This window comes from Roseococcus pinisoli (genome assembly GCF_018413645.1).
GTDB classification, from domain to species: Bacteria; Pseudomonadota; Alphaproteobacteria; order Acetobacterales; family Acetobacteraceae; genus Roseococcus; species Roseococcus pinisoli.
In genome coordinates this window covers 510,160-566,851 of the sequence record NZ_JAHCDA010000003.1, presented here as the reverse complement: position 1 = coordinate 566,851, position 56,692 = coordinate 510,160, and the positions used below count along the sequence as shown (strand labels likewise).

The window sequence follows — 56,692 nt, the reverse complement described above, 5'->3', positions numbered from 1 at the left end:
CGCCCTGGCTGCCGGTGCAGATGACGAGGATCTCGTCATCCGGGTAGCGGCCGGCCTCCTCCTCGGTAACGAAGTCATCGACGGCGTCGAGGTAGCCGCACTCCCGCGCCGAGGCGACGGCATTGCGCAGCGAACGTCCGAACAACGCCACCCGGCGGCCCGCCGCCTGACCCGCCAGCGCGATGGATTCGACGCGAGCGAGGTTGGTGGAGAAGCAGGTCACCGCCACGCGGCCCTTCATGCCCTTGATCAGGGCATTCAGGTTGCGTCGCACCTCCGCCTCGGAGCCGGAATGCCCCTCGACCATCGCATTGGTGCTGTCGCAGACCATGGCCAGCACGCCCTCCTCGCCCAGGCGGGCAAAGGCGGCCTCGTCGGTCGGCGGGCCGATCAGCGGGTGCGGGTCGAGCTTCCAGTCGCCCGTGTGCAGCACCGTGCCGTGCCGGGTGCGCAGCACCACGGCGCTGGCCTCGGGCACCGAATGGGTGACGCGGAGGAATTCGAGGTCGAAGGGCCCGACCTTGCGGCGGCCCGGCAGCGGCACGGTGTCGATCTCGACATCATGGCCGAGGCCGGCCTCCCCCAGCTTCCGCCGGAGCACCGAGGTCACGAAGGCCCCGCCGATCACCGGGCAGCGGAGCTGCGGCCAGAGATGGGCGACGGCGCCGATGTGGTCCTCATGCGCATGGGTGATGACGAGCGCGAGCAGATCGCCGCTCCGCTCCGCCAGCCACGCCGGATCGGGCACCATGACCTCGACGGCCGGATTCTCCGGGCCTCCGAAGCCGATGCCGCAGTCGATGGCCAGCAGCTTGCCGTCACAACGATAGACATTGAGGTTCATGCCGATCTCGCCCGTGCCACCGAGCGGGATGAAGGCCAAATCGTCCATATTTTCTTTGGGGGTTTCTCTGAGGGTCACAAAAGGTCTTTTGCTGAGATGGGGGCGGGGTTGCGCGATGCCAACAGGCGCAGCCCCTCGAGCGTGATGTCCAGGTCGATCCGTTCGATCTGTGTCGTCCCCTCGGCGAGGAGGGGGGCGAGACCGCCGGTCGCGATCACTTTGATTTTCGGGGTTTCGGCTTCCTCGCGGATGCGGGCGACGATGCCCTCGACCATCCCTACATAGCCCCAGAAGATGCCCGACTGCATGGCCGAAACGGTATTCCGGCCGATGGCCGATTGCGGCCGGCCGATGCCGATGCGCGGCAGGCGCGCGGCCGCGCGGTGAAGTGCCTCGATCGAGAGATTGATCCCGGGGGCGATGACGCCGCCAAGGTAGGAGCCCTCTTCATCCACGACGTCGAAGGTCGTGGCGGTGCCGAAGTCGATGACGACCAGCGGCCCCCGGTAGTGGTGATGCGCTGCCAGGGCGTTCAGCAGGCGATCGGCGCCCACCTCCTGCGGCTGGTCGACCTTGATCTCGAAGCCCCAGTCCAGGATGGAGCGCGCCACGAGCGGCTCCGTGCCGAACCAGTCACGGCACAGCCGGCGGAGGTTGTAGAGCGCGGCCGGCACCACCGTGCCGATCACGCAGCGCGTGACGTCGGACGGCTTGAGGCCGGAATGCTGCATGAGGGTAAGCAGCCACACGGCATATTCGTCGCTGGTCCGGTCGGCACGCGTCGCGATGCGCCAGCGCCCACGCCACTCCGTGCCGTCATGAACGGCGAAGACGACGTTGGTGTTGCCGGCATCAATGGCGAGAAGCATGCCCGTCCCCGATTACCTCGCCCGTGTGGATGATCCGCGGGCCCTTGGCCGTGGCGAGACGCAGCCCACCATCCTCGGCGAGGCCTTCGTAGCTTCCTGTCAACGGATTGTCGCCCTGCCGGACGGTCAGGACTGTCCCGCGCGGGGGGCCACGCTCCTCCCAGGCGGCGAAGACCGGCGCGAAGCCCTGCGCGTCCCGGAGCGCCTCCCAATGGGCCAGCCGGCCGAGCAGGGTCGCCGCGAAGTCCTCGGGCGGGATGGGTCCCAGCCAGGTCACCGCCCGCCCTTCGACCGGGGGAGCGTGGGAGAGGTTCACGCCGATGCCCAGGACGAGATGCGCGATGCCTCCCGCCGAATCCAACGCCGCCTCGGCGAGAATCCCGGCCAGCTTCGCCTCCCCTTCAAGAAGGTCGTTCGGCCATTTGAGACGGAAGGAGCGACCGGGCGCATGATGGCGGGCGGCGTCATGCAGCGCGACGGCCGCCAGCAGCGCATGTCCGCCGATCTCGCGCGCTGGCCCGGGCGGGCGCAGCAGGACGGAGAGATGAAGATTGCCGGGTGTCGACTGCCACACCCGCCCTGCCCTGCCCCGCCCCTGCGTCTGCTGGCGGGCGAGCACGGCGAGGCCTGACGCCTCCCCCTGCTCCGCCAGCTCGACAGCCAGGGTCTGGGTGCTGGGAAGGCTGTCGTGAATGCGGAGCCGCCAGCCGGCGGGCAGGCTCACCCGATGATCGCCGCGACCGCGTGCCGTGCCGCGTCGAGCAGCATCGCCGGGAAGAGGAAGAAGAACAGGGTGAAGAGCCCCGTCCCCGCCAGCACCACCGAGACGCCAGCCGGGCGGACGTCGAAGCCGGCCACCGGCGCGTCGAAGTACATCACCTTCACGATGCGCAGGTAGTAGTAGGCCGAGACCACCGACGAGAGCACGCCGATCACGGCCATCGTCCAGAAGCCCTGCTCGATCGCCGGCAGCAGCACGTAGATCTTGGCGAAGAAGCCCGCGAGCGGCGGGATGCCCGCCATCGAGAACATGAAGATCGCCATCGCCAGGGCCATCGCGGGATCCGTCCGGCCGAGGCCGGCCAGATCGTCCACCGCCTCCACCGCACGGCCGTTGCGGCGCATGGCGACGAGCACCGCGAAGGCGCCGATGTTCATCGCGATGTAGATCGCCAGATAGACGACGACGCCGCGCAGGCCGGCCTCGCCGCCCACGGCCAGGCCCATCAGGATGAAGCCGACATGGCCGATGGAGGAATAGGCCATCAGCCGCTTCACGTTCTTCTGGCCAATCGCCGCGAAGGCGCCGAGCAGCATGGAGAGGATCGCGGTCAGCACCACGATCTGCTGCCACTGGCTGACGACCTCGCCGAAGGGATCCGTGAGCACGCGGACCAGCAGCGCCACCGTCGCGACCTTGGGGGCCGAGGCGAAGAAGGCCGTCACCGTCGTCGGCGCACCCTCATAGACATCGGGCGTCCACATGTGGAACGGAACCGCCGCCAGCTTGAAGGCCAGGGCCGCGATCACGAAGACGATGCCGACGATGACGCCGGCGGTCACGCCGGCCTCGGCCGACAGCGCATCGGCCAGACGGTCGAAGTTCGTCGTGCCCGCGAAGCCATACACCAGCGACGAGCCGTAGAGCATCATGCCCGAGGCGAGCGAGCCCAGGATGAAGTACTTCAGGCCCGCCTCGGCCGAGCGGGGATTGTCGCGGTCGAAGGCGGCCAGAACGTAGAGCGGCAGCGAGAGCAGCTCGAGCCCGAGATAGAGGCTCATGAGGTCGTTGGCCGAGATCATCACCATCATGCCGACGGTGGAGAACAGGACCAGGATCGGGAATTCGAAGCGGTTCAGCTTCTCCTTCTCGTTCCAGTCCAGCGCCAGCAGCAGGCTGAAGGCCGCGGCGGCGAGCGCCAGCAGCTTCATGAAGGCCGAGAAGTCATCAGCGACGTACTGGCCGCCGAAGGCCGTCCCCTTCTGCTGGGAAAGGATCAGCACCCCCGTGCCCACGAAGGCCGCGATGACGGCCATGGTGCAGGCGAGCGAGGTGTCCTTCTTCGGGATCACCCCGAAGACGAGGATGGCGAGCCCGCAGACGGACAGCACCAGTTCCGGAAGGGCGAGGGTCCAGTTCATCAGAGGCCTGCCAGTCGAGACGCGGCACCGATCGCCGCCTGGTGCTGCTGCACCATCTGCGCGACCGTCACCGAGAAGAAGGAGAGGAAGGACTGCGGATAGATGCCCATCCACAGGGCCAGGACGATCAGCGGCGCGAAGATCGCGTATTCCCGCGCCTCCATGTCGAGAAGCGCACGGACGTCGTCCTTCGTGATCTTGCCGAAGGCGACACCGCGATAGAGCGTCAGCATGTAGCAAGCGCCCAGCACCATGCCCGTCGCGGCGCCGAGGGCGATCCAGGGGTTCACCGCCCAGGCGCCCAGGATCACCAGGAACTCGCCCGGGAAGCCTGCCGTGCCCGGCAACGCGATGCTCGCCATGGTGAAGAGCATGAAGACCATGGCGTAGCCCGGCATGACCTTGGCGACGCCGCCGTAGCGCGCGATCTCACGCGTGTGCAGGCGGTCATAGACCACGCCGACGCAGAGAAAGAGCGCGCCGGAGACCACGCCGTGCGAGAGCATGGTGAAGAGCGCACCCTCGATGCCCTGCTGGTTGAAGGTGAAGATGCCGAGCGTGACGATGCCCATATGGGCGACCGACGAATAGGCGATCAGCTTCTTCATGTCCTGCTGCGCCAGCGCCACGAGGCTGGTGTAGACCACAGCCACGATGCTGAGCACGTAGATGAAGGGCGCGAAATAGGCGCTCGCCTCCGGCAGCAGCGGGATCGAGAAGCGCAGGAAGCCGTAGGCGCCCATCTTCAGCAGCACGCCCGCCAGGATCACCGAGCCCGCGGTCGGCGCCTCGACGTGCGCGTCGGGCAGCCAGGTGTGCACCGGCCACATCGGCACCTTCACCGCGAAGCTCGCGAAGAAGGCGAGGAACATCCACACCTGCATGTTGAAGGGGATGTCGAACTCGGAGAGCTCGGGGATGCTGGTCGTGCCGGCCTGGAACCACAGCGCGATGATCGCGAGCAGCATCAGCACCGAGCCGAGCAGCGTGTAGAGGAAGAACTTATAGGAGGCGTAGACGCGCCGGGGGCCGCCCCAGATGCCGATGATCAGGAACATCGGGATCAGCACGGCTTCGAAGAAGATGTAGAAGAGCATGAAGTCGAGCGCGCAGAACATGCCGACCATCATCGTCTCGAGGATGAGGAAGGCGATCATGTACTCGCGGACCCGGTTCTGCACCGAAGTCCAGGAGGCCAGGATGCAGAGCGGCGTCAGCAGCGTCGAGAGCAGGACGAAGAGGACGGAGATGCCGTCCACGCCCATGATGTAGCCGATGCCGAAATCCGGCAGCCAGCTGACCTGCTCGACGAACTGGTAGTCGGCCGTGGTCTTGTCGAACTGCGCCCAGAGGATGAGCGACAGCAGGAAGGTGACGAGGCTGGTCCAGAGCGCGGTCCAGCGCGCGTTGCTGGCGACCACCGCCTCGTCGCCGCGCACCATCATGATGATGAGCACGCCGACGAGCGGCAGGAAGGTGACCAGCGAGAGGATCGGGAAACCCGCGGCGTTCATGGGTCAGCGCCCCATCAGAAAGAGGGTCACGAAGACCACGAGGCCAATGATCATGGCGAAGGCGTAGTTTGCCACCCTGCCCGTCTGCAGCCGGACCACGCCGCGCGCCGTTCCGGCGGCGAGGCTCGCCGCACCGTTGGGCATGCCGTCGATGATGCGGGTATCGCCCACCTGCCAGAGCTGGCGCGCGAGGCGCTTGGCGGGCTGCACGAAGATCGCGTTGTACAGCTCGTCGAAGTACCACTTGTTCAGCAGGAAGCGGTACAGGCCCGGCACGGCCGCCGCGATCCTGCCCGGCACCTTCGGGAAGAAGCCGTAGAGGATGATGGCGAGCACGATGCCGCTCACCGCCACCGTCAGCACCAGCGTCGGCACCCATTCGGGCACGTGGTGCATGGCTTCCATCATGTGCTTGGACGGCAGGTTGAAGATCGCGCCGTTCCAGAACCGCACATATTCGTCGCCGATGAAGTAGGGCGCGAAGATCATGCCGGTCAGCACCGCGCCGCAGGCGAGCAGGATCAGCGGGATGAGCATCACCGCCGGGCTCTCATGGACATGGTCCATGGTGTGCTTGTCGGCGCGCGGCGCGCCATGGAAGGTCAGGATCAGGAGGCGCCAGGAGTAGAACGCCGTCAGGAAGGCGGCGAGGATGCCGCAGATGAAGGCATACATGCCGACTGCGCTATGCGCACCGAAGGCGCCCTCGAGGATCGCGTCCTTCGAGTAGAAGCCGGCGAAGATCGGAATGCCGGCCAGCGCCAGGGAGCCGATCCACATCACCACGTAGGTGACGGGGATCTTCTTCCAGATGCCGCCCATCTTCCGGATGTCCTGCTCGTCGGACATCGCATGGATGACCGAGCCCGCGCCCAGGAACAGCAGCGCCTTGAAGAAGGCGTGCGTGAAGAGGTGGAACATCGCCGCCTGGTAAAGGCCCACGCCGGCGGCGAAGAACATGTAGCCGAGCTGCGAGCAGGTCGAGTAGGCGATGACGCGCTTAATGTCGTTCTGCACGCAGCCGATCGTCGCGGCGAAGAGCGCGGTGGACGCGCCCACGACGGTCACGACCGAAAGCGCGAAGGGCGCGTATTCCATAATCGGCGACATGCGGCACATCAGGAAGACGCCGGCCGTCACCATCGTCGCCGCGTGGATCAGCGCGGAGACCGGCGTGGGGCCCTCCATGGCGTCCGGCAGCCAGGTGTGCAGGCCGAGCTGGGCCGACTTGCCGCAGGCGCCGCCGAAGAACAGCAGGCCGATGAGCTCCAGCGAGGGGATGCCCATGAAGGTCACGTCCACCTTCGAGGAGGCGGCGGCGAAGATCGTGTCGAAGTCGAGCGAGCCGAAGGTGAGGAAGGTCAGCGCCATGCCCAGCATGAAGAAGACGTCGCCCACGCGGTTCACGATGAAGGCCTTCATCGCCGCGGCATTCGCGCTCTCGCGGTCATACCAGTAGCCGATGAGCAGGTAGCTCGCGAGGCCCACGCCCTCCCAGCCGAAGAACAGCTGCACGAGGTTGTCCGCCGTCACCAGCATCAGCATCATGAAGGTGAAGAGCGACAGGTAGGCAAAAAAGCGCGGCGGCGTCGCGTCATGCGACATGTAGCCGATCGAATAGAGATGGATCAGCGTGGAGATGAAGGTCACCATCCCCACCATGATCGCGCTCAGCGTGTCGTAGCGGAGCGACCAGGCGAATTCGAGCTCGCCCACATCCATCCAGGTGAAGAGCGTGACGGTGGCCGGCTGGCCACCCATCGCGACCTGCCAGAAGCTGAGCGAGCCGCAGATGGCCGCCAGCACCATGCAGATCACGGTCGACCACATCGCGGCCTTCACGCCGATCCAGCGGTTCAGGAAGCCGCTGATGCAGGCGCCCAGCAGCGGGAAGAATACTGCGCCGACGAACATCGGTTTAACCCTTCAGAGCCGAGATATCCTCGACCTCGATGCTGCCGTGGTTCCGGAAGTAGATGACGACGATGGCCAGGCCGATGGCGGCCTCGGCCGCCGCCACGGTCAGGATGAACATCGCGAAGACCTGGCCCGTCAGATCGTCGAGCTTCGACGAGAAGGCGACCAGGTTCAGGTTCACGCTGAGCAGGATCAGCTCGATCGACATCAGGATGACGATGACGTTCTTGCGGTTCATGAAGATACCGAAGACGCCGAGAACGAAGAGGATGGCGCCCACCGTCAGGTAGTGCGCAAGGCCGATGGTCAGCATCAGTGGTGCCCTCCCCCATGCCCGTGGTCATCGTCATGCCCGTGGCCGTGATGCGCGACCGGCTTCGGCGCCTTGGACGGCGGCGGCAGGGGCCGCAGGATATCCTCGCGGCGGATGCCCTCGCCGAGCGCCGGCTGCGCCATCGTGAGCTCCGAGGTGCGCGCGACCTGGACGGCGATGTTCTGGCGCTTGCTGTGGTGCTTGTCGCGCAGCGTCAGCACGATGGCGCCGATCATGGCAACCAGCAGGATCAGCCCCGCCGCCTGGAACAGGAAAATGTAGTCCGTATAGATGATGCGCCCGAGCGCCTTCGTGTTGGACACGCCGGCCGGCGTCGGCGAGAGGCGCAGCTCCGCGGCATCCGCGGCGAACTGCCAGGTGCCGAGCACGAAGAGCAGCTCCAGGAAGAGGATGCCGCCGATGATGGCGCCGATCGGGGCGTAGCGCTGGAAGCCCTCGCGCAGCTGCACGAAGTCCACGTCGAGCATCATCACGACGAAGAGGAAGAGGACCGCGACGGCACCGACATAGACGATGACCAATATCATCGCGAGGAACTCCGCCCCTGCGATCAGGAACAGCGCCGCCGCGTTGAAGAAGGCCAGGATGAGGTACAGCACCGAGTGCACAGGATTGCGCGAGGTGACGACCATCACCGCGGACGCAATCAGGATGGAGGCGAAGAGATAGAAGGCGAGCGCTGCGATCACGGCGTCTGCCTTTCCTGGAAGAAGGTCATGTCCGGCATCCGTTCAGCGATAAGGCGCGTCGAGCTCAAGCCGCTTGGCCAGCTCGCTCTCCCAGCGATCGCCATTCGCGAGCAGGCGATCCTTGTCGTACATCAGTTCCTCACGGGTCTCGGTCGCGAATTCGGCGTTCGGCCCCTCGACGATGGCGTCGACCGGGCAGGCCTCCTCGCACATCCCGCAATAGATGCACTTGGTCATGTCGATGTCGTAGCGCGTGGTCCGGCGGGACCCGTCCTCGCGCGGCTCGGCCTCGATCGTGATGGCGAGCGCGGGGCAGACGGCCTCGCAGAGCTTGCAGGCGATGCAGCGCTCTTCCCCGTTGGGATAGCGGCGCAGCGCGTGCTCCCCCTTGAAGCGCGGCGAGAGCGGCGTCTTCTCGTAGGGGTAGTTCAGCGTCACCTTGCGGCGGAAGAAGTACTTCAACGTCAGCCACATGCCGCCGGCCAGCTCGGCCAGCAGGAAGGAGCGCGCGAAGCGATCGAGGGTGGTCATGCCGGAAGCATCCCGGTGAGCTTGAGGAAGGCGGCGGTCATCACGAGCCAGAGGAGGCTGAAGGGCAGGAACACTTTCCAGCCCAGCCGCATCAGCTGGTCGTAGCGGTAGCGCGGGAAGGTCGCGCGCACCCAGATGAAGGTGAACAGGCAGAAGCAGACCTTCAAAATGAACCACACCGGACCGGGGATCCAGGTGAAGGGCTCGAAGGCGAAGGGCGCGTACCAGCCGCCCAGGAACAGGATCGTCGTCAGCGACGACATCAGGATCATGTTCGCGTATTCGCCGAGGAAGAACAGCGCGAAGCTCATCGAGCTGTATTCGACGAAGAAGCCGGCCACCAGCTCCGACTCACCTTCGGGAAGATCGAAAGGCGCGCGGTTCGTCTCGGCCAGGATGCTGATGAAGAAGATGATGAACATCGGGAAGAGCGGGATGATGAACCAGAGGTTCTCCTGCGCCCGCACGATCTCCGTCAGGTTCAGCGATCCGACGCACATCAGCACCGTCACGATGACGAAGCCCATCGAGACTTCGTAGCTGACCATCTGCGCCGCCGAGCGCAGCGCGCCGAGGAAGGCGTACTTCGAATTCGACGCCCAGCCGGCAATGATGACGCCATAGACGCCGAGCGAGCTGATCGCGAAGAGATAGAGGATGCCGACATTGATGTCGGCGATCGCCCAGCCGTCATTCACCGGGATGACCGCCCAGCCCAGCATGGCCAGGGTGAAGGTCAGCATCGGCGCGCCGAGGAAGAGGAGCCGCGACGATCCCGAGGGGATGATCGTCTCCTTCATCAGCATCTTCAGCGCGTCGGCGAAGGGCTGCAGCAGGCCCATCGGGCCGACGACGTTGGGGCCGCGGCGCAGCTGCATCGCAGCCAGGACCTTGCGCTCCGCCCAGGTGAGGTAGGCGACGAAGATCAGCACCGGCACGAGCAGTGCCAGCGTCTTCGCGACGGTGAGCGCCAGGATGCCAAGCGGCGAGGCGAGGAATTCGGCCATGCGCTTACTCCGCGGCCAGCAGGGGTTGCGGGTTCAGATAGACCGAAGCGCATTCCGCCATCGTCGCGCTGGCGCGCGTGATCGGGTCGACCTGCCAGTAGTTCTGGATCGGAAGTTCGAACGACGCACCGCCGAGCACGCCGCCCGCCGGGCTCGCATCATCGGTGCAGCCGGGCAGCGGTCCCTGGTCGATCCGGCCGAAGACCGGATGGGCCGCCGTCATCTCGGCGCGCAGCGCGTCCAGCGTGTCGAAGGGAAGCGTGACGCCGAGGAACTGCGAGGCGGCGCGGATCACGCGCCAATCCTCACGGGCCTCGCCCGGCGGGGTGACGGCCATGCGGCCGCGCTGCACGCGCCCCTCGGTGTTGACCCAGGTCCCGTCCTTCTCGGTATAGGCCGCACCGGGGAGGATCACGTCGGCCCGCGCCGCGGCGGCCTCGCCGTGATGCCCCTGGTAGACCACGAAGGTATCGGCCGGGATGCGCGCCGCGTCGAAGCCGTCGGCGCCGAGCAGCCACAGCGCCTCGACGCCGCCCGCCAGCATCGCCGCCATGTCGAGCCCGCCCTGCCCCGGCACGAAGCCGAGATCCAGCGCGCCGACCTGGCCGCCGAACTGATGCAGCACGTTGAAGCCGTGCCAATCCTCACGCAGCGCCCCGCTGGCCTTGGCCAGATCCCAGGCTGCCGCGAGCACCGCCGCGCCGTCGACGCGCGCGAGCGCCCCACGGCCGAGGAGGATCATCGGGTTCTTGGCGCCCGAGAGGAACTCCGCCGCCCGGGCAATCTCGCCCGGCCCGGCGCCGAGCCGCGTGGTCGGATAGGTGAGGTCGACCTCAGGCCCGATCATGCCGACGCGCAGGCCGCCCAGCGCCCAACGCTTGCGGATGCGCGCATTGATCACCGGCGCTTCGACGCGCGGATTGCTGCCGATGACGACGATCGCATCGGCCTTGTCGATGCCCGCGATGCCGCTGTTGAACAGGTAGTAGTCGGGGCGCGAGGTATCGATCTTCGCGCCGTCCTGGCGGCAGTCGAGGTTCGTGCTGCCCATGGCCGCCAGCATCGCCTTCAGCGCGAAGAGGCTTTCCACCTCGACCGTGTCGCCGGCGATGGCGCCGATGGTCTTGCCGCGAACGCCCTGCACGATGGCGCCGAAGGCCTCGGCCCAGCTCGCGGGCGCGAGCTTACCGTCGCGCCGAACCCAGGGACGGTCGAGGCGCTTGCGCTTCAGGCCGTCGAAGGCGAAGCGGGAACGATCGCCCAGCCATTCCTCATTCACGTCGTCATTGTTGCGCGGGAGGATGCGCAGCACCTCGCCGCCGCGCACGTCGACGCGGATCGCGGCACCGGTGGCGTCCAGCACGTCCACGCTGTCCGTCTTCCGCAGCTCCCAGGGGCGCGAGACGAAGGCGTAGGGCCGCGAGGTCAGCGCGCCCACGGGGCAGAGGTCGATCAGGTTGCCGGACAGCTCACTGGTCAGCGCCTTCTCGATATAGGTGCCGACCTCCATGCTCTCGCCGCGGTTGGTCGCGCCCATCTCCGGCGTGCCCGCCACTTCCGCCGAGAAGCGGATGCAGCGCGTGCAGTGGATGCAGCGGTTCATGATCGTCTTGATCAGCGGACCGACATACTTGTCCTTCACCGACCGCTTCTCTTCGCGGTAGCGGCTGCCGTCCTTGCCGTAGGAAACGGCTTGGTCCTGCAGGTCGCACTCGCCGCCCTGGTCGCAGATCGGGCAATCCAGCGGGTGGTTGATCAGCAGGAATTCCATCACGCCGCGGCGCGCATTGCGCACCACCGGCGTGTCCGTGAAGACCTTCATGCCGTCGGCGACCGGATAGGCGCAGGAGGCGATCGGCTTCGGCGCCTTCTCGACCTCGACTAGGCACATGCGGCAATTGCCGGCGACGGACAGGCGCTCGTGGTAGCAGAACCGCGGGATTTCCTTGCCCGCGGCCTCGCAGGCCTGGAGCACGGAGGCGCCGTTCGGAACCTCGACCTCGATGCCGTCGATGGTGACCTTGGCCATGCCCTTACTCCGCCGCCATCGGGAAATGCGCCGCCTTATAGGCCGCGATGCGCTCTTCCATCATCGGCCGGAAGTGCCGGATGAGACCCTGCACCGGCCAGACGCCGCCATCGGCGAGCGCGCAGATCGTGTGGCCCTCGATCTGGCGCGTCACCTGCTCCAGCACGTCGATCTCGTCGATCTCGGCGCGGCCTTCGACCATGCGCATCATGACGCGGTTCACCCAGCCCATGCCTTCGCGGCAGGGCGTGCACTGACCGCAGCTCTCATGCTTGTAGAAGGCCGACAGTCGCTGGATCGCCTTGATGAGGTCGGTGGACTTGTCCATCACGATCACACCGGCGGTGCCGAGGCCCGTCTTGTGCTCACGCAGCGCGTCGAAATCCATGAGCACGTCATCGCAAACGCTCTTCGGGATCATCGGCGTGGAGGAGCCGCCCGGGATGACCGCGAGCAGATTGTCCCAGCCGCCGCGCACGCCGCCGGCATAGCGGTCGATGAGCTCCCGCAGCGGGATGCTCATCTCGGCCTCGACGTTGCACGGCTTATTCACGTGACCCTGCAGGCAGAAGATCTTCGTGCCCGAGTTCTTCGGCCGGCCGATGCCCGCAAACCAGCCCGCGCCGCGCCGCAGGATGGTCGGCACCACCGCGATCGTCTCGACGTTGTTCACGGTGGTCGGGCAGCCATAGAGGCCGACGGCGGCCGGGAATGGCGGCTTCAGCCGCGGCATGCCCTTCTTGCCCTCGAGGCTCTCGATGAGCGCCGTCTCCTCGCCGCAGATATAGGCGCCGGCGCCGCGGTGCGAGTAGAGGTCGAAGTCGTAGCCGCTGCCCGCCGCGTTCTTGCCGAGCAGGCCGGCGTCATAGGCCTCGTCGATCGCGGCCTGAAGGATGTTGCCTTCGTTGAAGTACTCGCCGCGGTAATAGATGTAGCCGGCGGTCGCGCCCATCGCCATGCCGGCGATCAGGCAGCCCTCGATCAGCTTGTGCGGATCGTGCCGCAGGATGTCGCGATCCTTGCAGGTGCCCGGCTCGGATTCGTCACTGTTCACGACGAGATAGACCGGGCGGCCATCCGCCGGACGCTCCTTCGGCATGAAGGACCACTTGAGGCCCGTGGGGAAACCCGCGCCGCCGCGGCCGCGCAGGCCGGACTGCTTCATTTCCTCGACCACCCAGTCTCGGCCCTTGGCCATGATGGCCGCCGTGCCGTCCCAGTCGCCACGCATGCGCGCGGCCGCCAGGTTCCACGGCTGCGTGCCATAGAGGTTGGTGAAGATGCGGTCCTTGTCGGAAAGCGCCATGACTATTCCTCCGACCCGGTCAGCACCATCGGCCCGCCCTCGGGCGCGCTGGTCTGCCGGCCGATCACGGAGCCAGGCTTCGGCCGCTCGCCGCGCTTGAGCGCTTCGAGGAGCTTCACCGTGCTCTCGTAGTCCATGTCCTCATAATAATCGTCGTCGACCTGCAGGATCGGCGCGTTCACGCAGCCGCCCAGGCACTCCACCTCGGTCATGGTGAAAAGCCCGTCCGGACTCGTATCGCCATAGCCCTTGAGATGGCCCGCATCCTTGCAGGCACGCAGCACGTCGTCCGATCCACGCAGCCAGCACGGTGTCGTGCCGCAGACCTGCAGGTGGAACTTGCCGATCGGCTTGGTGTTGAACATGAAATAGAAGGTCGCGACCTCGTAGACGCGGATCGGCGCCATGCCGAGGCGCGCGGCCACCGCATCCATCGCGATGCGCGGCACCCAGGCGCTGCCCGTCAGGCGGCCCATCTGCTTCTGCGCGATGTAGAGCGCGGGGATCACCGCGCTGGCCTGCCGGCCTTCGGGATAGCGCGCGACGATCTTGGCGATCTGCGCCTCGCTATCCGCATCGAAGGCGAAGGAGGCGGGTTCGACGTGCTCGTGATGATCGTGGGGCGCGCTCACCGGTCGATCTCCCCGAAGACGATGTCGAGGCTGCCGATGATGGCCACCGCGTCGGCCAGCATGTGGCCCTTGCTGAGGGCCTCGGCGGCCTGGAGATGCGCGTAGCCCGGGGCGCGGATCTTGCAGCGATACGGCTTGTTGGTCCCGTCGGCGACGAGATAGACGCCGAACTCGCCCTTCGGGGCCTCGGTCACGGTGTAGGTGCTGCCCGCCGGCACGTGATAGCCCTCGGTGTAAAGCTTGAAGTGATGGATCAGCGCTTCCATCGAGCGCTTCATCGTCCCGCGCTTCGGCGGCACGATCTTGTTGTCCAGGATCTTGATCGGCCCCGGCTTCATCTGGTCCAGGCACTGGCGGATGATGCGCATCGACTGGCGCATCTCCTGCATGCGGACCAGGTAGCGGTCGTAGCAGTCGCCGTTGCGGCCGACGGGAACGTCGAACTCCATCCGCTCATAGACGTCGTAGGGCTGCGACTTGCGCAGGTCCCAGGCGACGCCAGAGGCACGCAGGCACGGACCCGAGAAGCCCCAGGCCATCGCCTGCTCGGCGGACATCACGCCGATATCGACAGTGCGCTGCTTGAAGATGCGGTTCTCGGTGAGCAGCGTCTCGAGTTCCTCGAGGAACTTCGGGAACTGCGCCATCCAGGCTTCGATCTTCGCCGGCAGCGCCGCCGGGATATCCTTCGCGACGCCACCGGGCCGGAAGTAATTGGCGTGGTAGTGGCTGCCCGAGGTCATCTCGTACATCTCGAGGATATGCTCGCGCTGCTCGAAGCCCCAGAGGGACGGCGTGATGGCGCCGCAATCCAGCGCGTAGGTCGTGATGTTCAGCAGGTGATTCGCGATGCGCGTGATCTCGGCGAACAGCACGCGGATGTACTGCGCGCGCTCCGGGATGTCCTGCGTGATGCCGAGCAGCCGCTCCGTGCCGAGCGCGAAGGAATGCTCCATGCACATGGGCGACACGTAGTCGAGCCGATCGAAATACGGTAGCGCCTGCAGATAGGTCTTGTACTCGATCAGCTTCTCGGTGCCGCGATGCAGCAGGCCGATATGCGGATCGGCGCGCTCCACCACCTCGCCCTTCATCTCCAGGATGAGGCGCAGCACGCCGTGCGCCGCAGGGTGCTGCGGGCCGAAGTTGATGGTGTGGCTGTCCACCTCGACGATGCGGCGCGGCGGATCGGCCTCGTCAGGGCCGGTCGGGCTGAGATCAGGCGTCAGGTCTTCGGTCGGGCTGAGGGCGCTCACGGCTTGTCCCCTTCCGTCTGGGCGGGCTCCGGCGGCGGGAGCCGGTTGAGATGCACCTTCTCGTCACCCGGCAGCGAGGTCATGGCCTCCCACGGGCTCATGAAATCGAAGGAGCGGAAATCCTGTGTCAGCTTCACGGGCTCCTGCACCACGCGGCCGGCCTCTTCGTCGTAGCGAACCTCGACATAGCCGGTGAGCGGGAAGTCCTTGCGCAGCGGATGGCCTTCGAAACCGTAATCCGTCAGCAGGCGGCGCAGGTCGGCGAGGCCGGCGAAGACGACGCCGTACATGTCCCAGGTCTCGCGCTCGAACCAGGTGGCCGTCGGCCAGATCGGCGCCACGCTCGGCACCGGCTGCGCCTCGTCCGTCGGCACGATGACGGTGACCCGCTCGTTCCGCGTCAGCGAGAGCAGATTGTAGACGACATCGAATCGTTCCGGACGCTCGGGCCAGTCGACGCCGCAGACATCCATGAGCTGCGCGAAGTCGAGAGCGGGCGAGTCGCGCAGCGCCAGCATGAGCGGCAGCAGCGAATCACGAGTCGTATGGAGCACGAGCTCGGCGCCATAGCGGGCGCGGCCGAACTCCACCGGAAGGCGATCAGCGAGGACCGCGCGGATTTCGCTCTCGAGGACATCAACCACGGAGGATGGTCCCCGTCCGGCGAATCTTCCGTTGCAGCTGGAGGATGCCATAGACGAGCGCCTCGGCCGTCGGCGGGCATCCGGGCACGTAGATGTCGACAGGTACGATTCGATCGCAACCGCGCACCACGCTGTAGCTGTAGTGGTAGTAGCCGCCGCCATTGGCGCAGCTGCCCATGGAGATGACCCAGCGCGGCTCCGACATCTGGTCGTAGACCTTGCGCAGCGCGGGGGCCATCTTGTTGGTCAGCGTACCGGCCACGATCATCACATCCGACTGACGCGGCGAGCCGCGCGGGATGATGCCAAAGCGGTCGAGATCGTAGCGCGCCATATAGGCGTGGATCATCGGCACGGCGCAGCAGGCGAGACCGAAGGTCATCGGCCAGAGGCTGCCGGTCCGCGCCCAGTTCACCACCTTGTCGAGGTTGGCGACGACGAAGCCCTTTTCCTCTATCTCGCCAGTGACGGCACGCAACACCGCGTCCTGCTGGGCTCCCGGGGGAGCCGCCTCGCGGTTCCAGGCCAGATCGCTCATGGGCTTACTCCCAGTCCAGGGCGCCTTTGCGCCACTCGTAGATGAAGCCGACCGTCAGCACGCCGAGGAAGCCCATCATCGAACCGAAGCCCAGCCAACCGATCTCGCCGAGCGTGACAGCCCAGGGGAACAGGAAGGCGACCTCAAGGTCGAAGATGATGAACAGGATGGCGACAAGGTAGAAGCGGACGTCGAAGCGGCGGCGCGTGTCGTCGAAGGGGGCGAAGCCGCACTCATAGGCCGAAAGCTTCTCCGCATTCGGCTTCTGCCGCGCGAGCAGCATGCTTCCGCCCACCATGGCGATCGCGATGCCACCGGCGATACCCAGGAAGACGAGGATCGGAAAATACTCGGCGAGCAGGGGCTGCGTCATCGTCGGGCCTTGCGTTAACAAATCTCGCGCCCGGAACGAGCGCCTGCCAGACGGATGCCGCCGGCACCCATCTGACGCGGCGCACCATACAGCAAGGGCACGCCCGCCCGCCATAGGGGGGCCATCTTAAACCGCCGTGAGGCCCAGGGATTTCCTGGGGTTTTTGAGAATCGTTCGCAATACGCGAGAGGCGCTCGAAGGGGCGCGCGAACCCAAGCGAAAACCCCGCTCAGCGAGGCAGAACCCCGCCCGGCAGGGCTTCAAGTACCAGCAATGTAATGGAAGGCATCTGGCGCGAGTGACGGGGCTCGAACCCGCGACCTCCGGCGTGACAGGCCGGCGCTCTAACCAACTGAGCTACACCCGCTAAGATGTTGAAAGGGCGTTTAAGGCCCCCTCCCGAACCTGTCAACGAGGGTCCGAGAAGAAAATGCGTGGTGGGCGCTGACGGGGTCGAACCGCCGACATCCTGCGTGTAAAGCAGGCGCTCTACCTCTGAGCTAAGCGCCCTTCCCGCCACCGGCGGAAAAGCCTTTCCCACCGCCCGAAGGCCGCGAGATATCTATCGAAAGATGGCTGCCGTCGCCAGCAATCGGCGCGACCACCCCGTCTCGACATAGCTGCATCCAGCAACGCGCAGCCTACATGGAACGCGGCGGCCTAGGCGGCTGGATCAGCAGCCACCCTTCCGAAGGTCCTGAGCCGCCATGTGGGGGCTCAGGACGCCGGAGAGTGGCTGCTGCAGAACGATGCGCGAAGTTAGGCGCTTAGTTCACGGCGTCCTTGAGGCCCTTGCCGGCCTTGAAACGCACGGTCGTCGACGCGGGGATCTTGATCTCCTCGCCGGTGCGCGGATTGCGGCCCTTGCCGGCCTTGCGGCGGCTCGTGCTGAACGTGCCGAAGCCCACGAGGCGAACCTCCTGCTTCTTCTTCAGGGCCTTGGTGATCGCCTCGAACACGGAATCGAGAATGTCGCCGGCCTTCGCCTTCGACAGCTCACCAGCCTCCGCGACGACGGCAACGAGATCCTGCTTGTTCATGGGATGGCCCCTTTCCGAACTGACCCAATGGCGAGCGGACCGATTCCACTGCCGTGATCGATGGCGGACACTAAGGGCCGGTTTTCCGGGGCGTCAATCACGCCATCGCCCGATTCGTGGCGGAAACTCTGGGTTTTCTGGGGATGACCTGCGCAAACCCTTGATATGCAAAGGGGCGCCGCAACCGCCACGCCCCCTTCCCGATTCGATGCCCTATCCCCGGATTCGCCAGGATCGGGCTCGATATTTCTCGCCCTCAGTGCGGGCGAACGGCCGTCTCCGAACCCGGCGGCGGAATCGGCGCCTCTTCCGGCTCGACCCAGGTGATCGGCTCCGGCGGGCGCACCAGCGCCTCGCTGATCACCTGATCCACATGACTGACCGCCACGATCTTCAGCGCCTTCTTCACGCTGTCCGGGATGTCGGCCAGGTCCTTCTCGTTGTCCTTCGGGATGAAGACCGTCTTGATCCCCGCCCGGAGGGCCGCGAGCAGCTTCTCCTTCAACCCACCGATCGGCAGCACGCGGCCGCGCAGCGTGATTTCACCGGTCATCGCCACGTCGCGCCGCACCGGAATGCCGGTGAGCACGCTGACGATCGAGGTCGCCATCGCGACGCCGGCCGAGGGCCCGTCCTTCGGAGTAGCACCTTCCGGCACGTGCACGTGGATGTCGCGCTTCTCGAACAGCGTCGGCTTCACGCCGAAGGTGATCGAGCGCGACCGGACGTAGGACAGCGCAGCACTCACGCTTTCCTTCATCACGTCGCCCAGCTGGCCGGTCGGCTTGATGTTGCCCTTGCCGGGCACGATCACGCTCTCGATGGTCAGGATCTCGCCGCCCACCTCCGTCCAGGCCAGGCCGGTCACGACGCCGACCATGTCCTCGGTCTCGGCCTCGCCGTAGCGGAACTTCTTGATGCCCGCATACTTCTCGAGGTTCTTGACCGTGACGGCGACTTTCTTCGCCTTCTTGGAGACGATCTCCTTCACCGCCTTGCGCGCGATTCCGCCGAGCTCGCGCTCGAGGTTACGAACGCCGGCCTCACGCGTGTAGTAGCGCACGAGGTCGAGCAGCGCGTCATCGGCCAGCGACCACTCGCCCGCCTTGAGCCCATTGGCCTCGGCGACCTTGGCGAACAGATGGCGCTTGGCGATCTGCACCTTCTCGTCCTCGGTGTAACCGGGGATGCGGATGATCTCCATGCGGTCCAGCAGGGGCTGGGGCATGCGCAGCGAGTTCGCGGTCGTGACGAACATCACGTCCGAGAGATCGTAATCCACCTCCAGGTAGTGGTCGGCGAAGGTCGAGTTCTGCTCGGGGTCCAGCACCTCCAGCAGCGCGCTCGACGGGTCGCCGCGCCAATCGGCGCCGAGCTTGTCGATCTCGTCCAGCAGGAAGAGCGGGTTCGAGGTCTTCGCCTTCTTCATGCCCTGCACGACCTTGCCCGGCATGGAGCCGATATAGGTCCGCCGGTGGCCACGCACCTCGGCCTCGTCCCGCACGCCGCCGAGCGACATGCGCACGAAGTTGCGGCCCGTCGCCTTCGCGATCGACTTGCCGAGCGAGGTCTTGCCGACGCCCGGCGGGCCGACGAGGCACAGGATCGGTCCGCGGATCTTCTGGCTGCGCGACTGCACCGCCAGGTACTCGATGATCCGCTCCTTGACCTTCTCGAGCCCGTAGTGATCGGCGTCGAGGACCTCCTGGGCGGCATTGATGTCGTTGCGGACCTTGCTGCGCTTCTTCCAGGGGATCGACAGGATCCAGTCGAGGTAGTTGCGCACGACCGTCGCCTCGGCGGACATGGGCGACATGGTGCGGAGCTTCTTCAGCTCGCCCAGTGCCTTTTCGCGCGCTTCCTTCGAGAGCTTGGTCGTCTTGATCCGCTGCTCGAGCTCGGCGGCCTCGTCCTTGCCGTCCTCGCCCTCGCCCAGCTCCTTCTGGATCGCCTTCATCTGCTCGTTGAGGTAGTACTCGCGCTGGGTCTTCTCCATCTGCCGCTTCACGCGGCTGCGGATGCGCTTCTCCACCTGGAGCACGCTCATCTCGCCTTCCATATGGGCGAAGATGCGCTCGAGCCGGCCGCCGACGGAGGCGATCTCCAGCAGTTCCTGCTTCTCGGGGATCTTGATGGAGAGGTGGCTGGCGATGGTGTCGGCCAGCTTGCTCGGGTCGTCGATCTGGTTGATCGAGACGAGCACCTCGGGCGAAATCTTCTTGTTGAGCTTGATGTAGCCCTCGAACTGCGAGACGACGCTGCGCATCAGCGCATCGACCTCGCGCTTGTCCGACACGGCTTCCTCGACGACCTCGGCATAGGCCTCGAAGTAGTTATCCGTCTCCTTGAACTGCACGATCTTCGCGCGGCGGCCGCCCTCGACCAGCACCTTGACGGTGCCGTCCGGCAGCTTCAGCAGCTGGAGCACCGTGGAGACGGTGCCGGTCTCGTACAGGTCTTCGGCGGTGGGATCGTTCTGCTCGGCATTCTTCTGCGCGACCAGCAGAATCTGCTTGTCGTCGCGCATCACCGCCTCGAGGGCGCGCACCGATTTCTCACGGCCGACGAAGAGCGGCACGATCAGGTGCGGGAAGACCACAATATCCCGTAGCGGCAATACAGGTAACAAGTCGCCGCGAATCACTTCCGTCATAGGGACCTCACTGGGACAGTCGGCCAGATGAATGCCCGCAATCGGCACATCCACCCGAGGCCACGGGTTATGCCAGTTATCTGGGAACAGGGGCGACCGGGCACAACCCGGTCGCCTGCGCCAATGTCATGCCGAGCTCTGTTCAGCCGGCTTCTCGCCATAGATGAACAGCGGCTGGGCGCGGATTTCTGCCACTTCGCGATTCACCACCACTTCCTCGACATCCGTGAGGCCGGGGAGCTCGAACATGGTGCCCAGCAGAATCTGTTCCATGATGGAACGGAGACCGCGGGCGCCCGTCTTGCGCTGGATGGCGCGCGTCGCGACTGACTTCAGCGCATCTTCCGTGAAGGTGAGCTTGGCGCCCTCCATCTCGAAAAGGCGCTGATACTGCTTCAGCAGCGCGTTCTTGGGCCGCGTCAGGATCTCGATGAGCGTCTTCTCGTCGAGGTCCTCAAGCGTCGCGACCACGGGGAGGCGGCCGATGAATTCGGGGATGAGCCCGAACTTCAGCAGATCCTCGGGCTCCACCTCGCGCAGGATCTGGCCGGTGCGCCGCTCGTCCGGATCGCGGACCTCGGCGCCGAAGCCGATGCCCGAGCCCTTGCCGCGCGCGCCGATGATCCGCTCCAGCCCGGCGAAGGCGCCGCCGCAGATGAAGAGGATGTTCGTCGTGTCGACCTGCAGGAACTCTTGCTGCGGATGCTTGCGCCCGCCCTGCGGCGGCACGGAGGCCACGGTGCCCTCCATGATCTTCAGCAGCGCCTGCTGGACGCCCTCGCCCGACACGTCGCGCGTGATGGAGGGGTTGTCCGACTTGCGGCTGATCTTGTCGACCTCGTCGATGTAGACGATGCCGCGCTGCGCGCGCTCCACGTTGTAGTCCGCGGCCTGCAGCAGCTTGAGGATGATGTTCTCGACATCCTCGCCGACATAGCCGGCCTCGGTGAGCGTGGTCGCGTCGGCCATGGTGAAGGGCACGTCGAGGATGCGCGCCAGCGTCTGCGCGAGCAGCGTCTTGCCCGAGCCCGTGGGCCCGATGAGCATGATGTTGCTCTTCGCGATCTCGATGTCGTTGTTCTTCGCGCCCGCGGCCAACCGCTTGTAGTGGTTGTGCACCGCGACCGAGAGAACCTTCTTCGCATGGTCCTGCCCGATGACGTAGTCATCGAGGACCTTGCAGATCTCCTTGGGCGTCGGCACGCCGTCGCGGGTCTTCACGAGGTGCGTCTTGTGCTCCTCGCGAATGATGTCCATGCAAAGCTCGACGCACTCGTCGCAGATGAACACCGTCGGACCCGCGATGAGCTTGCGCACCTCGTGCTGCGACTTCCCACAGAAGGAGCAGTAAAGGGTGTTCTTGCTGTCGCCAGACTTGCTCATGCCAACTCCTCGCGCCCTGAAAGGTGGAGCTGGTCGCCCATTCCTACAGGTGCGTTGCAAAACCTTAGACCCCGAGGGGCCCTTGGGGGAAGCATGGCCTCCTTGCAGCTAGGCCATGCCTCGGAAAACTTTAGACCAATACCGGATCAGATCTTCGGCGCGGCTTCGGGCGCGGCCGGGCGCTTGTCGACCACCTGGTCGATGAGCCCCCAGTCGCGGGCCTCCTCCGCCGACATGTAGCTGTCGCGCTCGAGCTTCGCCTCGATCGCGGCCACGCTCTGGCCGGTGTGGGTCACATAGATCTGGTTCAGCCGCTTGCGGAGTTCCAGGATCTCGCGCGCCTGAATCTCGATGTCGGTCGCCTGGCCCTGGGCGCCGCCGGAGGGCTGGTGGACCATCACGCGCGCATTCGGCAGCGCGAAGCGCTTGCCCTTGGCGCCGGCGGTCAGCAGCAGCGAGCCCATCGAGGCCGCCATACCAACGCACACCGTGCTGACGGGGCTGCGGATGTACTGCATCGTGTCGTAGATCGCGAGGCCCGCGCTCACGACGCCGCCGGGGCTGTTGATGTAGAACGAGATGTCCTTGTTCGGGTTCTCGCTCTCCAGGAACAGGAGCTGGGCGCAGATCAGCGAAGAAACCTGATCGTAGACCTGCCCGGTCAGGAAGATGATCCGCTCCTTGAGCAGGCGCGAATAGATATCATAGGCGCGCTCGCCCCGGCTGGACTGCTCGACAACCATGGGCACGAGGGAATTATTGTAGATTTCGACTGGATCGCGGTCCCGCACGTCTTTGGTATCCCATCATCTGAGGTCCGCCCCAGGATGGGCACGGCCTGGTTAAGGCCCGGCGAATCCGCCCTGGCCCCTTGTCAGCCTGCAGCATGTGGGCAGAGACGCGCCCAGGGAAAGGGGTCCTCCGCCAAAGGCGGAGGATCGCCCATCAGCCCTGCTGGGCAGCCTCGGCCAGCGCCTCGGCGGTGACCGTCTCGTCCTCGACCTTGGCCAGCTCCAGCATGAAGTCCACGACCTTCTCCTCGAAGATCGGGCTGCGCAGGTTCTCGATCGCCTGCGGGTTCTTCTGGAAGAAGTCGTAGACCTGCTTCTCCTGGCCCGGGTAGCGCTGCACCTCGGCCCGCATGGCCTGGCCCAGCTCCTCGCGGGAGACCTGGATGTTGTTCGTCCGGCCGATCTCGGAGAGCAGCAGGCCCAGGCGGATGCGACGCTCGGCGATGGCGCGGTAGTCGGCCTTCAGCGTCGCCTCATCCTTGCCGGCATCCTCGCCGTCCAGCTTGCCGGCCTTCAGGTCGGCCTCGACGCGCTGCCAGATCTGGCCGAACTCGTTCTCAACCATGCCTTCCGGCACCGTGAAGGAGGCGCGCTCCGCCAGGGCGTCCAGCAGCTTCCGCTTGATCGCCATGCGGCCAAGGCTGTCGTACTCGCGCTGCAGCGAATCGGTGATCGCCTCACGCAGCTTGTCGATGCTCTCGAGGCCGAGCTTCTTCGCGAACTCGTCGTCCAGCGCCGGCTTCGCATAGATCTTCAGGGCCTTGGCGGTCACCGTGAACTCGGCGTCCTTGCCGGCCAGCTCGGCCGAACCGTAATCGGCCGGGAAGGCCACCTTCACGATCCGCTCCTCGCCGGGCGCCATGCCCTCGAGCTGCTCGGTGAAGCCGGGGATGAAGCCCGGGCCGGCGACCTCGATCGGCATGTCGCTCGCCGTGCCGCCCTGGAACTCGGTGCCGTCGATGCGGCCCACGAAGTCGCAGATCAGGACCTCGCCCTTGGCCGCGGCGCGCGCCTCGGTCTCCTCGAGGGAGGACTGGCGGCGAGAGATGTTTTCGAGCGCCTTGGTCACGTCCTCCTCACCGGGGGCCGCCTTCAGGCGCTTCAGGCTGATGCCGGCGAAATCGGGCATCGGAATCTCGGGCAGGATCTCGAGGTCCATGCGGAACTCGAGGTCGGCGCCCTCGGCAAAGCTGACCAGCTCGATCTTCGGCTGCAGCGCCGGGCGCAGGTTGTTGTCGGAGACGACCTTGCTGGAAGCCTCCTGGACCGACGCCTCGAGGACCTCACCCATGACCGACTGGCCATAGCGCGCCTGGACAACCTTCTGCGGCACCTTGCCGGGGCGGAAGCCGGGCAGCTTGATGTCCTTGGCGATCTCCGCCAGGCGCTTGTCCTTCTGGAGCGCGATGCTCGAAGCAGGGACCACGACGGTGTAGGCCCGCTTCAGACCCTCATTCGCGACTTCAGTGACCTGCATTGCCCTTGATTCCAATCCCGTTTCGCCGAATCTGCCGAGTGGTGCGGACGGAGGGACTTGAACCCCCACGGCTTGCGCCACTGGAACCTAAATCCAGCGTGTCTGCCAATTCCACCACGCCCGCGTGCTTGCTGCCGGGTAGGAAGCGGGGCGTGTAGCCGAAAGCAACGGCGGCGCCAATACTGCCCCCATGCCCGATTCCCACGACCCCGGCGGAAAGGTCCGCCTGAAGCTCGACTCCGACGTCGTCTCTGCCGCCGCCTTCTCCCCGGACCGCCGCTGGCGCTGGTGGCTGGAGCGCCGTTGGGACGGCCGGCCGCTGGGCACGCCCGGATTCGGCGTCGTCATCGGCATGAACCCCTCCACCGCCGATATCGACGTCGACGACCCGACCGTTGCCGGCTGCGTCTGGCGCGCCCGGCACCGCTGGAGACTGCCCGGCCTCGTGATGCTCAACGCCTTCGGCTACCGCGCGACCGACAAGAAGCGACTACTCGAGGTGGAGGACCCGGTCGGCGAGGAGAACGACGCCACCCTGCTGCATTATGCGCGCTCGGCGGCGCTGGTGGTGGTGGCCTGGGGCCAGCCGCCGAAGCCTCTCGCCGGGCGGGGCACGGCCATCGCCCGGATGCTGGCCGAGGCCGGCGTGCAGGCGATGTGCTTCGGCGTGAACGGGGATGGCAGCCCCAAGCACCCGCTCTACCAGCGGCGGGATGCCGTCCTGATGCCCTATCCCCTTCCGACGACGGGGTGATTTCACAACCTTTCCGTGTATTGAAAGGTTTGATCGCTCAACCTAAACGATAGTGATGCTGCATCACTCCCGCCCGGACGGTTCGGCCACCGGGACTGTCGCAGCATCCGCTACGCCGCCACCCGCAAGGCGGCGCCCTTCCCTGATTGGCCTTACCGTCGGGCGCAGGCCTAGGCCGCGGCAGCAACGACGCGAACAGCTTCCAGAGGACAGGAAATGACGAGACCGCGCTCCAACGCCATCGTGGGATGCCTGCAGGCGGGCGACATCATGATCAAGCATTCCGATGGCGGGATCATCAGCAAGGTTATCCGCTTCGGACAGCTCTTCGGGCGCGGCAGCTCGAAATTCGTCCACGCCGGCATCGCCTCCTCCGGCACCACCATCATCGAGATGGACGGGGAAGGGCTGCAGGAGAACAACCTCCTGATCAAGAACCGCGATTACAAATACGACGTCTTCCGCTGCAACTATTCGGACATCCAGGCCGGCGCGGCGGAAACGGCGCGTATGATGCTGGACGGCTTCGGCGCCCCGCAGGCCCCGCAGGGCGGCTCAAAGATCAGCTATTCGATGGGCGGGGCCGCGCGCTCCATCTCCAAACGTACGCGCTTCCCGGGCGGGGACGTGATCAACGCGACGCTCGACAACCTGCTGAGCGCGGGCGGCGACGCCTTCTTCTGCTCCGGCCATGTGGTGCTCTGCTATCAGTCGGCCATGGGCCAGGCGCAGATGGCCCAGACCCTCTTCCCGGTTCAGCACTCCCAGCAGCTCTTCTCGCTGGACAGCACCTGCTACCAGCCGGCCTTCCTCTGGAAGACGCTGGAGGAGAGCCACCACTTCACGAAGATCGGCACCGTGAAGGGCGCGATCAAGATCGCCTGAGCGCCGCGGAGAGGGCCCGCCGCCCTCCCCGCCCCGCCTCGTCTCAGCCGATCAGCAGCTGGGCGCAGGCGTCCAGGATCGCGGCCTCGTCCAGCCCGTATTCGGCATAAAGCGCGGGGATGTCCCCGCCCTGTCCGAATCGGTCCACGCCCAGCGCGGAGATCCGGTGGCCGCGCACGCCGCCCATCCAGTCCAGCGCGGCGGGATGGCCGTCCAGCAGGGTCACGATGCCCGCACCCGGGGCCAGCGGCGCCAGCAGCGTCTCGATATGCGAGGGCGCGGCCCCCGGGCCGGAGCGCGCGCGCTTGCGGCTGTCCAGCCAGCCCTGGTGCAGGCGGTCCGGCGAGGTGACGGCCAGCAGGCCCGCCCCCGGCTCCTCCGCCCGCAGCGCTTCGAAGGCCGACATGGCCTCGGGCGCCACCGGGCCCTGATAGGCGATGGCGATCCGCCCGCCCTCGGCCGGCGGCACCACCCAGTAGCCGCCCGCGATGACCTGCGCCGGATCGAGGGTCCGTTGCGGCTGCTCCAGCGCGCGGGTCGAGAGGCGGAGCCAGACGCTGGAGCCGTCGGGCTCCTGCATATGGGCAAAGGCATGCCGCATCAGGATGGCGAGCTCGTCCGCGAAGGCCGGCTCGAAGGCGGCCAGCCGGTCCTGCGCCATGCCGATCAGCGGCGTGTTCACCGACTGGTGCTGCCCGCCCTCCGGCGCCAGGGTCAGGCCGGAGGGCGTGGAGACCAGCAGGAAGCGGGCATCCATGTAGCAACCGTAGATCAGCGCATCGAGGCCGCGGTTCACGAAAGGGTCGTAGACCGTGCCGATGGGCAGCAGCCGCGCGCCGTACAGCTTGTCCGCCAGGCCGAGCCCGGCCAGCATCAGGAACAGGTTCTGCTCGGCGATGCCGAGCTCCACATGCTGGCCCTGCGGCGACATGCCCCAGCGCTGGGCCGAGGCCAGCTTGGCGTCGCGGAAGACGTCATTCTTGAGGTGCCGGTCGAAGATGCCGCGCCGGTTCACCCAGGGGCCGAGATTGGTGCTGACCGTCACGTCCGGGCTGGTGGTGACGATGCGGCCCGCCATGGGCCCGTACTCGCCCTCGCCCCGGCCAATGCCGGAGAGGATCTCGCCGAAGGCCATCTGCGTCGCGAGCTTGCGGCCGGCCGGCACCGTCGGCACCGGGAAGACGGCCGGGATGGGGATCTTGGGCGAGACGAGGCTGCGCCCCTCGGGCGTCAGCTTCTGGGCGAAGGGCACCGCATCGATGAAGGCGCGCAGCTCGGCCTCGGGCAGGTCGAGCCCCTCGAAGACGTCCCATTCATGGCCGGGGCGGATACCCATGTCCCGCCGGAAGCCTTCCATCTGCTCCTTGGTCATGAGCCCGGCATGGTTGTCCTTGTGCCCGGCGAAGGGCAGGCCCATGCCCTTGATGGTATAGGCGATGAAGCAGGTCGGCTGGTCGCCGGCCGCATCCTGGGCGCGGAAGGCCTCCATCAGCGTCTCGACGTCATGGCCGCCGAGGTTGTTCATCAGCGCCGCCAGCTCGTCATCCGAGAGCGGGTCGATGATAGCGCGCACGCCCTCCTCGCGCCCCAGCTCCGCCAGCAGAGCCGAGCGCCAGGCGGCGCCGCCCTGGAAGGTGAGTGCCGAGTAGAGGCTGTTGGGGCAATCATCGATGAAGCGGCGCAGCGCCTCACCGCCCGGCCGCGCGAAGGCCGCCTGCAGCTTCCGGCCGTATTTGATGGTGACCACGTTCCAGCCCATGTCGCGGAACAGGCCCTCGATGCGGCCGAAAAGGCGGTCCTGCACCACGCTGTCGAGGCTCTGGCGGTTGTAGTCGACCACCCACCAGACGTTGCGGATGTCGTGCTTCCAGCCCTCGAGCAGGGCCTCGTAGATATTGCCCTCATCGAGCTCCGCATCGCCCACGATGGCGACGTGGCGGCCGGCCGGGATCGCCTCCGGGTTCAGCTTCTTCAGCCGCACATAGTCCTGCACGAGGCTGCCGAAGCTGGCCAGCGCGACGCCCAGGCCCACGGAACCGGTGGAGAAGTCCACCTCCGGCCCGTCCTTGATCCGCGAGGGGTAGGGCTGGACGCCGCCGAACTGGCGCAGCGTGTCCATCCGCTCCGCCGACTGACGGCCGAAGAGCAGGTTCATGGAGTGGAAAACCGGGCCCGCATGCGGCTTCACGGCCACCCGGTCCGCCGGCTTCAGGATGTCGAAATAGAGCGCCGTGAGGATCGAGATGACCGAGGCGCAGGAGGCCTGGTGCCCGCCCACCTTCAGCCCGTCCCGGTTCGGGCGGATGTGGTTGGCGTTGTGGATCATCCAGGCGGAGAGCCAGAGCAGCTTTCGCTCGACCGCATTGAGCAAGGTGAGCCGTCGGGCCTCGTCGGGCGCACGGATGGGGGAGGCCTGCTGGTTCATATTGGCTCGTTCCTCAGAAGTGGGGGTACTCTAACCCGAGGAAGGCGCTTGGCGAGAGATCGGATTGCATGGCCCCTCCGCCGGGGCTAGGCCGGTCCCTATACGCATTTGGCCCAAGGAACGCGTCTTGCCGCTCATTGCCCTGACCAGCCCCATCGCGCCGGCAGCCGTCGCCCTCCTCGAAGACGCCGGAATGCGGGTGGAGCTGCCGCCCGGCCGGGGCCCCGAGGGCCTCTATGCCATCTGCGCCGAGGCCGACGCCCTCATCGTCCGCCTCCCCCTGCCCCGCGACCTGCTGGACCGCAGCCCGAAGCTGCGCCTCGTGGCCCGGGCCGGCGTCGGCTACGACTTCATCCCGGTGGACCGCGCCACGGCAATCGGCCTGCCCGTCACCAACGTGCCGGGCGGCAACGCCGTCTCGGTGGCCGAGCATGTCATCGCCCAGATGATGGTCGTCAGCCGCCGGCTCGAATCAGCCGACCGGACCTTCCGGACCAAGGGCTGGAAGGCGGCCATCGAGGCCTGGGACCAGGCGGTCGAGCTCTCTGGCCGGACGATCGGCATCGTCGGTCTCGGCGCCATCGGGAAGCATGTCGCGCAGATCGCGGGCCTGGGCTTCGGGATGCGGGTGCTGGGGATGCGCCGCGGATCGGGCGCGCTGCCCGATCATGTGGAGCCAGCCGATTTCGATCGCCTCTTCGCCGAATCCGACTTCCTTCTGCTCTCCTGCCCGCTGACGGAGGAGACGCGCGGGCTGGCCTCGGCCGAGCGGATGGCGCGGATGAAGCCCAACGCCTGGCTGATCAACGTGGCCCGGGGCGGCGTGGTGGACGAGCCCGCGCTGCTGCGCCTGCTGCATGAGGGGCGCATCGGCGGCGCCGCGCTCGACGTGATGAACGAGGAGCCGCCGGCCCGCGACAACCCGCTCTTCGAGGCGCCGAACCTGCTGCTGACGCCGCATTGGGCCGGCATGACCCCGGCCTCGGTCGAGCGGACCAATGTCGCCGCGGCCGAGGAAGTGCTGCGCGTGATGCGGGGCGAGCGGCCCGTGAACGTCGTGAACCCCGAGGTCTGGCAGCACGCCCGCCACGCCGCGGCCTAGGCCTGACCGCCGCCCTCGGCCGGCAGCGCCACGAATTCGACGTCCGTGGCGCTCGCGAGCAGAACGGCTTCGTCGCCCAGCGACCATTCCGCCGCCCGCGCCGCCAGGTGTGCGGGCACGAAGGGCGATCCGCCCGGGCCGGCCGGCACGTCGTAGGTCGCATGCACGTCATGGGCGAGGATCACGGTGAAGCCCCGCGCCAGTGCGCCCCGCGCGGTGGCCGCCAGGCACATCTCGGATAGCACGCCACCGAAGGCGATGACGCGGATGCCGAGCGTCCGAAGCCTTGCCTCGAGATCGGTGCCATCGAAACCGTCGTCCTGGCGCTTGCGGAGCACCGCCTCGCCCGGCTGTGGGGGAAAGAAGAGCTCCCAGGCCTCGGTCCCGGGCGCGTCGGAAGCGCCCTCAGGCCCGTCATTCTGCAGGAAGAAGACCGGCACGCCGTACTGGCGCGCCTTCTCCAACAGAAGGTCGAGGGCGCACCGGAGCCGCAGGTGATCGGGCACCGCCTGCACGCCGGACATGAAGGCGCGCTGGACATCCACGAGGAGCAGCGCTTCGGCTTCGTCCCGAAGCGCTGCCTGCTCCGCCACGCGCGGGGGCCGTGTCAGGCCTTGAGGCTCTTGCGCACCGTCGCGGCCATGGAGCGCTTGCCCTCGCCGGCATAGGCCTCGTGGTTATCCTCGATGAATTCGAGGTCGTAGAGGTAGTTCACCATCATGCCGCCGCTCTCGCGCATGCCCTTGGGCGAGGTGTCGGCGCGCCAGTTGATGCGCTCGATGCGCGCGCCGTTCGACAGGTGGAAATGCGCCACCGGATCCGCCGCGCGGTTCTTGTTCTTGCCTGCCTCGACCGCCAGGAAACGCGCGCAAAGGCGGAGGAACAGCGGCTCGGCCACCTTGCGGAGCTCGGGCGTCCAGTCCTTCCGCGCGACGACGAGCTGCAGCAGCTCGGCCGGCGAGGCCTCGGGCGGCGCGCCGGCGGCATTGCGCAGGGCCGTCGCTTCGTCGTTGGTGAGCAGGGTCGCGTCGCCGGCCTCGCCCCGCGCCTTCAGCCAGCGGCAAAAGCCCGGGATCGGCGAGAGCGTCGCGAATTTCTTGAGGCCGCGGAACTCCAGGCCCAGCACCTCCACCACGCGCTTGATGAGGAAGTTGCCGAAGCCGATGCCGTCCAGGCCGCGCTGGCAGTTGTTGATCGAATAGAAGATGGCGGTGTCGGCGCCGGCGGGGTCCATCGCCTCGGCCCGCGGGTCGAGCAGCGCCTGCACGGAATCGGCCAGGCCCTTCACCAGCGCGATCTCCACGAAGATCAACGGCTCGGCCGGCATGCGCGGGTGGAAGAAGGCGTAGCAGCGGCGGTCCGAATCCAGGCGGTTCTTCAGGTCGTCCCAGGATTCGATGCGGTGCACCGCCTCGTAGCGGATCAGCTTCTCCAGCAGGGCGGCGGGGCTGTTCCAGTCGATGCGGCGCAGCTCGAGGAAGCCCACGTCGAACCAGGAGGTGAGCAGCGTCTTGAGATCCGCCTCCAGCGCCTCCAGCAGCGGATCGGTGCCGACGACGCGCAGCAGGTCCTCGCGCAGGTCCACGAGGAGCTTCATGCCGTCCGGAATGGCAGTGAACTGGGTGAGCAGGCGAATCCGCGGGCTTTCCAGCGCGCGGCGGAGCTTCACCTTGGCGGCGGCCTTGCCGGCGCCCTCGGTGGATTCATTCCAGGCCTTGATCGCAGCCTCGACGATCTTCGGATTGGCGTCGAAGGCGGCCAGGGTGCGCAGGAAATGGACGCGCTCCTCCTCGCTGAAGCCGCGATAGGCGGCAGCGAGCTTGGCTGCGCGGGCCCGGGCCGAGACCTCGCCGCCGCGGCCGGTCAGGCAGGCCTGCATCTGGGCGCCGACATCCTCGGCCTCGCCCCGGCTGACCACCCGCTCGGCCATGTCCCTCCACAGCCCGGTCACGCGCCGCAGCGCGCGGTCCACCAGGGTTTCAGGCGCTTCGACGAGGGTATCAGCCATGAAGGGGTCTCCAGAACGAGGTCACGATAGGCGGGAAATATTCAGAAACAAAGCGCGATCCCTACATGAGGTTGCGGAATTCCCCCGCAAGGTCCTCGGCGAGCAGCCCGGGGCCGATCTTCTGCGCGGCCTCCCCCTGAATCCAGGCGGCCGCGCAAGCCGCCTCGAAGGCCGGCATCCCCTGGGCGAGCAGCGAACCCGCGAGCCCCGCCAGCACGTCCCCGGTGCCGCCGGTGGCGAGGCTGGGTGGGGCATTGTGGTTGATGACCGCCCGCCCGTCCGGCGCCGCGATCACCGTGTCCGACCCCTTCAGCAGCACCACCCCGCCGATCCGCGCCGCCGCCGCGCGCGTGGCCGAGAGCCGGTCATCCCCCACGCGGCCGAAGAGCCGCCCGAATTCCGCGGCATGGGGGGTGAGGATCGCCGCGCCCCTCAGCCCGTCCGGATCGCCAGCGAAGGCGGTGAGCGCGCCGGCATCGGCCAGCAGCTTCCGGCCCGCGGCCAGGAAGCGCGTGACCGCCTCCCGCGTCCCGGCGTCGGGCGGCAGGCCCGGCCCCACGAGGATCGTCTCGCGGCGGGCATCGGCGAGGATCGCATCGACCAGCGCCGAGGAACCTTCCGCCTCCACGACCAGCGCCCCGGGCTCCGCGAGGCGATGCAGCGTGGCGCTCGCGGCGTCGGCGCAGGCCAGGGTCACCAGGCCCGCACCGGCCCGCCGGGCCGCGCGCGCGGCCAGCAGCGCCGCCCCCGTCATCTCCCGTCCGGAAATGATCGTGACGTGGCCGCGGCTGTGCTTGTGGCTCCCTGCTCCAGGCTGCGGCAGGGTCCAGAGCGCCGGGCCGTTGGCGAAGGTCCTGGATTGGATCGTCTCCAGCACAGTGGCCGGCAGGCCGATATCGGCGACGACCAGCTCGCCGCAGCGGTCCCGCCCCGGCAGCAGGAAATGTCCCGGCTTGGCCCGGAAGAAGGTGACGGTCAGCGCGGCCTGGGCGGCGAAGCCGCGCACGGCGCCGGTCGCGCCGTCCAGGCCCGAGGGTACGTCCACCGCCACCACCGGCGCCCGCACGGCACGGAGCGCCTCGGCGGCCGGGCCATCGAAATCCCGCGCGAGGCCTGCACCGAACACGGCATCGACCACGAGGCCCGCCCGCCCGATCTCCTCCAGCCCTCGCCTCGGCCCGTGCCAGCGGGCGGCGGCCTCCGCCGCGTCGCTGCCGGCACGCGGCGCGGCCAGCGGTACCACGGCGACGTCCCATCCGGCCTGCTCCAGCAGCCGCGCCACGACATAGCCGTCGCCGCCATTATTGCCGGGGCCGGCCAGCACCAGCGTGCGGCAAGGCCGGAAGCGCTGCCGGATCGCCGAGGCCACGGCCTGGCCCGCCGCGGCCATCAGCGCGGGGCCGTTTCCGGCCAGCCGGTCCGCCTCCGTCATCTCCGCCGGCGTCAGCAGTTCGGAAGAGATTGCGGAAAGGGGGTGCGTCTGGGCCATAGTGCGGATGTTAGGGAGGAAGACATGGCATCCAACAAGAGAGCCAACCCACCGGACCGCTCGTTGCAGGAGCTGTACCGTGACGACCCCGAACGTGCCGATGCGTTGGCCTGGGGCCGCCGCGGCGCCCTGAAGGGCTCGGCCCTGGCGACGATGGGTGCCGCGCTCGGCGCCTCCATCCCCTTCGCGGCCCGCATGCCGGCCGGCACCCTGCCCGAGCTGCTGGCGCGGCCCGCCGCGGCGCAAGGTACGGCTGCGCCCGGAGGTACCTCCCAGGGCGCCGCGGCGCCAGGACCGCAGGTCTTCCGCATGCCGGGCAAGAACGACCTCATCCTGCTCGGCGACCGCCCGCTGGTCGCGGAGACGCCGGAGCATCAGCTCGACGAGCCGGTCACCTCGGCCAAGAATTTCTTCATCCGCAACAACGGCCAGATGCCGGAGCCGGTCACCGATCCGGATTCCTGGACCCTGACCATCGACGGCGAGGTGAATACCCCGCTGAGCCTGAAGGTCGGCGAGCTGCGCAGCCGATTCCCCAACGTCACCCTGCAGCTGCAGATGGAATGCGGCGGCAATGGCCGTGGCGCCTATGCGCCGCAGACGCGCGGCAACCAATGGGGCAACGGCGCGATCTCCAACGCCGAATGGACCGGCGTGCGCCTGCGCGACGTGCTGAACGCCGCCGGCCTCAAGCCCAGCGCCATCTATACCGGGCATTTCGGCGCGGACCCGCATCTCTCGGGCGCCACGGACCGCCAGGCGATCAACCGCGGCATGCGCATCGCCAAAGCCATGGACGAGGACACGATCCTGGCCTTCCGCATGAACGGCGAGGCGATCCCGCATATCCACGGCGCGCCGCTGCGGCTGATCACGCCGGGTTGGCCCGGCAGCTTCAGCCAGAAATGGCTCACCCGCATCTGGATCCGCAACCAGGTGCATGATGGCGCGGGCATGGGCGGCACCAGCTACCGCGTGCCGGTGAAGCCCATCGTGCCGGGCAGCAACAACAACGGCGCCGACTTCGCCGAGCTCGAGAGCATGCCGGTGCGGGCCATCCTCTCCTCCCACGCGCATGGCTCGCGGCTGCCGGCGGGCACGCGGAGCCTCGATCTGCGGGGCGCGGCCTGGGCCGGCGACCTCACGGCCCGCGCCGTCCATGCCAGCGTGGATTTCGGCGCCACCTGGACTGAGATGCAGGTGGCGGCGCCGGCCAACCGCCACGCCTGGCAGCGCTGGCAGGGCCGCATCGCCCTCCCCTCGGACGGTTACTTCGAGGTCTGGTACCGCGCCACCGACAGCGAGGGCCGCATGCAGCCGCACGCGGCCGCCAACTGGAACCCCCAGGGCTATTCGGCGAACGCGATCAACCGCGCCGCGATCCTGGTCGGCTGATGCGGGCCTTGCTGGCGGTCCTCGCCCTGGCGCTTCCCCTGGCCCTGCCGCCGGTGGGCAACCTGACCTTCGCCCAGACGGCGCCCGAGGCCGAGCCGGAGGATCCCTCGATCCTGCCGGCCGGCGACGGGCAGGAGGAAACCTTCTATGCCTGCTCGGCCTGCCACAGCACGGCGATCATCCGGCGCAGCGCCTTCACGCGCGAACAATGGGACGGGCTGATGGACTGGATGGTGGAGAAGCAGGGCATGAATCCGCTGGAAGCGGCCGATCGCCGGCAGATCGTGGACTACCTGGCCCAGCATTTCGGCCCGCGCGCCTCGCCGCGCGGCCGCAACCCCTTTCTGAACTGATCCGCCCGTGGCGCTCACCATCGCCTGCCTGCACACCGCCGAGAGCAACGCCTCGCTCTTCGACACGGCCGCTGCCGCCCTGCCCGGCGGCGCGCTGCGCCTGACGCACAAGATCCGCGCGGACCTGCTGCGCGAGCCGACGCCCGAAGTCCTGGCCGAGGCCGCCAGCCTGCTGCGCGACCTCGCCTGGCATGCGGATGTCGTGCTGCTCACCTGCTCCACCATCGGCGCCGCGGCCGGACAGGTGCGGGATGCGCCCAAGCCCGTCCTGCGGGCAGACGGCGCGCTGGCCGAGGCCGCGACGCGCGCCGGCGGCACCGTCCACGTCCTCTACACCGCGCCGACCACGCGCGAGACGACCCGGCACCTCTTCGAGGCGGCGGCGAAGAGCCGGGGCGCCAGCGTCGTCATGCACATGGTCCATGGCGCCTGGGGCCTTTTCCAGGCGGGAGAGACGCGCGCCTATCTCGGCCGCATCGCCGATGCTGCGGCAGGGCTGGAAGGGCGGGTGGTGCTGGCCCAGTCCTCGATGGCGCCCGCCGCCGCCCTGATGGCCGACCATCCGCCGCTGACGGTCCCCGGCATCGGCGTGATGGCGGCTGCACGCGCGGCCGTACAGGCGCGCAAAACCGGGTAGACTGCCCTCTCCCGAATCGCAGGAGCTCCTGCCTTGGCTGTCATCATCGCCGTCGCGCAGCAGAAGGGAGGAGCGGGCAAGTCCACCCTGGCTGCCAACCTGGCTGTTGCCCTGGGATTTCCCGGAAAGAAGGTCGTCCTGCTCGACAGCGACCCCCAGCAGAGCCTCGTCCGCTGGTATGGGCTACGCGCGGAGGGCACCGCGCCGCTGGAATTCGAGGCCTCCTCCGGCTGGCGGCTCAGCAGCGCGATCGACCGGCACCGGCGCTCGGCCGACTTCGTGGTGCTCGACACGCCGCCCCATGCCGATACCGATGCCCGCATCGCCGTCCGCGCGGCCGATATCGTGCTGATCCCGCTGCAGCCCTCCCTGCCCGACCTCTGGGCCGCCGAGGCCACCATCAAGCTCGCCGAGGATGAGAAGAAGCCTTACCGGATCGTGCTGAACCGGATGCCGCCCACCGGCCGTCTGCGGGATGTGGTGACGGCGGAGCTGGCCCGCCGGAAGGCGCCCGTGATGAAGGAGACGCTGGGCAACCGTTCCGCCTTCGCGACGGCCTTCGCGCTCGGCCTCGGCGTCACGGAAAGCAACCCGCGCAGCGCCGCCGCCGACGAGATGAGGACCCTCGCCTCTTCCCTCCGGAAGCTGACGGCCCAATAACTCACCCCATGACTAACCCCATCCGAAGGCGCTTCGCGTAATGGACGCCCCGAAGCTCACCATCAGCGACGACGATTATCCGGAGCTGGAAGCCGTTGCCGCCATCCAGCGCGGCCTGCATTCCTACAATCAGGAGCGCGGCGGCCCCTATGACCGCGAGCCCGTCACCGTCCTGGCCCGCGACGAGAACGAGGTGGTGAAGGGCGGCCTGCTGGGCCTGACCTACTGGAACTGGCTCTTCATCGACTGGCTCTGGCTGTCATCGGGCGTGCGTGGCCAGGGCCTGGGCACCGAGCTCCTGACCCGTGCCGAGGCGATCGCCCGGGAGCGCGGCTGCACGGACGCCTATACCGACACCTTCAGCTTCCACGCTCCCAAGTTCTGGCAGCGGAACGGCTGGATCGAGGCCGGGCGGCTGGATGGAATGCCGCCGGGCCATTCGCGCATCTGGTACCGCAAGAAGCTCTAGAAGACGGCGGCCCGCCGGATCGCGGCGGGCCCTTCCCCTCAGGCCGCCATGGCCTTGCGCGCCAGCTCCACCGCCCCGTCGCGCGACTTGGCGGCGCCCACGAAGCGCCGCAGATGCACGAAGACGGCATCGCCGACGCCCGTCTCGGCGGCCAGCGCCTCGGCATCCAGGCCGGCCCAGGCCTCGGGCAGCGGCAGGCGCTGGGCGAAGGAGCCCGGCTCCGGCGGCACCGTGTCCAGCATCCAGTTGCCGTTGGAGGCGGGGGAGACGGTGAAGAGCACGGGAAGGTCGTGCGAGAAGACCACGTTCTTCCAGGGCATCCCACGCTCGAGCACCAGGATGCGCGGATCCTCCGCCGCCGCATGGGCGGCGAGCACCAGGGCCTCGGCCGCCAGGCGGGCCCGCAGCCCATCGACGCGCCGGCCCAGGATGCCGGAAACCAGCGCCGCCGCCTCCAGGAAGGCCGCATCGCCGGCGGTGGCGCCGTTCGCCGTGGCTTCATCCCAGCTCGGATTGAAGTCCCCGACCAGCGAGGCGAGCCCGAGCGTATCGGAACGGACGGGGCCGTCGGCTGCCACGCCGTTGTCGTTCTCGTCGATCCGCCGCACGACCGTCTCGTCGATCTCGGCGGCGATGGCGGGCGCGAAGCCCTCCGCGCCGCCTTCCTTCAGCAGCGCCGCCACGGCACGCTCGCCATAGACCCGCCAGATCAGGCCGGCGGAGGAATAGGGCGTGCCGTCGGCACGCAGCGGGGCGCCGCGCTGGTGATGGTCGAAGCGGCTCGTGGCCTCGTCGAAAACGAAGCCCACATCCCAGACGATATCGGCCGAGGCGATGGCCTCCGGCTTGCGGGTGCGGAGCAGAACGTGGTCGCGCCCCGGTTCCCGCAGGCCGAGCGCCAGGCGCAGCACGGCGTAGGCGAAGACCTCGTCGCAGTGGAACTTGCCGCTATGGGTCGCGAGTACGGGAAGCGGCTTGTCGCTGGTCATGGTCGTGTTCCGATGCGGGATTGATCCGGCGCGGGCGACGCGCCTCCGGCGCCGTGCCTAGCCGGGCCGGCCCCGCGCGTCCATGTCGCGCCCCGCCATCGGGCAATCCGTCACGGCCCGGCAACAGGCCGGGCCGCTTGGCCTCGTCAGAAGCGGTAGAGCTCGGCCGGGGTGGTCACCAGGATCTTCTCGCGCAGCTCCGCATCGGGCACCCAGTCGAAGAGCCAGTCGAGCAGCATGCCGTCGTCGGTCATCTCCGCGGCGGTCTCGAACTGGGTATGGGGCCAGTCGGTCCCCCAGACGCAGCGCTCCGGCGCCGCCGCGGCGAAGCGCCGGGCGATCGGCGCCAGGTTGTCGTAGGGCGGGCGGCTGGCGCGATAGCCGCAGAGCTTCACCCAGGCGTGGCCGCCCTCCAGCAGGCGCAGCGCGGCCGCGAGCTCCTCGCCATCCGGCCCGTCGGCGGCATTCACGCCGGCCATGTGGTCCAGCACGATCGGCACGGGCAGCTTCGCGAGCACGGGCTCGAGCTCCTTCACCTGCGCGCCCTTCATGTAGAGCTGGATGTGCCAGCCGAGGGGCGCCACGCGCCGGGCCAGGCTCTCGAGCTGCTCGACGGGCGTGCCATTGCCGCTGACGGCGTTGAAGCGCACGCCGACGGCGCCCTCATCCGCCAGGCGCTGAAGCTCCTGCGGCATGGCGCTGTCATCCACCACCACCACGGCGCGGGCCGTGTCCCGCCCGAAGCGGGCGACGGCATCCATCGTGACGCGATTGTCGGTGCCGTAGACGCTGGCCTGCACCACCACCCGGCGGTCGAGGCCAATAGTGCCCGCCATGTCGAGGTAATGGTCGATCAGCGCGGCCGGCGGCGTGTAGGGCCGCGTCGGGCTCATCGGGAAGCGGTCATAGGGGCCGAAGATATGGAAATGGCTGTCGCAGCTGCCGGGGGGCGCCTTCTCGCGCGGCGCATTCGTCCGCGCATTGGCGGGGACACAGTCGAATTGGAGGTTCTTTTCCATGACGTTAGATTGCGGCGACGGCGGCGCCGACGCAATCTCGGGCCGCAATTCAACCCTTCTGGGAGAGAGATGGTCATGACGGGTAAAGTCGCGGTGGTGACGGGGGCGAGCACGGGCATCGGGCGCGCCGCGGCGCTGGGCCTGCTGAAGGCCGGCTATCGGGTGGCGCTGGCGGCGCGCCGCCAGGATGCGCTGGAAGAGACGGCGCAGATGGCCGGCGCGAATTCCGGCAATGCTCTGCCGGTAGCGACCGACGTTTCCTCGCCCGAGGGCGTGGAGAAGCTGTTCGCGGCCGTGAAGTCGAAGTGGGGCCGCTGCGACCTGCTGTTCAACAACGCCGGCATGGGCGTGCAGGGCTATCTCTTCGAGGACCTTCCGGTCGAGAAGTGGCTGCAGGTGGTGGCGGTGAACCTCACCGGCTCCTTCCTCTGCGCGCAGCAGGCCTTCCGCATGATGAAGGAGCAGTCGCCGCAGGGCGGGCGCATCATCAACAACGGCTCGATCAGCGCGCATACGCCGCGGCCGGACAGCGTGGCCTACACCTCGACGAAGCACGCGATCACGGGCCTCACGAAGCAGCTGATCCTGGACGGGCGGAAGTACAACATCGCCGCCGGGCAGATCGACATCGGCAATGCCGCGACCAACATGACGCAGCGCATGACCAAGGGCGTGAAGCAGCCCAATGGCGAGCTGCTGGTCGAGGCGACGATGGACGTGCAGAACGTGGCCAATGCCATCGTCTTCATGGACAGCGTGACGCCCGAGGCGAACGTGCCCTTCCTGACGGTGAAGGCCAACCTGATGCCGTGGGAAGGCCGCGGCTGAACCTCGGCCAGAGCGGCGCGGGGATCCTTCCCCGCGCCGGACTTTGGCTCAGCGCCCGGTGAAGACCGGGGCGCGCTTGCCCAGCATGGCGTTCACCGCCTCCTTGTGATCCTCGGTCTCCTGCGCGATCGCCTGATAGGCGGCCGACAGCTCGAGCAGCGAGGGCAGCGACATATGCTGCCCCTCGCGCAGCAGCCGCTTGGTCATGCGCAGCACCTGCGGCGGGTTCTTCGCCACGCGCGCGGCCAGCTCCTTCGCCGCCGGCAGCAGCTCCGCATGCGGCACGACGCGCGAGACGAGGCGCGCGGCCAGCCCCTGCTCGGCGTTCAGCGGATCACCGGTGAAGGACATCTCGGCCGCCATGGCGAGGCCGACCGCGCGCGGCAGCAGCCAGGCGCCGCCGTCGCCGGGCACGATGCCGACGCGCACGAAGCTCTCCGCGAAGATCGCCTTCTCGCTGGCGATGCGCATGTCGCACATGCAGGCGAGGTCGAGGCCTGCGCCGATCGCCGGGCCATTGATGGCGGCGATGGTCGGCACGTCGAGCTCCCACAGCGCCAGCGGGATGCGCTGGATGCCGCGGCGATAATTCTCGCGCATCTCGGCCGCGCTCGTCGCCGCCATGATGCCGGTGCGATCGCGCATGCCCTTGAGGTCGCCGCCCGCGCAGAAGGCAGGGTCGGCGCCGGTCACGATGACGCAGCGCACGCTCTCGTCCCGCGTGATGCGGCGGCAGGCATCCTCCACCTCGTCGCAATCCGAGAAGCTCGAGATCGCGTTGCGGCGCTCGGGCGCGTTGAGGGTGATGGTGACGACCGGGCCGTGCTGCTCGATCAGAAGAAAATCGCTCATCAGTTGCTTCCCTGTGGATCGCGGGCGGTAAGGTCGGGCCAGAGATTCGCGCCGCCGCGCGACAACGCCGCGCGGCCGATCTCGGCGGCCCAGAAGCGCTCGGTGCCGCCCTCCTCCCGCCAGGACCAGAGGCGGCGGGTGAAGTGGTGGAGCTCATGCTCCTCGGTGATGCCGATGGCGGCGAAGACCTGGTGCGCCGTGGCCGCGCCCAGCGTCGCAGCCTCCCCGGCCACGACCTTCGCGCAGCCGATCTCGAAGGCGGCGCCCGACAGGCCATGCGCATCCGCGGCGCGGGCGGCCTGGCCGACGGCGACGCTCACGGCCGCGACCTCGCCCGCCATGGCGGCGAGCTGCTGCTGCACCGCCTGGAACTTGCCGATCGGGCGGCCGAACTGCTTGCGGGTATTCGCCCAGTCCACCGTCAGCGCCAGCACGCGCTCCAGCGCGCCCGCGATCACGGCGGAACGGATCAGCGCGCGACCCAGCAGCCCGGCGCGCGGGCCGAACTCGTTGGGCAGCAGGGCGCGGGCGATGCGCGGGCCGGGCATCACGGCGTCGCGCGGCTCGCGGCCGACATTGCCGGCGGGGCGGATCTCGCCCGGCTCATGCAGCGCGACCGTGTTGCCTTCCAGCAGCACGATCCGCGCGACATGCCGGCCATAGGGAACCGCGGCGCTGCCGCAGGCGAGGCCGAGCGGGCCTTCCGGCACCTCGATGCCGGCGCTGGCCAGCAGCGCGCCGGCCAGCATGGTCTCGGCGATGGGCGCCGGCGCGCCATGGCGGCCGAGCACCTGCCAGATCGCCGCCGCATCGCCCCAGGAGAGGCCGACGCCGCCGGCCGCCTCGGGCACCAGGGCCAGGGCCAGGCCCTGCGCCTCCAGCCCGGCCCAGAGCTCCGCCGGCCATTCGCCGGCCTCGATCTGGCGCAGCAGCGCGATGCCGCCGGCATCGCCGATGAGGCGATCCACCTGTTCGGTGAGGATCGAACGCAGGTCGTTCATCAGCGAAGCCCCAGGTCGCGCGCGATGATGCCGCGCAGGATCTCCCGCGTGCCGCCGCGCAGGCTGAAGGTGGGCGCCAGTTGCGCCAGGACGCCCAGCATCTCGCGCAGCTCCGGCGAGGCATCGCCGGGGTCGAGCAGGTTGCGCAGATGCTCCGGCAGCGCCTGTTCGAAGAGGTTGCCGGCATCCTTCACCAGCGCGGCCTCGACCTGCGGCGATTCGCCGCGTTCCAGCATGCCGCCCACCGAGAGCGACATGCCGCGCAGCGTGGCCAGGCGCGCGACCATGCGGCCGATCGTGACCTCGGCGCCCGGCTGCGGCGCGGCGTTCAAGGCGTCGATGCCGGTCGAGAGCGCGGGGAAGGAGGAGAGGTAGCGGTCGGGGCCACTGCGCTCAAAGCCGAGCTCGGAAGTGGCCTGGGCCCAGCCGGCGCCCTCCTGGCCCAGCAGGTCGTCGGGGCGCAGCTTCACGTCGTCGAAGGTGACCTCGTTGAAGCTGTCCTCGCCCGCGAGGTCGCGGATGGGGCGGATGGTGATGCCCGGCAGCGTGAGGTCCACGAGGAACTGCGAAAGCCCGGCATGGCGGGAGCCGCCCTCGGGCGCGGGCGAGGTCCGCACCAGCGCAATCATGTAGTCGCTCTTATGGGCGAAGGTCGTCCAGATCTTGCGGCCGTTCAGCACCCAGCCGTTGGAGTCGCGCTCGGCCTTGGTGCGCAGCGCGGCCAGGTCGCTGCCCGCATCGGGTTCGGAGAGGCCGATGCAGAAGGCCAGTTCGCCGCGCGCGATACCCGGCAGGATGCGCAGCCGCTGCTCCTCGGTGCCGAGGCGCAGGATAAGGGGGCCGGACTGCCGGTCGCCGATCCAATGCGCGCCGACCGGGGCGCCCACCGCCAGCATCTCCTCCAGCACGACGATCCGCTCGAGGCTGCTGCGCTCATGGCCGCCGTACTTCTTCGGCCAGGTCATGCCGATCCAGCCGCGCTCGCCCACCTGGCGCGAGAAGCCGCGGTTGAATCCCATCCAGGAGCGCGCGCGTGTTCCGGGCGACCAGTTCCGGCCCGCCTCGCTCAGGAAGGCGCGCAATTCCGCGCGCAGGGCCTCGGAATCCGGCGGGGTGTCCGGCAGGTCAAATCGCATCCAGTTTCCTCCTGGGCGCGCAAGCTAGACGGGCCGCGTGACCAGGGCGACCCCCCGCCAGTGACGTCGAGGCAAGGTCAGGAAACAGGCCGTCCGGCGGCGTCCTTCACCCCCGCGCGAGCGAGAGCAGCGCCGATCGCGGCGGCACGCCCGGCTGGAATTCCGGCCAGCGGGTCGAAGGCCGCTCGAAGCTCGCGCCTGGCTCCGCGCCCGGCCGGCGGGCCACGGTGAAGATGACGCGCCCGTCCGGGGAGGCTGCCGCGCCACCGATGCCCGCGGCACGCGGGGCGCCGTAGATCGGTCGCAGGCCCGATGCCTCCATGACCCACAGGCTCTGCGCCGCGGGCCCGATCACGCCGTCCGTGTCCGTACCCAGCATCACGCCGCCATTCCGGTCCGCCGCGATGGTGCGCACGGCCAGGCCGCCCGTGTCGTGCCGCTGGACCGACATGGCCGCCGCCCCCGCATCGCCGCCCTCGGGCAGCAGGGAGAGGACGCCGAACTTGCCGCAGAGGATCAGCCGGTTGCCGGCCGTGTCCCAGGCGAGGCCGGACGGCGCATCCAGGGCCGTGCCGCCGGCCTGGCGGGCTGCCTCCGTTGGATTGGTCGCATCGGCGAGCGGCACCCAGTCGAGGCGGCCGGCCTGCATCCGCGCGACCGCGAGCGACCCTGCTTCGAGCGGGGCCTCGCCCGCCGCGGGGCCGGAGGAAAGGAAGCGGAAGAGGTAGCCGCCCGCACCACGCTCGGCGACGAAGACCACCGCCTGCCCGGCGCGCGAAACCGCCGCCGCTGCATCCGACTTCGGGAAGCGGCCGATGGCCGTCTGCTTCGCCGGAATGGATTGCGGATCGAGCGGATCGAGCTCCACGAGCCAGCCATAGGCCTCGGCGCTGTGGAGGCCGAGGCGCTGGACCCAGGGCGCCGGGTCGCCCTCAGTCAGCAGCAGCGAGCCCCAGGGCGTCGCGCACCCGCCGGTGATCGCGATGACTCCCCGCAGGGCACCGCCCGTATCCGTGGCGAGGGGGCCCGCGGCCCGGCAGAGGTTGGCCGCGGTCAGCCGTCGCGACTGGAAGCCGCCGTCGCTCACGATCCAGCGCCCGCCCTGGCGCTCGACATTGACCAGCGAGGCGCCCTGCATCGCGCCCGCCACCTCCGGCCGGTCGACACCGCCGGGGAAGGCCATGGCGGCGGAGACGGTCGGATGCGCGATGGCGAGCACGCCGCGCGGCACGCGATCGGCCGCCAGCGGCGGGATCACGAGGTCCACGAGCCGCGCATCCCAGCCGAACTGGGCGGAAGCGGCCTCGGCATTGGTCGTGCGCGGGTCCCAGGGCGGGGCGTCGAAGGTTACGCGATCACCCCAGCGCATCAGCACGCCGCGGCGGAAGCCAGGGGCGACGGTGTCGTCTTGCAGCACCGGAAAGGCCGATTGGGCGGCGGCGATGGCCGGCAGGAGCGCGGGCGCGGCCAGGAGGGCGCGACGGGAAATCATGCCGGCATCTCCTCGATGGTGGGCGGAACATGAGCGCGAATGGGCGGCAAGGGCCCTTCCCAGGCCTCGATGCGGACGAGGCAGGACTGCGCCGACATGCCCTGCGTCAGCGTGGAGGTCGCGATATCGGGCGTCAGCACGTTCGGGTTGCCATGGACGCAGAGGCTACCGGGAACGCCAGGCTCCAGCGGGTCGTACCAGGCGCCGGTCGCGAGCAGGACCACGCCGCGCGCCAGCCGGTCGTCGAGCCGGATGCCGGCGAGGCAGGCGCCGCGGGTATTGAACACGCGGACGACCTGCCCGGCCTCGAACCCGCGCGCGGCGGCGTCCTCCGGATGGATCACCAGGGGCTCGCGGCCCTGGATCTTGTCGCGGGCCGCGATGGGCCCGGGGTCGAGCTGCGAGTGCAGGCGCGTCGGCGGCTGGTAGCTCAGCAGGTGCAGCTCGTCCGCCGCCGCATTGCCGAGCCATTCGCGCGGCTCCATCCAGGTCGGCATGCCGGGGCAATCGGCATGGCCGAAGCCCGCGATGGTCTCGGAAAAAAGCTCCACCTTGCCGGAGGGCGTATCGAGCGGGTTCTCCTCCGGATCGCGCCAGAAATCGGCGAATTGCGTGAAGCTCTGCCCGCGCTCGACGGGCGGCAGCTCCACATGGCCCTCTTCCCAGAAGGTGTCGAAATCCGGCGCGTCGAAGCCCATGCGCGCGCAGGCCTGATGCCAGCGGCCGTAGATGTGGCGCAGCCAGGCACCTTCGTCGCGCTGCTCGGTAAAGCGGTCCCGGAAGCCCGCGGCATCGGCGAGATCGGCCAGGATGTCGTGGTCGTTGCGCGCCTGGCCCAGGGGGCGGATCGCCTGATGCATGGCGCGGATGAAGCGATCGCGCGAGGAATGGCCGATGTCGTTGCGCTCGAGCGTGGTCGTCGCGGGCAGCACGATGTCGGCGTGGCGCGCCACCGCGGTCCACCAGGGCTCGTGCACCACGATGGTCTCGGGATGCGCCCAGGCGCGCAGCAGGCGGTTGAGGTCCTGGTGGTGGTGGAAGGGATTGCCGCCCGCCCACCAGACCATGCGGATGTCCGGCAGGTTCAGGACGCGGCCGTTATAGTCGAGCGTGCCGCCCGGCCGCTCCAGCAGCTCCGTGATACGGCCGACCGGGATGAAGCTGCTGACCGGGTTGCGCGCGGCGGAGAGCGAGAGGCTCGGCATCTCGCGGCGCGGATTGCCGATGCCGCCCGAGGAACCGTAGCCAAAGGCCACGCCCTGTCCCGGCTTGCCGATGCTGCCGAGCACGCCGGCGAGCGCGATCAGCGCCCAATAGGGCTGCTCGCCGTAATCCGCGCGCTGCAACGACCAGGCGGCGGTGAGCATGGTCGGCTGGGCGAGGCAGCGCTCCGCCAGCCCGCGAATGGTCACGGCCGGGACGCCGGTGATGCCTTCCGCCCATTCGGGCGTCTTGTCCGTCAGCGTCGGCGCCAGACGGTCCCAGCCCACGCAATGGGTGGTGAGGAAGGCGCGGTCCTCGCGGCCGAGGCTGACGATGTGATGGATCATCGCCAGGATCAGCGCCGTGTCGGTGCTCGGGCGGATGGGGACGAACTCGGCGGCCAGTGCGTCCTCGGTGTCGGCGCGATAGGGCGAAATGTTCACCATCTTCACGCCCGCCGCGACGGCCGCGCGCATGTTCGGCCCATAGGTATTGGCCGCGCCGCCGGAGGTGACGTAGCCGTTCTTGGCCGCGAGCCCGCCGAAGCAGAGCATCAGCTTCGCGTTCTCGGCGATGGCGGCCCAGTCGGTCATGCGGCCGAGGAAGACCTCGTTGGTGCCGAGCAGGTGGGGCATCAGCGCCTGCGCGGTCGCATAGGAATAGGCGTTGACCGAGAAGGTGTAGCCGCCGCCCAGGCTCAGGTAGCGCTGCAGCTGGCTCTTGGCGTGATGGAAGCGCCCCGCGCTCGACCAGCCGTAGGAGCCGCCATAGATCGCGGCGTCGCCATGCTCGGCGCGGGTCCGCGCGGTCTCCTCGGCGAGCAGGCGGATGGCGCGGTCCCAGCTCACCGGCACGAAGGGATCGCCGCCGCGCAAGTGGCCGCGCCGCTTCCCCTCCAGCCAGCCCTTGCGGATATAGGGCCGGTCGATGCGCGCCGCGCTGTTCACGGTCGCCGGCACGGATTCGATGAGGGCGGCCGGAACGGGGTCCTGCGCGAAGGGCCGGACGCCGACGAGGCGGCCGTTCTCGGTGATCGCGTCGAATAAGCCCCAATGCGAGGCGTGCGGCCTGATCTCGGTCATCTTTGGAGAATGCCCCCGAAACCCTCGGGCGCGAAGCGTCCGTGCTCAGCTTTGGGTTCCAAGACGCCGCGCGGAGGCGTAGGGTGCGCGGACCCCTGCAAGGATGGCCCAATGACCCCGCCGCGCAATTCAAACGCCGCCCGCGACATCGCGAACCTGCTGCATCCCTACACCGATGCTCGCGCCCATGCGCAAAACGGCCCGCTGGTGATCACCCGCGGCGAAGGTGTGCGGGTCTTCGATGACCAGGGCAATTCCTACATCGAGACGGTGGCCGGCCTCTGGTGCGCCTCGCTCGGCTTCGACAATGCGCGCCTGGTCGAGGCCGCCACGAAGCAGATGAAGCAGCTGCCCTTCTACCATGCCTTCACGGGCCGCAGCCACGAACCGGCGATCGACCTCGCCGAGATGCTGATCGAGCGCGCGCCGGTGCCGATGAGCAAGGTGTTCTTCTGCAACTCGGGCTCCGAGGCGAACGACACCGCGGTCAAGATGATCTGGTACTTCAACAACGCCATCGGGCGTCCGGAGAAGAAGAAGATCATCGGTCGCCTGAAGGGCTACCACGGCATCACCATCGCCGCTGGCTCGGTGACCGGCCTGCCCGTCAACCACAAGCTGTTCGACCTGCCGATCGCGGGCGTGCTGCACACGACGACCCCGCATTACTATCGTGAGGGCCGGCCGGGCGAGACCGAGGAGCAGTTCGCGACGCGCTGCGCCACCGAGCTCGACGAGCTGATCATCGCCGAAGGCCCCGAGACGGTCGCCGCCTTCTTCGCCGAGCCCGTGATGGGTGCCGGCGGCGTGCTGGTGCCGCCCGCCACCTACTACGAGAAGATCCAGGCCGTGCTGAAGAAGCACGACGTGCTCTTCGTGGCCGACGAGGTCATCTGCGGCTTCGGCCGGACCGGCGAGTACTGGGGCTGCCAGTCCATGGGCATCCAGCCGGACATCCTGACCTGCGCCAAGGCGCTCAGCGCCTCCTTCCTGCCAATCTCGGCCGTGCTGATCAACGACCGGATCTTCCAGGGCCTGGCCGACGGCTCGGCGTCCATCGGCTCCTTCGGCCATGGCTTCACCTATTCGGGCCATCCGGTTCCGGCCGCCGTCGCGGTCGAGACGCTGAAGATCTACGACGAGATGGAAATCGTCGCGCATGTGAAGAAGGTGGCGCCGGTCCTGCAGGACGGGCTGCGCAGCCGCTTCGCCAACCACCCGCTGGTGGGCGAAGTCCGCGGCATCGGCCTCATCGGCGCCGTCGAGCTGGTGGCGGACAAGGCCACCAAGAAGGCCTTCGACCCGGCCCAGAAGATCGGTCCCCGCCTCACGAAGATCGCCGAGGCCAATGGGCTGATCATGCGCGCGCTGCCGGGCGACGGCATCGCCTTCTCGCCGCCGCTGATCATCACGGCGGAGGAGATCGTCGACATGCTGGATCGGTTCAGCAAGTCGCTCGACGAGCTCGCGGTGCAGCTGCGCCGCGAAAGCATCGCCGCGGTCTGATCCACCGCCGGTGATATCGCCTAGCTGGGCGCTGACGGCGGCTCTCGCCGTCGCGCCCTTCGCCGTGGTGCTCCAGAACCGGGTGATGGCCCCCATCGCGCTGGCCGGCATGGCCGGCTGCGCGGTGTTGGGCTGGCTCCGGGGCTGGCGCCCTTCCGCCCCGCCGGCCCTGGCCTGGGCCGCGATCTCCCTTCTCGCCTGGATGATCGTCTCCGCGCTCTGGGCGCCGGAGGCGGGACGTGCGCTCGACGGCGCCGCGCGGCTGGCCGTCTCCCTCCTTCTCGCCGTCCTGGCTGCCGATGCGCTGAGCGCCGAGGCCCCTTCCCCGCGAATCGCCCGGGCGGCGGCGATCGGCGTCGCGATCGGGATCGCGGCGGCGGGCTTCGACCATCTCAGCGGCAATGCGCTGCGCGGCAGCGTGCGCGGCCTGCCGGCCTGGGACGTCACCCTTTCCTTCGGCCTGAAGAATGCCGCGGCGGTGCTCGCGCTGCTGCTGCCCCTCGGCGTCTTCGCGAATGCCCTGCCGCTCTGGCCGCGCGTCGCGCTGGGCGTGGTGGGGGGCGCCGTGGTGCTCGCCCTGCCCGGTGACAGCGCGAAGATCGCCGTGCTGGCCGGCCTGGCCTTCGGGCTGGCGGGCAGCTGGCGGCCGCGGCTGACGCGCGGGGCCCTGGCCCTGGGCACGGCGGTGCTGGTCCTCGGCCTGCCCTGGGTCCTGCAGGCCCTGCTGCCGCTGGATGCAGGGCGCCTGCCCGAATCGGCCGCGCACCGCCTGCTGATCTGGGATTTCGTCGCGCAGCGCATCCAGGAAGCACCATTCCTGGGCTGGGGCATGGACGCCAGCCGCGCCATTCCCGGCGGGACCGGCCATCCGGACGCCGCCACGCTGGCCGCCTTCGGGCTCACCGCCAAGCGCGAGTGGTTCGCCGGCGCCCAGCTCCTGCCGCTCCACCCGCATAACCTGGCGCTGCAGGTCTGGCTGGAGCTCGGCGCCATCGGTGCTCTGCTGATGGCCGGACTGCTGGCGATGCTCGCCCTCGCCTCGCGGGGTGGGGCAGCCTGCGGCGCCTATGCCGCGGGCCTGGTCATCGCCATGCTGAGCTATGGCGCCTGGCAGTACTGGTGGGTGGCGGCCCTCCTGCTCGCGACGATCGCCGCCACGCGGATCAACGGCGCCGCATCACGATCGTGAAGGGCGGGCGCGAGCCCGAATTGCTCTGGGAGACCGTGCCCTCCAGCCGGTCGGGCGCGGTGTAGCGCAGCACGACGGGACTGTTCCCGCCGGTGGTGAGCCGGACCGTATCGCCGCTGATCTGGATAGGCGTCTCGTTGCGGCCCCAGCTTCCCCTCGCCGTTCCCCCCGCCACGTCGACCGACGTCACGGTCAGCCGGCGGCGGGGATCGGCGTCGCGGGAGCCCAGGAGGTCCCCCACCCAGTCGCCCACCAGCCAGTGCTGCTGGGCGCGGGCGGTGCCGGCGGCCGCGAAGGACGCCGGGAGAGCTGACAGAAGGTGTCTCCGTTTCATCGGCTGGTCCCCGCCGCGGCGCGGTCATCCTGCTGGAAAGCAGGACGCCGCCGCAACGGGTTTCAGACCAGCCGCGCCTGCCGCACAGCCGCGCCCACGAAGCCCTCGAAGAGCGGGTGCGGCGCGAAGGGCTTGGACTTCAGCTCCGGGTGGAACTGCACGCCCACGAACCAGGGATGGTCCGGATACTCGATGATCTCGGGCAGGATGCCGTCCGGCGACATGCCGGAGAATCGGAGGCCCGACTTCTCCAGCCGGTCGCGGTAGCCGACATTCACCTCGTAGCGATGGCGATGCCGCTCCTCGATGCGGGACTTGCCGTAGACCTTCCGGACCAGCGAATCCTCGGCCAGCAGCGCCGGATAAGCGCCGAGCCGCATGGTGCCGCCCAGGTCGCCGCCCTCGCTGCGGGTCTCGCGCTCGTTGCCGCGGACCCATTCGGTGAGCAGGCCGACCACCGGCTCGTCGCAGGGACCGAATTCGGTGCTCGAGGCGTTCTGGATGTCCAGCAGGTTCCGCGCCGCCTCGATGACGGCCATCTGCATGCCGAAGCAGATCCCGAGGAAGGGAATCTTCCGCTCGCGCGCAAACTTCACGGCCTCGATCTTGCCGGCCGTGCCACGCTCGCCGAAACCACCGGGAACGAGGATGCCGTGCACGCCGTCGAGCCGGCGGACGACCTCGCCCTCCTCCTTCTCGAAGAGCTCGCTGTCCACCCAGTCCAGCTTCACGCGCATGTTATGCGCGATGCCGCCATGGGCCAGCGCCTCGTTCAGCGACTTATAGGCGTCCAGCAGGCCCGTGTACTTGCCCACGACGGCGATGGTGACCTCGCCCTCGGGTGCGGTGATGCGCTCCACGACGCGGTCCCAGCCGGTCATGTCCGGGTCGCCGTAGACGCTGAGGTTGAAGTGCCGCAGCACCTCGCGGTCCAGCCCCTCGCGATGGTAGCTGGCCGGCACGGCATAGATGCTCTTGGCATCATAGGCCGGGATGACGCTCTCGGGCCGCACGTTGCAGAAGAGCGCGATCTTGCGGCGCTCGTTCTCGGGGATCACCCGGTCGCAGCGGCAGAGCAGGATCTGCGGCTGAATGCCCATGCCCAGCAGCTCCTTCACGGAGTGCTGCGTCGGCTTGGTCTTCAGCTCGCCAGCCGAAGGGATGTAGGGGACCAGCGTGAGGTGGATGAAGAGGCTGTTCGTCTGGCCGAGCTCGTTGGCGAGCTGGCGGACGGCCTCCAGGAAGGGGAGCGACTCGATGTCGCCGACCGTGCCGCCGATCTCGACGAGCACGAAGTCGTAATCCTCGGTGTCCGCCACCACCGCGTCCTTGATGGCGTCGGTGATGTGGGGAATGACCTGGACGGTGGCGCCCAGGTAGTCGCCCCGGCGCTCCTTCGCGATCACCTCGGAATAGAGGCGACCCGTCGTCCAGTTGTCGGCCTTGTTGGCATGAACGCCGGTGAAGCGCTCGTAATGCCCGAGGTCGAGGTCAGCCTCGGCACCGTCATCGGTGACGAAGACTTCGCCATGCTGATACGGGGACATCGTCCCGGGATCGACGTTGAGATAAGGGTCCAGTTTGCGGAGGCGAACGCGATAGCCGCGCGCCTGCAAAAGGGCCCCGAGGGAAGCCGCTGCGATGCCCTTGCCAAGCGAGGAGACCACGCCGCCGGTGATGAATACGAACCGCGCCATGGGAGTTCGTCATAGCGACCTCGCCCGTGGCGAAACAACCCCCCTTCGACGCAACCCTGCCAAGGCGTTTCACGCCGGGCAGGATTCGCGCGTCGGCGGAGGGCGCGGCGCGCCCTCCCGGCCGGGGCTCAGTTCGTCGGCACGGCCGGCAGCGCGGGCACGGCCGGCGCGGTGACGGGCGGCGGCGGCGCCGCATCGAGGATCGAGCGGCTCTGCTGGGAGGTACCGCGGTGCAGCAGCGCCAGCGCCAGGGCCATCACGAAGAAGATGGTGCCCAGGATGGCGGTGGTGCGCGTCAGGAGGTTCGCGGTTCCCCGCCCCCCCATGAAGTTGCCCATGCCCTGCGAGGAGCCGATACCGAGGCCGCCGCCCTCGCTGCGCTGCACGAGGATGACCCCGATGAGCGCCAGGGTGACGATCAGGAAGATGACGAGGAGGATGGTGCTCATGTTGCCGTCCATCTACCGCGCGCGCCGGTCCAAGACCAGAGTGCATGTTGACAAGGGAGAAGACCAGGAATGACCGACATCGCCGCCCCGCCGCGCGTCATGGTCGAATCGGGGCGGGTTCCGGGGGTGGTCGCCCTCGCCGCGACGCGGGACGGGCCGGTCTTCCAGGGCGCCTTCGGCCTGCGGTCCCTGGGCGAGCCGTCCCCCATGACCGAGGATACGGTCTTCGCCCTGGCCTCCATGACCAAGGCCGTCACCTCCGTCGCCGCGATGCAGCTGGTGGAGGAGGGCCGGGTCGGCCTCGACGACGCCATGGGCGACGTCCTGCCCGAGATGCGCGCCCCGCAGGTGCTGGAGGGCTTCGACGCCACCGGCCAGCCGATCCTCCGCCCGGCGCGGGGCATCGTCACCCTGCGGCACCTGCTGACGCACACGGCCAGCTACGGCTACGACCATTGGGACCCGCTGCTGGACCGCTACATGCGGCTGGCAGGGCTTTCCGGCGGCCCGCGCACCGCCAAGGGCCTGCCGCTGGTCTTCGACCCCGGCACCCGCTGGCAATACGGCATCAACACCGATCTCGTCGGCCAGGTCGTCGAAGCGCTCTCCGGCCAGGGCCTCGGCGCCTATTTCCGCGAGCGGATCCTGGGCCCGCTCGGCATGGAGGAGACGGGCTTCACCGTCCCCGCCGCCCTTCAGGGGCGGATGGCCGGCCGGCACCAGCGCGGTCCGGACGGCACCCTCTCCCCCGACCGCGACTTCTCGCCGCCCGAGCAGGTGGAGGTCGAGGGCGGCGGCGGCGGGCTCTTCGGGACGGGGCCGGACTACCTGCGCTTCCTGCGCATGCTGCTGAACGGCGGCACGCTGGACGGCGCGCGCATCCTGGCGCCGGAGACGGTGGCGGAGATGGGGCGCAACCAGATCGGCGCGGTCGAGGTGCCGCCCTTGCCGGCGAGCTCGACGCCCGGCCGGGCCAATCTCGCCGATTTCTTCCCCGGCATGCGGAAGAAATGGGGCCTGGGCTTCCTGCTGAACACCGAGGCCGTGCCGGGGCGGCGCGCGGCGAACAGCCTGGCCTGGGCCGGGCTGTTCAACACCTATTACTGGATCGATCCGCGATCGGGCGTCACGGGCGCCGTCTTCACGCAGCTGCTGCCCTTCGCGGATGAGGCCGTGCTGAAGATGTTCGAGGAGTTCGAGACCGCGGTCTACGCCGGGCTCCGGCCCTGACCGGTCCCGCGGGCCGCAGATGCGGCCCGCGGCTCTTAAGGCCTCAGACCGGGAAGGCCTGCGCGATCGCCAGGAAGTCGGCCGCGACCAGGCTCGCGCCCCCCACCAGGGCGCCATCCACATTCGCCAGGGCGAAGATCCCCGCCGCATTCCCCGGCTTCACGGACCCGCCATAGAGCAGGCGCGTCCCCTGAGCCTTCTCGCCGAAGCGGCCGACCAGCGACTGCCGCATGGTCCCGTGGATCGCCGCGACCTCCGCCTCGGTCGGCGTGCGGCCGGTGCCGATGGCCCAGACGGGCTCATAGGCCACGATTCCGCCCGCCGCGGCGAAGCCGTCCGGCAGCGAGCCGGCGAGTTGCTTCGTCACGACCGCCTCGGCCTCGCCAGCCAGGCGCTCGGCCTCCGTTTCGCCCACGCAGACGATGGGGATGAGCCCCGCGGCCAGAGCGGCCTCGGCCTTGGCCCGCACGTCGGCATCGGTCTCGCCGTGATTCGCCCGGCGCTCGGAATGGCCGAGGATGACATGCGTCGCCCCCACGTCCCGCACCATCTCGGCGCTCAGATCGCCGGTATGGGCGCCCTTGGCCGCCGCGTGGCAATCCTGCGCGCCCACCGCGACGGGGCTGCCGAGCAGCACCACGGCCACCGGATGAAGGTGGACGGCGGGCGGGCAGACGAGCAGATCCGCGCCCTTCACGCCCTCTCGCACACCTTCGGCGAGGCGCGCGGCCTCGCGCAGGGTGCCATGCATCTTCCAGTTGCCCGCGATCAGCGGACGAATTCCAGGCGTCATCAATTCGACCTTAACTTGTCCCCGCCGATCAAGCCTTCCGTCGGCCCGTTTGGCAACCGCCCGGCAAACCGCTATGCGCGAAGCCATGATCACCTGGATGCGCCGCCTCGCCGGCACGTGGTTCGCGAGGGCCCTTTTCGTCCTCCTCATCCTCTCCTTCGCGGCCTGGGGGATCGAGGACACGCTTCGCAACCTCGGTCGCGACACCGCCGTCGCGCGCGTGGGCAGCGACAAGATCGAGGTCGAGGAGGCGCAGGACGCCGCCCGGCGCGAGCTCCAGCGCGTCCAGCGCCAGCTGCAGGGCCGCATCGAGATCAATGCCGCCATCCGCCGTGCCATCGCCAGCCAGGCCATCGAGACCCTCGTGCTCGACCGCGCGATCCGCCAGGAGGTGGAGCGCCTGCGCCTCGCCGTGCCGGACGAGGCCGTGCGCGACTACATCTTCCAGATCCCCGCCTTCCACGGCGGCGACGGCCGCTTCTCCCGCGTCGTCTTCGACGCCTTCCTCCGCAACAACGAGCTGACCGAGGCCCGCTTCCTTGGCCTGCTGCGCGCCGACGTCGCGCGCCAGCAGCTGACCGGCGCCGTGCGCGCCGGCGCCGCCGGGCCCGAGGCGCTGACCAACCGCCTCCTTTCCTGGGCGCAGCAGCAGCGGACCGCCTCCCTGGTCGAGCTGCCCTTCTCGGCCGCGCCGGATCCCGGCACGCCGACCCAGGCGCAGCTCGAGCGCTTCCATGAGAACAACGCCGCCCGCTTCTCGACCCCCGAATACCGGGACGTGGCCGTCGCGACGCTGAACGCCGCGCGGATCATGACCGAGGTGGAAGTCAGCGACCACGACATCGAGGAGGCCTATGCCGCCAATCGCGGCCGCTTCGAGACGCCCGAGAAGCGCGAGATCTTCCAGGTCGTGATGCAGGACGAGGCGGCGGCCCGCGCCATCGCCGAGCGCTGGCGGACCGAGAGCGACTTCGCCGCCATCGAGACGGCGGCGCAGGAAGCGGGCGGGCTGGCCTCCACCCTGCCGCTCAGCTCGCGCACCGAGCTGCCCCTGCCCGAGCTGGCCGAGGCCGCCTTCGCGCTTGAGCCGGGCGCCATCTCCGCCCCGGTCCACACCGCCTTCGGCTGGCACGTCATGAAGCTCGGCCAGGTGGAAGCCGGCCATATCCGGACGCTGGACGAGGTGCGTGACGAGCTGCGCCAGGAAATCGCCGCCGAGCGCGCGGCGGACATGGCCTTCGAGCGCGTCAGCCAGGTCGAGGACGCGCTGGCCGGCGGTTCCACCCTGGCCGAGGCCGCGCGACGCTTCTCGCTCGGCTTCTTCGAGGGGAAGATCGACGCCGCCGGCCGCACGCCGGAAGGCACCGAGGCCGCGATCCCGGTCGCCGCGCCCGTCCGCACCGAGGTGCTGCGGACGATCTTCGGCACCGAGCGCGGTGCCGCGCCCCGCATGCAGGAAGGCGACTGGGGCTTCATGGCCGTCGAGGTGCGCGACATCCAGGCCCCCGCCCTGCGCCCGCTCGACACGGTGCGCGAGCAGGTGGAGACGGCCTGGGTGGCCGATGCGCGCCGCCGCTCGCAGGAGGAGCGCGCCGCCGCCCTGCTGGCCGCCACCCGCGCCGGCAAGACCCTGGCCGAGGCCGCGACGGAAGCCGGCCTCACCGCCGAGGAGCTGGGTCCCTTCAGCCGCGAGGCGAGCGGCGCCAACCCGATGCCGCGCGACCTGCTGGCCCCGGTCTTCGAGCTGCGCGGCCGCGACGCGACGATGATCGAGCGTCCGCAGTCCTTCGCCGTCGTGCAGCTCCTGGGCATCACCGAGCCGGATCTCTCCGGCTCGACCGAGGCCCTGGCCACGCTGCGCACCGAGACCACCCAGGCGATGGCCGAGGACCTCGAGGCGCAGTACATCGCCGCGCTCCGCGCGCGCGCCAATGTTCGGATCAACCCGCGTCTGGTCGACCAGATCGCGGGCGGGGAATGACATGAGCTCACCAGATTTTGCGAGTTTCCGCGCCGCCCTCGAGGCCGGGCAGCCGCAGCTCGTCTGGCGCGAGCGCGTGGCCGACCTGGAAACCCCGGTCGGCACCTTCCTCAAGCTGGCGGACGGCAAGCCATATGCTTTCCTGCTGGAGAGCGTCGAGGGCGGGGCCGCGCGCGGCCGCCATTCCGCGATCGGCCTGGCGCCCGACATGATCTGGCGCTGCCGCGACGGCGTGGCGGAATGCAACCCGCACGCCCTCTCGGCGCCGCATGCCTTCGAGCCGGAGGAACTGCCGCCGCTGCAGGCCCTGGCCAAGCGCATCGAGGCCATCCGCATGCCGCTGCCGGCGGGGCTGCCGCCCATCGCGGCCGGACTCTTCGGCTATCTCGGCTACGACATGGTGCGCCAGATGGAGCGCCTGCCGGCCGATAATCCGGACGTGCTGGGCATCCCTGAGGGCGTGATGATCCGCCCCACGATCGTCGCCGTCTTCGACCACGTGCGCGACGCGCTGACGCTGATCACCCCTGTCTGGGCCGACAAGGCGCAGGATGCCGAGACCGCCTGGGCACTGGCCCAGTCGCGACTCGACGAGGCGGAGGCCGCCCTGGCGCGCCCCCTGCCCCGCCCGGCGCCGCCCACGCGCCTGCCGCCCACCCAGGCGCCGACCTCGAACTTCACGCCGGAAGGCTACATGGCGGCGGTGGAGCGGGCACGCGAATACATCCGCGCCGGCGACGCCTTCCAGATCGTGCCGAGCCAGCGATTCTCGACTCCCTTCGCCCTGGCGCCCTTCGCCCTCTACCGGGCGCTGCGGCGGATCAACCCGGCGCCCTACCTGTTCTTCTTCGACTTCGGCACCTTCGCGACCGTCGGCGCCTCGCCCGAGATCCTGGTGAGCGCGAAGGACGGCGAGGTGACCATCCGCCCCCTCGCCGGCACGCGCCGCCGCGGCGCGACGCCCGAGGAGGACGCGGCCCTGGAGGTCGAGCTGCTCGCCGATCCCAAGGAGCGCGCCGAGCATCTCATGCTGCTCGACCTCGGCCGCAACGATGTCGGCCGCGTGGCCGCCATCGGCACCGTGAAGGTGACGGCGCAGTTCCGCATCGAGCGCTACAGCCAGGTGATGCACATCGCCTCCGAGGTCCGGGGCAAGCTGCGTCCCGGGCTGACGGCGCTGGACGCGCTGCAGGCGGGCTTCCCGGCCGGCACGCTCTCGGGCGCGCCAAAGGTGCGGGCGATGGAGATCATCGAGGAGCTGGAGCCCTCGCGGCGCGGCCTCTATGCCGGCGGCGTCGGTTATTTCGGCGTCGACGGCAACATGGACGTCTGCATCGCGCTGCGGACGGCGCTGGTGAAGGAAGGGATGCTGCACGTGCAGGCCGGCGCCGGCGTGGTGGCGGACAGCGATGCGCGCGCCGAGCACGAGGAATGCATCCAGAAGGCCAAGGCGCTCTTCCGGGCGGCCGACGAGGCAGTGCGCTTCGCCGCCGGCAACCGCTGAGCTACCGGCGACGGCGCTCGGCTTGACCCCGGGCGCCGTCCCGCGACATCCTGTCGCATGCTTCTGCTCATCGACAATTACGACAGCTTCACCTTCAACCTGTACCACTTCCTGGGCGACCTGGGCGTAGAGGCGGTGGTGAAGCGCAACGATGCGCTCTCCGTGCAGGACGTCTTCGCCATGCGGCCGGACGCGGTGGTGCTTTCCCCCGGCCCCTGCACGCCGAACGAGGCCGGCATCTGCCTCCCGCTCATCGCCGCG

General features: G+C 68.8%; 51 protein-coding genes, 3 tRNA genes and 1 pseudogene (2 of these 55 running past the window's edge). 15 read left to right on the top strand and 40 right to left on the bottom strand.

Going from position 1 to position 56,692, the window contains the following annotated elements; translation table 11 throughout:
* The 25 genes and pseudogenes from KHU32_RS17715 to KHU32_RS17595 form a co-directional block, all read right to left on the bottom strand.
* Positions 1-892: the 5' portion of a ribonuclease J gene (locus tag KHU32_RS17715; protein WP_213671477.1), read on the bottom strand. It extends 743 nt beyond the left edge of the window; 892 of the gene's 1,635 nt are visible here — the first part of the coding sequence; it begins with the start codon at positions 890-892; its stop codon lies off the left edge, out of view.
* A 26-nt stretch (positions 893-918) separates the two neighbouring features.
* Entirely contained in the window at positions 919-1,713 is a 795-nt protein-coding gene (locus tag KHU32_RS17710) for a type III pantothenate kinase (protein WP_213671476.1), read from the bottom strand.
* Positions 1,697-2,437 (bottom strand): biotin--[acetyl-CoA-carboxylase] ligase, encoded by a 741-nt coding sequence (locus tag KHU32_RS17705; protein WP_213671475.1) that lies wholly within the window; start codon positions 2,435-2,437, stop codon positions 1,697-1,699. The genes KHU32_RS17710 and KHU32_RS17705 overlap by 17 nt, the downstream gene beginning before the upstream one ends.
* Positions 2,434-3,855, bottom strand: a complete 1,422-nt coding sequence (gene nuoN, locus KHU32_RS17700) for an NADH-quinone oxidoreductase subunit NuoN (RefSeq protein ID WP_213671474.1) — start codon at positions 3,853-3,855, stop codon at positions 2,434-2,436. The genes KHU32_RS17705 and nuoN overlap by 4 nt, the downstream gene beginning before the upstream one ends.
* Entirely contained in the window at positions 3,855-5,369 is a 1,515-nt protein-coding gene (locus KHU32_RS17695) for an NADH-quinone oxidoreductase subunit M (RefSeq protein ID WP_213671473.1), read from the bottom strand. Before KHU32_RS17695 ends, nuoN begins: the two co-directional genes overlap by 1 nt.
* A gap of 3 nt (positions 5,370-5,372) precedes the next feature.
* Entirely contained in the window at positions 5,373-7,283 is a 1,911-nt protein-coding gene (nuoL, locus tag KHU32_RS17690; protein WP_213671472.1) for an NADH-quinone oxidoreductase subunit L, read from the bottom strand.
* 4 nt (positions 7,284-7,287) lie between these two features.
* Positions 7,288-7,599 carry an NADH-quinone oxidoreductase subunit NuoK gene (nuoK, locus tag KHU32_RS17685; RefSeq protein WP_213671471.1) on the bottom strand — a complete coding sequence of 104 codons (312 nt, stop codon included), beginning with the start codon at positions 7,597-7,599 and terminating at the stop codon, positions 7,288-7,290.
* The gene (locus KHU32_RS17680; RefSeq protein ID WP_213671470.1) at positions 7,599-8,309 is read right to left on the bottom strand and encodes an NADH-quinone oxidoreductase subunit J; all 711 of its coding nucleotides are present in this window, start codon (positions 8,307-8,309) and stop codon (positions 7,599-7,601) included. The genes nuoK and KHU32_RS17680 overlap by 1 nt, the downstream gene beginning before the upstream one ends.
* 42 nt (positions 8,310-8,351) lie before the next feature.
* On the bottom strand, positions 8,352-8,840 hold the full coding sequence (gene nuoI, locus KHU32_RS17675; protein WP_213671469.1) for an NADH-quinone oxidoreductase subunit NuoI: 489 nt from the start codon (positions 8,838-8,840) through the stop codon (positions 8,352-8,354).
* The gene (nuoH, locus tag KHU32_RS17670) at positions 8,837-9,847 is read right to left on the bottom strand and encodes an NADH-quinone oxidoreductase subunit NuoH (RefSeq protein ID WP_213671468.1); all 1,011 of its coding nucleotides are present in this window, start codon (positions 9,845-9,847) and stop codon (positions 8,837-8,839) included. The genes nuoI and nuoH overlap by 4 nt, the downstream gene beginning before the upstream one ends.
* Before the next feature lie 4 nt (positions 9,848-9,851).
* The gene (gene nuoG / locus KHU32_RS17665; RefSeq protein ID WP_213671467.1) at positions 9,852-11,876 is read right to left on the bottom strand and encodes an NADH-quinone oxidoreductase subunit NuoG; all 2,025 of its coding nucleotides are present in this window, start codon (positions 11,874-11,876) and stop codon (positions 9,852-9,854) included.
* A gap of 4 nt (positions 11,877-11,880) precedes the next feature.
* Entirely contained in the window at positions 11,881-13,182 is a 1,302-nt protein-coding gene (gene nuoF, locus KHU32_RS17660) for an NADH-quinone oxidoreductase subunit NuoF (RefSeq protein ID WP_213671466.1), read from the bottom strand.
* A 2-nt stretch (positions 13,183-13,184) separates the two neighbouring features.
* Entirely contained in the window at positions 13,185-13,814 is a 630-nt protein-coding gene (locus tag KHU32_RS17655) for a complex I 24 kDa subunit family protein (protein WP_213671465.1), read from the bottom strand.
* Positions 13,811-15,043 (bottom strand): NADH-quinone oxidoreductase subunit D, encoded by a 1,233-nt coding sequence (locus KHU32_RS17650; protein ID WP_249681357.1) that lies wholly within the window; start codon positions 15,041-15,043, stop codon positions 13,811-13,813. The genes KHU32_RS17655 and KHU32_RS17650 overlap by 4 nt, the downstream gene beginning before the upstream one ends.
* 23 nt (positions 15,044-15,066) lie before the next feature.
* Entirely contained in the window at positions 15,067-15,714 is a 648-nt protein-coding gene (locus KHU32_RS17645) for an NADH-quinone oxidoreductase subunit C (protein ID WP_347265571.1), read from the bottom strand.
* Positions 15,707-16,252 carry a NuoB/complex I 20 kDa subunit family protein gene (locus KHU32_RS17640; RefSeq protein ID WP_213671462.1) on the bottom strand — a complete coding sequence of 182 codons (546 nt, stop codon included), beginning with the start codon at positions 16,250-16,252 and terminating at the stop codon, positions 15,707-15,709. Before KHU32_RS17640 ends, KHU32_RS17645 begins: the two co-directional genes overlap by 8 nt.
* A gap of 4 nt (positions 16,253-16,256) precedes the next feature.
* Entirely contained in the window at positions 16,257-16,625 is a 369-nt protein-coding gene (locus KHU32_RS17635; protein ID WP_213671461.1) for an NADH-quinone oxidoreductase subunit A, read from the bottom strand.
* A 290-nt stretch (positions 16,626-16,915) separates the two neighbouring features.
* Positions 16,916-16,992, bottom strand: a tRNA-Asp gene (locus tag KHU32_RS17630).
* A 68-nt stretch (positions 16,993-17,060) separates the two neighbouring features.
* Positions 17,061-17,135, bottom strand: a tRNA-Val gene (locus KHU32_RS17625).
* A 257-nt stretch (positions 17,136-17,392) separates the two neighbouring features.
* Positions 17,393-17,677: pseudogene (locus tag KHU32_RS17620) on the bottom strand (HU family DNA-binding protein); the annotation flags it as partial.
* Positions 17,678-17,921: 244 nt separating this feature from the next.
* A complete protein-coding gene (gene lon / locus KHU32_RS17615; protein WP_213671459.1) occupies positions 17,922-20,318 on the bottom strand; it encodes an endopeptidase La in 2,397 nt (798 codons plus the stop codon).
* A 126-nt stretch (positions 20,319-20,444) separates the two neighbouring features.
* Positions 20,445-21,701 (bottom strand): ATP-dependent Clp protease ATP-binding subunit ClpX, encoded by a 1,257-nt coding sequence (clpX, locus tag KHU32_RS17610; RefSeq protein ID WP_213671458.1) that lies wholly within the window; start codon positions 21,699-21,701, stop codon positions 20,445-20,447.
* 146 nt (positions 21,702-21,847) lie between these two features.
* A complete protein-coding gene (gene clpP / locus KHU32_RS17605; protein ID WP_213671457.1) occupies positions 21,848-22,492 on the bottom strand; it encodes an ATP-dependent Clp endopeptidase proteolytic subunit ClpP in 645 nt (214 codons plus the stop codon).
* Between the two features lie 154 nt (positions 22,493-22,646).
* Entirely contained in the window at positions 22,647-23,969 is a 1,323-nt protein-coding gene (gene tig, locus KHU32_RS17600; protein WP_213671456.1) for a trigger factor, read from the bottom strand.
* Between the two features lie 39 nt (positions 23,970-24,008).
* Positions 24,009-24,093 (bottom strand) — tRNA-Leu (locus KHU32_RS17595).
* 66 nt (positions 24,094-24,159) lie between these two features.
* On the opposite strand from KHU32_RS17595, the gene KHU32_RS17590 reads away from it, so the two are divergent.
* Positions 24,160-24,723 (top strand): DUF1643 domain-containing protein, encoded by a 564-nt coding sequence (locus tag KHU32_RS17590; protein WP_213671455.1) that lies wholly within the window; start codon positions 24,160-24,162, stop codon positions 24,721-24,723.
* A 216-nt stretch (positions 24,724-24,939) separates the two neighbouring features.
* Positions 24,940-25,608: a hypothetical protein gene (locus tag KHU32_RS17585; protein WP_213671454.1), complete on the top strand. Its 669-nt coding sequence runs from the start codon at positions 24,940-24,942 to the stop codon at positions 25,606-25,608.
* Positions 25,609-25,651: 43 nt separating this feature from the next.
* Here KHU32_RS17585 and KHU32_RS17580 read toward each other — a convergent pair whose 3' ends face one another.
* Complete coding sequence (locus KHU32_RS17580; protein ID WP_213671453.1) at positions 25,652-28,033, bottom strand: 1-deoxy-D-xylulose-5-phosphate synthase N-terminal domain-containing protein; 2,382 nt, start codon at positions 28,031-28,033, stop codon at positions 25,652-25,654.
* Between the two features lie 127 nt (positions 28,034-28,160).
* On the opposite strand from KHU32_RS17580, the gene KHU32_RS17575 reads away from it, so the two are divergent.
* Entirely contained in the window at positions 28,161-29,135 is a 975-nt protein-coding gene (locus KHU32_RS17575; protein ID WP_213671452.1) for a hydroxyacid dehydrogenase, read from the top strand.
* Here the strand turns inward: KHU32_RS17575 and KHU32_RS17570 are convergent.
* The 3 genes from KHU32_RS17570 to KHU32_RS17560 form a co-directional block, all read right to left on the bottom strand.
* A complete protein-coding gene (locus KHU32_RS17570) occupies positions 29,132-29,728 on the bottom strand; it encodes an isochorismatase family protein (protein WP_213671451.1) in 597 nt (198 codons plus the stop codon). The genes KHU32_RS17575 and KHU32_RS17570 overlap by 4 nt on opposite strands.
* Positions 29,729-29,742: 14 nt before the next feature.
* On the bottom strand, positions 29,743-31,143 hold the full coding sequence (locus KHU32_RS17565) for a malonyl-CoA decarboxylase (protein WP_213671450.1): 1,401 nt from the start codon (positions 31,141-31,143) through the stop codon (positions 29,743-29,745).
* A 61-nt stretch (positions 31,144-31,204) separates the two neighbouring features.
* Complete coding sequence (locus KHU32_RS17560) at positions 31,205-32,632, bottom strand: NAD(P)H-hydrate dehydratase (protein ID WP_213671449.1); 1,428 nt, start codon at positions 32,630-32,632, stop codon at positions 31,205-31,207.
* Positions 32,633-32,656: 24 nt separating this feature from the next.
* Between KHU32_RS17560 and KHU32_RS17555 the strand changes: the two genes are divergently transcribed.
* The 5 genes from KHU32_RS17555 to KHU32_RS17535 are packed head-to-tail and all read left to right on the top strand — an operon-like array spanning position 32,657 to position 36,146.
* Entirely contained in the window at positions 32,657-34,027 is a 1,371-nt protein-coding gene (locus tag KHU32_RS17555; RefSeq protein WP_213671448.1) for a sulfite oxidase, read from the top strand.
* Positions 34,027-34,380 carry a cytochrome C-552 gene (locus KHU32_RS17550; RefSeq protein WP_213671447.1) on the top strand — a complete coding sequence of 118 codons (354 nt, stop codon included), beginning with the start codon at positions 34,027-34,029 and terminating at the stop codon, positions 34,378-34,380. Before KHU32_RS17555 ends, KHU32_RS17550 begins: the two co-directional genes overlap by 1 nt.
* Before the next feature lie 7 nt (positions 34,381-34,387).
* Positions 34,388-35,017, top strand: coding sequence for an aspartate/glutamate racemase family protein (locus KHU32_RS17545; protein WP_213671446.1), 630 nt, complete (start codon positions 34,388-34,390; stop codon positions 35,015-35,017).
* A 33-nt stretch (positions 35,018-35,050) separates the two neighbouring features.
* Positions 35,051-35,677, top strand: a complete 627-nt coding sequence (gene parA, locus KHU32_RS17540; RefSeq protein WP_213671445.1) for a ParA family partition ATPase — start codon at positions 35,051-35,053, stop codon at positions 35,675-35,677.
* 40 nt (positions 35,678-35,717) lie between these two features.
* Positions 35,718-36,146, top strand: coding sequence for a GNAT family N-acetyltransferase (locus tag KHU32_RS17535; RefSeq protein WP_213671444.1), 429 nt, complete (start codon positions 35,718-35,720; stop codon positions 36,144-36,146).
* Positions 36,147-36,184: 38 nt separating this feature from the next.
* Here the strand turns inward: KHU32_RS17535 and KHU32_RS17530 are convergent, their stop codons facing one another.
* Positions 36,185-37,135 (bottom strand): MYG1 family protein, encoded by a 951-nt coding sequence (locus KHU32_RS17530; RefSeq protein WP_213671443.1) that lies wholly within the window; start codon positions 37,133-37,135, stop codon positions 36,185-36,187.
* A gap of 146 nt (positions 37,136-37,281) precedes the next feature.
* Positions 37,282-38,154 carry an amidohydrolase family protein gene (locus tag KHU32_RS17525; RefSeq protein WP_213671442.1) on the bottom strand — a complete coding sequence of 291 codons (873 nt, stop codon included), beginning with the start codon at positions 38,152-38,154 and terminating at the stop codon, positions 37,282-37,284.
* A gap of 75 nt (positions 38,155-38,229) precedes the next feature.
* Between KHU32_RS17525 and KHU32_RS17520 the strand changes: the two genes are divergently transcribed.
* On the top strand, positions 38,230-38,982 hold the full coding sequence (locus KHU32_RS17520; protein WP_213671441.1) for an SDR family oxidoreductase: 753 nt from the start codon (positions 38,230-38,232) through the stop codon (positions 38,980-38,982).
* Between the two features lie 48 nt (positions 38,983-39,030).
* Here KHU32_RS17520 and KHU32_RS17515 read toward each other — a convergent pair whose 3' ends face one another.
* The 5 genes from KHU32_RS17515 to KHU32_RS17495 all read right to left on the bottom strand — a co-directional run bounded on the left by KHU32_RS17515 (position 39,031) and on the right by KHU32_RS17495 (position 45,748).
* On the bottom strand, positions 39,031-39,834 hold the full coding sequence (locus KHU32_RS17515; RefSeq protein ID WP_213671440.1) for a crotonase/enoyl-CoA hydratase family protein: 804 nt from the start codon (positions 39,832-39,834) through the stop codon (positions 39,031-39,033).
* The gene (locus KHU32_RS17510; RefSeq protein ID WP_213671439.1) at positions 39,834-40,835 is read right to left on the bottom strand and encodes an acyl-CoA dehydrogenase; all 1,002 of its coding nucleotides are present in this window, start codon (positions 40,833-40,835) and stop codon (positions 39,834-39,836) included. The genes KHU32_RS17515 and KHU32_RS17510 overlap by 1 nt, the downstream gene beginning before the upstream one ends.
* Positions 40,835-41,971, bottom strand: coding sequence for an acyl-CoA dehydrogenase family protein (locus KHU32_RS17505; RefSeq protein ID WP_213671438.1), 1,137 nt, complete (start codon positions 41,969-41,971; stop codon positions 40,835-40,837). Before KHU32_RS17505 ends, KHU32_RS17510 begins: the two co-directional genes overlap by 1 nt.
* A 106-nt stretch (positions 41,972-42,077) precedes the next feature.
* Entirely contained in the window at positions 42,078-43,463 is a 1,386-nt protein-coding gene (locus tag KHU32_RS17500; RefSeq protein WP_213671437.1) for a PhoX family protein, read from the bottom strand.
* Positions 43,460-45,748 (bottom strand): molybdopterin-dependent oxidoreductase, encoded by a 2,289-nt coding sequence (locus KHU32_RS17495; RefSeq protein ID WP_213671436.1) that lies wholly within the window; start codon positions 45,746-45,748, stop codon positions 43,460-43,462. The genes KHU32_RS17500 and KHU32_RS17495 overlap by 4 nt, the downstream gene beginning before the upstream one ends.
* A gap of 111 nt (positions 45,749-45,859) precedes the next feature.
* Here KHU32_RS17495 and KHU32_RS17490 point away from each other — a divergent pair, with 111 nt between their 5' ends.
* Both KHU32_RS17490 and KHU32_RS17485 read left to right on the top strand, forming a co-directional pair.
* Positions 45,860-47,254 carry an aspartate aminotransferase family protein gene (locus KHU32_RS17490; RefSeq protein WP_213671435.1) on the top strand — a complete coding sequence of 465 codons (1,395 nt, stop codon included), beginning with the start codon at positions 45,860-45,862 and terminating at the stop codon, positions 47,252-47,254.
* A gap of 10 nt (positions 47,255-47,264) precedes the next feature.
* Positions 47,265-48,443 (top strand): O-antigen ligase family protein, encoded by a 1,179-nt coding sequence (locus KHU32_RS17485; protein ID WP_213671434.1) that lies wholly within the window; start codon positions 47,265-47,267, stop codon positions 48,441-48,443.
* On the opposite strand, the gene KHU32_RS17480 is transcribed toward KHU32_RS17485, so the two are convergent.
* The 3 genes from KHU32_RS17480 to secG all read right to left on the bottom strand — a co-directional run bounded on the left by KHU32_RS17480 (position 48,418) and on the right by secG (position 50,923).
* Positions 48,418-48,777 (bottom strand): hypothetical protein, encoded by a 360-nt coding sequence (locus tag KHU32_RS17480; RefSeq protein ID WP_213671433.1) that lies wholly within the window; start codon positions 48,775-48,777, stop codon positions 48,418-48,420. The genes KHU32_RS17485 and KHU32_RS17480 overlap by 26 nt on opposite strands.
* A 62-nt stretch (positions 48,778-48,839) precedes the next feature.
* Entirely contained in the window at positions 48,840-50,474 is a 1,635-nt protein-coding gene (locus KHU32_RS17475; protein ID WP_213671432.1) for a CTP synthase, read from the bottom strand.
* Between the two features lie 128 nt (positions 50,475-50,602).
* Positions 50,603-50,923, bottom strand: coding sequence for a preprotein translocase subunit SecG (gene secG / locus KHU32_RS17470; RefSeq protein WP_213671431.1), 321 nt, complete (start codon positions 50,921-50,923; stop codon positions 50,603-50,605).
* 69 nt (positions 50,924-50,992) lie between these two features.
* On the opposite strand from secG, the gene KHU32_RS17465 reads away from it, so the two are divergent.
* Entirely contained in the window at positions 50,993-52,153 is a 1,161-nt protein-coding gene (locus KHU32_RS17465) for a serine hydrolase domain-containing protein (protein WP_213671430.1), read from the top strand.
* A 43-nt stretch (positions 52,154-52,196) separates the two neighbouring features.
* Here the strand turns inward: KHU32_RS17465 and tpiA are convergent, their stop codons facing one another.
* Positions 52,197-52,934, bottom strand: coding sequence for a triose-phosphate isomerase (gene tpiA, locus KHU32_RS17460; protein ID WP_213671586.1), 738 nt, complete (start codon positions 52,932-52,934; stop codon positions 52,197-52,199).
* Positions 52,935-53,019: 85 nt separating this feature from the next.
* Between tpiA and KHU32_RS17455 the strand changes: the two genes are divergently transcribed.
* The 3 genes in view from KHU32_RS17455 to KHU32_RS17445 are tightly spaced (at most 57 nt apart) and all read left to right on the top strand, a layout consistent with a single transcriptional unit that may run on beyond the window.
* Positions 53,020-54,927: a peptidylprolyl isomerase gene (locus tag KHU32_RS17455; RefSeq protein WP_213671429.1), complete on the top strand. Its 1,908-nt coding sequence runs from the start codon at positions 53,020-53,022 to the stop codon at positions 54,925-54,927.
* A 1-nt stretch (position 54,928) separates the two neighbouring features.
* A complete protein-coding gene (gene trpE, locus KHU32_RS17450) occupies positions 54,929-56,431 on the top strand; it encodes an anthranilate synthase component I (RefSeq protein ID WP_213671428.1) in 1,503 nt (500 codons plus the stop codon).
* Positions 56,432-56,488: 57 nt separating this feature from the next.
* Positions 56,489-56,692: the start of an anthranilate synthase component II gene (locus KHU32_RS17445; RefSeq protein WP_213671427.1), read on the top strand. 378 nt of this gene lie beyond the right edge of the window; 204 of the gene's 582 nt are visible here — the first part of the coding sequence; its start codon is at positions 56,489-56,491; its stop codon lies off the right edge, out of view.

Bases quoted from the DNA above. Each gene is read 5' to 3' on its own strand.
- tig (WP_213671456.1), bottom strand. From the start codon at position 23,969: ATGCAGGTCACTGAAGTCGCGAATGAGGGTCTGAAGCGGGCCTACACC.
- KHU32_RS17560 (WP_213671449.1), bottom strand. From the start codon at position 32,632: ATGGCCCAGACGCACCCCCTTTCCGCAATCTCTTCCGAACTGCTGACG.
- nuoG (WP_213671467.1), bottom strand. From the start codon at position 11,876: ATGGCCAAGGTCACCATCGACGGCATCGAGGTCGAGGTTCCGAACGGC.
- KHU32_RS17565 (WP_213671450.1), bottom strand. From the start codon at position 31,143: ATGGCTGATACCCTCGTCGAAGCGCCTGAAACCCTGGTGGACCGCGCG.
- KHU32_RS17525 (WP_213671442.1), bottom strand. From the start codon at position 38,154: ATGGAAAAGAACCTCCAATTCGACTGTGTCCCCGCCAATGCGCGGACG.
- KHU32_RS17550 (WP_213671447.1), top strand. From the start codon at position 34,027: ATGCGGGCCTTGCTGGCGGTCCTCGCCCTGGCGCTTCCCCTGGCCCTG.
- KHU32_RS17640 (WP_213671462.1), bottom strand. From the start codon at position 16,252: ATGAGCGATCTGGCCTGGAACCGCGAGGCGGCTCCCCCGGGAGCCCAG.
- KHU32_RS17520 (WP_213671441.1), top strand. From the start codon at position 38,230: ATGACGGGTAAAGTCGCGGTGGTGACGGGGGCGAGCACGGGCATCGGG.
- lon (WP_213671459.1), bottom strand. From the start codon at position 20,318: ATGACGGAAGTGATTCGCGGCGACTTGTTACCTGTATTGCCGCTACGG.
- KHU32_RS17505 (WP_213671438.1), bottom strand. From the start codon at position 41,971: ATGCGATTTGACCTGCCGGACACCCCGCCGGATTCCGAGGCCCTGCGC.
- KHU32_RS17555 (WP_213671448.1), top strand. From the start codon at position 32,657: ATGGCATCCAACAAGAGAGCCAACCCACCGGACCGCTCGTTGCAGGAG.
- KHU32_RS17495 (WP_213671436.1), bottom strand. From the start codon at position 45,748: ATGACCGAGATCAGGCCGCACGCCTCGCATTGGGGCTTATTCGACGCG.
- KHU32_RS17580 (WP_213671453.1), bottom strand. From the start codon at position 28,033: ATGAACCAGCAGGCCTCCCCCATCCGTGCGCCCGACGAGGCCCGACGG.
- KHU32_RS17535 (WP_213671444.1), top strand. From the start codon at position 35,718: ATGGACGCCCCGAAGCTCACCATCAGCGACGACGATTATCCGGAGCTG.
- secG (WP_213671431.1), bottom strand. From the start codon at position 50,923: ATGAGCACCATCCTCCTCGTCATCTTCCTGATCGTCACCCTGGCGCTC.
- nuoL (WP_213671472.1), bottom strand. From the start codon at position 7,283: ATGTTCGTCGGCGCAGTATTCTTCCCGCTGCTGGGCGCCTGCATCAGC.
- KHU32_RS17530 (WP_213671443.1), bottom strand. From the start codon at position 37,135: ATGACCAGCGACAAGCCGCTTCCCGTACTCGCGACCCATAGCGGCAAG.
- nuoH (WP_213671468.1), bottom strand. From the start codon at position 9,847: ATGGCCGAATTCCTCGCCTCGCCGCTTGGCATCCTGGCGCTCACCGTC.
- KHU32_RS17465 (WP_213671430.1), top strand. From the start codon at position 50,993: ATGACCGACATCGCCGCCCCGCCGCGCGTCATGGTCGAATCGGGGCGG.
- KHU32_RS17515 (WP_213671440.1), bottom strand. From the start codon at position 39,834: ATGAGCGATTTTCTTCTGATCGAGCAGCACGGCCCGGTCGTCACCATC.
- KHU32_RS17490 (WP_213671435.1), top strand. From the start codon at position 45,860: ATGACCCCGCCGCGCAATTCAAACGCCGCCCGCGACATCGCGAACCTG.
- KHU32_RS17695 (WP_213671473.1), bottom strand. From the start codon at position 5,369: ATGAACGCCGCGGGTTTCCCGATCCTCTCGCTGGTCACCTTCCTGCCG.
- KHU32_RS17510 (WP_213671439.1), bottom strand. From the start codon at position 40,835: ATGAACGACCTGCGTTCGATCCTCACCGAACAGGTGGATCGCCTCATC.
- KHU32_RS17710 (WP_213671476.1), bottom strand. From the start codon at position 1,713: ATGCTTCTCGCCATTGATGCCGGCAACACCAACGTCGTCTTCGCCGTT.
- nuoN (WP_213671474.1), bottom strand. From the start codon at position 3,855: ATGAACTGGACCCTCGCCCTTCCGGAACTGGTGCTGTCCGTCTGCGGG.
- KHU32_RS17480 (WP_213671433.1), bottom strand. From the start codon at position 48,777: ATGAAACGGAGACACCTTCTGTCAGCTCTCCCGGCGTCCTTCGCGGCC.
- trpE (WP_213671428.1), top strand. From the start codon at position 54,929: ATGAGCTCACCAGATTTTGCGAGTTTCCGCGCCGCCCTCGAGGCCGGG.
- KHU32_RS17585 (WP_213671454.1), top strand. From the start codon at position 24,940: ATGACGAGACCGCGCTCCAACGCCATCGTGGGATGCCTGCAGGCGGGC.
- nuoF (WP_213671466.1), bottom strand. From the start codon at position 13,182: ATGGCGCTTTCCGACAAGGACCGCATCTTCACCAACCTCTATGGCACG.
- KHU32_RS17475 (WP_213671432.1), bottom strand. From the start codon at position 50,474: ATGGCGCGGTTCGTATTCATCACCGGCGGCGTGGTCTCCTCGCTTGGC.
- clpX (WP_213671458.1), bottom strand. From the start codon at position 21,701: ATGAGCAAGTCTGGCGACAGCAAGAACACCCTTTACTGCTCCTTCTGT.
- KHU32_RS17590 (WP_213671455.1), top strand. From the start codon at position 24,160: ATGCCCGATTCCCACGACCCCGGCGGAAAGGTCCGCCTGAAGCTCGAC.
- KHU32_RS17455 (WP_213671429.1), top strand. From the start codon at position 53,020: ATGCGCGAAGCCATGATCACCTGGATGCGCCGCCTCGCCGGCACGTGG.
- KHU32_RS17500 (WP_213671437.1), bottom strand. From the start codon at position 43,463: ATGATTTCCCGTCGCGCCCTCCTGGCCGCGCCCGCGCTCCTGCCGGCC.
- nuoK (WP_213671471.1), bottom strand. From the start codon at position 7,599: ATGCTGACCATCGGCCTTGCGCACTACCTGACGGTGGGCGCCATCCTC.
- nuoI (WP_213671469.1), bottom strand. From the start codon at position 8,840: ATGACCACCCTCGATCGCTTCGCGCGCTCCTTCCTGCTGGCCGAGCTG.
- KHU32_RS17635 (WP_213671461.1), bottom strand. From the start codon at position 16,625: ATGACGCAGCCCCTGCTCGCCGAGTATTTTCCGATCCTCGTCTTCCTG.